The organism is Brevibacillus fluminis (assembly GCF_003710825.1).
GTDB lineage: Bacteria > Bacillota > Bacilli > Brevibacillales > Brevibacillaceae > Brevibacillus_D > Brevibacillus_D fluminis.
Window position 1 is genome coordinate 345,636 of sequence record NZ_RHHQ01000008.1, and the last position, 57,671, is coordinate 403,306.

The 57,671-nt window shown below is 50.4% G+C and carries 47 protein-coding genes (2 of these 47 cut by a window edge); 12 read left to right on the forward strand and 35 right to left on the reverse strand.

All coding sequences use genetic code 11. The features are described from left to right. The 13 genes from EDM56_RS11055 to EDM56_RS11115 form a co-directional block, all read right to left on the reverse strand. On the reverse strand, window positions 1-501 hold the 5' portion of the coding sequence (locus EDM56_RS11055) for an amidohydrolase (RefSeq protein ID WP_122917962.1). It extends 1,146 nt beyond the left edge of the window; 501 of the gene's 1,647 nt are visible here — the first part of the coding sequence; its start codon is at window positions 499-501; its stop codon lies beyond the left edge, outside the window. Further along, window positions 498-1,859, reverse strand: coding sequence for an APC family permease (locus tag EDM56_RS11060; protein WP_122917963.1), 1,362 nt, complete (start codon window positions 1,857-1,859; stop codon window positions 498-500). Before EDM56_RS11060 ends, EDM56_RS11055 begins: the two co-directional genes overlap by 4 nt. Window positions 1,860-1,982: 123 nt before the next feature. After that, window positions 1,983-2,222, reverse strand: a complete 240-nt coding sequence (tatA, locus tag EDM56_RS11065) for a twin-arginine translocase TatA/TatE family subunit (protein ID WP_122917964.1) — start codon at window positions 2,220-2,222, stop codon at window positions 1,983-1,985. Window positions 2,223-2,260: 38 nt separating this feature from the next. Further along, the gene (locus EDM56_RS11070) at window positions 2,261-3,871 is read right to left on the reverse strand and encodes a flavin monoamine oxidase family protein (RefSeq protein WP_122917965.1); all 1,611 of its coding nucleotides are present in this window, start codon (window positions 3,869-3,871) and stop codon (window positions 2,261-2,263) included. Between the two features lie 196 nt (window positions 3,872-4,067). Next, window positions 4,068-5,528, reverse strand: a complete 1,461-nt coding sequence (locus EDM56_RS11075; protein ID WP_425456305.1) for an aldehyde dehydrogenase family protein — start codon at window positions 5,526-5,528, stop codon at window positions 4,068-4,070. A gap of 42 nt (window positions 5,529-5,570) precedes the next feature. Then, window positions 5,571-7,277 (reverse strand): sigma-54 interaction domain-containing protein, encoded by a 1,707-nt coding sequence (locus EDM56_RS11080; RefSeq protein WP_122917966.1) that lies wholly within the window; start codon window positions 7,275-7,277, stop codon window positions 5,571-5,573. Window positions 7,278-7,423: 146 nt separating this feature from the next. Further along, complete coding sequence (locus tag EDM56_RS11085; protein WP_122917967.1) at window positions 7,424-9,424, reverse strand: methyl-accepting chemotaxis protein; 2,001 nt, start codon at window positions 9,422-9,424, stop codon at window positions 7,424-7,426. Between the two features lie 75 nt (window positions 9,425-9,499). Continuing rightward, window positions 9,500-11,107, reverse strand: a complete 1,608-nt coding sequence (locus EDM56_RS11090) for an amidohydrolase (RefSeq protein ID WP_122917968.1) — start codon at window positions 11,105-11,107, stop codon at window positions 9,500-9,502. A 141-nt stretch (window positions 11,108-11,248) separates the two neighbouring features. Next, window positions 11,249-13,201, reverse strand: a complete 1,953-nt coding sequence (locus EDM56_RS11095; RefSeq protein WP_122917969.1) for a sigma-54-dependent Fis family transcriptional regulator — start codon at window positions 13,199-13,201, stop codon at window positions 11,249-11,251. Window positions 13,202-13,395: 194 nt separating this feature from the next. Beyond that, on the reverse strand, window positions 13,396-13,689 hold the full coding sequence (locus tag EDM56_RS11100; protein ID WP_122917970.1) for a cupin domain-containing protein: 294 nt from the start codon (window positions 13,687-13,689) through the stop codon (window positions 13,396-13,398). A 54-nt stretch (window positions 13,690-13,743) separates the two neighbouring features. After that, window positions 13,744-15,147, reverse strand: a complete 1,404-nt coding sequence (locus tag EDM56_RS11105) for an MATE family efflux transporter (protein WP_122917971.1) — start codon at window positions 15,145-15,147, stop codon at window positions 13,744-13,746. A gap of 44 nt (window positions 15,148-15,191) precedes the next feature. Further along, on the reverse strand, window positions 15,192-16,664 hold the full coding sequence (locus EDM56_RS11110; protein ID WP_122917972.1) for an aldehyde dehydrogenase family protein: 1,473 nt from the start codon (window positions 16,662-16,664) through the stop codon (window positions 15,192-15,194). A 13-nt stretch (window positions 16,665-16,677) separates the two neighbouring features. Beyond that, window positions 16,678-17,964, reverse strand: coding sequence for an NAD(P)/FAD-dependent oxidoreductase (locus EDM56_RS11115; protein ID WP_122917973.1), 1,287 nt, complete (start codon window positions 17,962-17,964; stop codon window positions 16,678-16,680). A gap of 173 nt (window positions 17,965-18,137) precedes the next feature. On the opposite strand from EDM56_RS11115, the gene EDM56_RS11120 reads away from it, so the two are divergent. Beyond that, complete coding sequence (locus tag EDM56_RS11120; RefSeq protein ID WP_122917974.1) at window positions 18,138-19,367, forward strand: MerR family transcriptional regulator; 1,230 nt, start codon at window positions 18,138-18,140, stop codon at window positions 19,365-19,367. Between the two features lie 170 nt (window positions 19,368-19,537). Then, complete coding sequence (locus EDM56_RS11125; protein WP_122917975.1) at window positions 19,538-20,284, forward strand: SDR family NAD(P)-dependent oxidoreductase; 747 nt, start codon at window positions 19,538-19,540, stop codon at window positions 20,282-20,284. 97 nt (window positions 20,285-20,381) lie between these two features. On the opposite strand, the gene EDM56_RS11130 is transcribed toward EDM56_RS11125, so the two are convergent. The 4 genes from EDM56_RS11130 to pdxR all read right to left on the reverse strand — a co-directional run bounded on the left by EDM56_RS11130 (window position 20,382) and on the right by pdxR (window position 24,785). Beyond that, window positions 20,382-21,023, reverse strand: coding sequence for a TetR/AcrR family transcriptional regulator (locus tag EDM56_RS11130; RefSeq protein WP_122917976.1), 642 nt, complete (start codon window positions 21,021-21,023; stop codon window positions 20,382-20,384). A gap of 168 nt (window positions 21,024-21,191) precedes the next feature. After that, window positions 21,192-22,304 (reverse strand): o-succinylbenzoate synthase, encoded by a 1,113-nt coding sequence (gene menC, locus EDM56_RS11135; protein WP_122917977.1) that lies wholly within the window; start codon window positions 22,302-22,304, stop codon window positions 21,192-21,194. A gap of 24 nt (window positions 22,305-22,328) precedes the next feature. Continuing rightward, window positions 22,329-23,171 (reverse strand): MurR/RpiR family transcriptional regulator, encoded by an 843-nt coding sequence (locus tag EDM56_RS11140; protein ID WP_246009348.1) that lies wholly within the window; start codon window positions 23,169-23,171, stop codon window positions 22,329-22,331. A gap of 168 nt (window positions 23,172-23,339) precedes the next feature. After that, the gene (gene pdxR, locus EDM56_RS11145) at window positions 23,340-24,785 is read right to left on the reverse strand and encodes a MocR-like pyridoxine biosynthesis transcription factor PdxR (protein WP_122917979.1); all 1,446 of its coding nucleotides are present in this window, start codon (window positions 24,783-24,785) and stop codon (window positions 23,340-23,342) included. A 153-nt stretch (window positions 24,786-24,938) separates the two neighbouring features. Between pdxR and EDM56_RS11150 the strand changes: the two genes are divergently transcribed. Continuing rightward, the gene (locus tag EDM56_RS11150) at window positions 24,939-25,847 is read left to right on the forward strand and encodes a DMT family transporter (protein ID WP_122917980.1); all 909 of its coding nucleotides are present in this window, start codon (window positions 24,939-24,941) and stop codon (window positions 25,845-25,847) included. Window positions 25,848-25,849: 2 nt separating this feature from the next. On the opposite strand, the gene EDM56_RS11155 is transcribed toward EDM56_RS11150, so the two are convergent. The 4 genes from EDM56_RS11155 to EDM56_RS11170 all read right to left on the reverse strand — a co-directional run bounded on the left by EDM56_RS11155 (window position 25,850) and on the right by EDM56_RS11170 (window position 32,377). Next, window positions 25,850-27,220 (reverse strand): aldehyde dehydrogenase, encoded by a 1,371-nt coding sequence (locus EDM56_RS11155; protein WP_122917981.1) that lies wholly within the window; start codon window positions 27,218-27,220, stop codon window positions 25,850-25,852. 19 nt (window positions 27,221-27,239) lie between these two features. Further along, window positions 27,240-27,731 carry a YbaK/EbsC family protein gene (locus EDM56_RS11160; protein WP_122918273.1) on the reverse strand — a complete coding sequence of 164 codons (492 nt, stop codon included), beginning with the start codon at window positions 27,729-27,731 and terminating at the stop codon, window positions 27,240-27,242. 135 nt (window positions 27,732-27,866) lie between these two features. Next, on the reverse strand, window positions 27,867-30,803 hold the full coding sequence (locus EDM56_RS11165; protein ID WP_122917982.1) for a hypothetical protein: 2,937 nt from the start codon (window positions 30,801-30,803) through the stop codon (window positions 27,867-27,869). Between the two features lie 206 nt (window positions 30,804-31,009). Continuing rightward, window positions 31,010-32,377 carry an FAD-binding oxidoreductase gene (locus EDM56_RS11170; RefSeq protein ID WP_122917983.1) on the reverse strand — a complete coding sequence of 456 codons (1,368 nt, stop codon included), beginning with the start codon at window positions 32,375-32,377 and terminating at the stop codon, window positions 31,010-31,012. Between the two features lie 450 nt (window positions 32,378-32,827). Here EDM56_RS11170 and EDM56_RS11175 point away from each other — a divergent pair, with 450 nt between their 5' ends. From EDM56_RS11175 to EDM56_RS11205, 7 genes are all read left to right on the forward strand, one after another. Beyond that, window positions 32,828-35,008, forward strand: a complete 2,181-nt coding sequence (locus EDM56_RS11175) for a PAS domain-containing sensor histidine kinase (RefSeq protein WP_122917984.1) — start codon at window positions 32,828-32,830, stop codon at window positions 35,006-35,008. Window positions 35,009-35,202: 194 nt separating this feature from the next. Next, entirely contained in the window at window positions 35,203-36,723 is a 1,521-nt protein-coding gene (locus tag EDM56_RS11180) for a DUF4077 domain-containing protein (protein WP_122917985.1), read from the forward strand. A 211-nt stretch (window positions 36,724-36,934) separates the two neighbouring features. Then, window positions 36,935-37,372, forward strand: coding sequence for a MarR family winged helix-turn-helix transcriptional regulator (locus tag EDM56_RS11185; RefSeq protein ID WP_122917986.1), 438 nt, complete (start codon window positions 36,935-36,937; stop codon window positions 37,370-37,372). A 75-nt stretch (window positions 37,373-37,447) separates the two neighbouring features. After that, window positions 37,448-38,221: a pirin family protein gene (locus EDM56_RS11190; protein WP_122917987.1), complete on the forward strand. Its 774-nt coding sequence runs from the start codon at window positions 37,448-37,450 to the stop codon at window positions 38,219-38,221. A 101-nt stretch (window positions 38,222-38,322) separates the two neighbouring features. Further along, a complete protein-coding gene (gene wrbA / locus EDM56_RS11195; protein WP_122917988.1) occupies window positions 38,323-38,934 on the forward strand; it encodes an NAD(P)H:quinone oxidoreductase in 612 nt (203 codons plus the stop codon). Window positions 38,935-39,231: 297 nt separating this feature from the next. Then, entirely contained in the window at window positions 39,232-39,804 is a 573-nt protein-coding gene (locus EDM56_RS11200; protein ID WP_122917989.1) for a sigma-70 family RNA polymerase sigma factor, read from the forward strand. Next, complete coding sequence (locus EDM56_RS11205; RefSeq protein ID WP_183192392.1) at window positions 39,794-40,864, forward strand: hypothetical protein; 1,071 nt, start codon at window positions 39,794-39,796, stop codon at window positions 40,862-40,864. Before EDM56_RS11200 ends, EDM56_RS11205 begins: the two co-directional genes overlap by 11 nt. A 132-nt stretch (window positions 40,865-40,996) precedes the next feature. On the opposite strand, the gene EDM56_RS11210 is transcribed toward EDM56_RS11205, so the two are convergent. Further along, a complete protein-coding gene (locus tag EDM56_RS11210) occupies window positions 40,997-41,854 on the reverse strand; it encodes an NAD-dependent epimerase/dehydratase family protein (protein ID WP_122917990.1) in 858 nt (285 codons plus the stop codon). Window positions 41,855-42,055: 201 nt separating this feature from the next. Between EDM56_RS11210 and EDM56_RS11215 the strand changes: the two genes are divergently transcribed. Further along, the gene (locus EDM56_RS11215; RefSeq protein WP_122917991.1) at window positions 42,056-42,466 is read left to right on the forward strand and encodes a VOC family protein; all 411 of its coding nucleotides are present in this window, start codon (window positions 42,056-42,058) and stop codon (window positions 42,464-42,466) included. A gap of 66 nt (window positions 42,467-42,532) precedes the next feature. Here the strand turns inward: EDM56_RS11215 and EDM56_RS11220 are convergent, their stop codons facing one another. The 7 genes from EDM56_RS11220 to EDM56_RS11250 form a co-directional block, all read right to left on the reverse strand. Next, on the reverse strand, window positions 42,533-43,267 hold the full coding sequence (locus EDM56_RS11220; RefSeq protein WP_122917992.1) for a nucleoside phosphorylase: 735 nt from the start codon (window positions 43,265-43,267) through the stop codon (window positions 42,533-42,535). Window positions 43,268-43,270: 3 nt separating this feature from the next. Further along, window positions 43,271-43,948, reverse strand: coding sequence for a sulfite oxidase-like oxidoreductase (locus tag EDM56_RS11225; protein ID WP_425456295.1), 678 nt, complete (start codon window positions 43,946-43,948; stop codon window positions 43,271-43,273). Window positions 43,949-43,963: 15 nt separating this feature from the next. Further along, window positions 43,964-44,887 carry an ABC transporter permease gene (locus tag EDM56_RS11230; protein ID WP_122917993.1) on the reverse strand — a complete coding sequence of 308 codons (924 nt, stop codon included), beginning with the start codon at window positions 44,885-44,887 and terminating at the stop codon, window positions 43,964-43,966. Further along, window positions 44,871-45,938, reverse strand: a complete 1,068-nt coding sequence (locus EDM56_RS11235) for an ABC transporter permease (protein ID WP_122917994.1) — start codon at window positions 45,936-45,938, stop codon at window positions 44,871-44,873. The genes EDM56_RS11230 and EDM56_RS11235 overlap by 17 nt, the downstream gene beginning before the upstream one ends. Next, complete coding sequence (locus tag EDM56_RS11240; RefSeq protein ID WP_122917995.1) at window positions 45,938-47,443, reverse strand: ABC transporter ATP-binding protein; 1,506 nt, start codon at window positions 47,441-47,443, stop codon at window positions 45,938-45,940. Before EDM56_RS11240 ends, EDM56_RS11235 begins: the two co-directional genes overlap by 1 nt. 170 nt (window positions 47,444-47,613) lie before the next feature. Then, the gene (locus EDM56_RS11245; RefSeq protein ID WP_122918276.1) at window positions 47,614-48,645 is read right to left on the reverse strand and encodes a BMP family lipoprotein; all 1,032 of its coding nucleotides are present in this window, start codon (window positions 48,643-48,645) and stop codon (window positions 47,614-47,616) included. Between the two features lie 279 nt (window positions 48,646-48,924). Further along, entirely contained in the window at window positions 48,925-49,740 is an 816-nt protein-coding gene (locus tag EDM56_RS11250) for a serine hydrolase (protein ID WP_122917996.1), read from the reverse strand. A 181-nt stretch (window positions 49,741-49,921) separates the two neighbouring features. Between EDM56_RS11250 and EDM56_RS11255 the strand changes: the two genes are divergently transcribed. Then, window positions 49,922-50,515, forward strand: coding sequence for a DUF421 domain-containing protein (locus tag EDM56_RS11255; RefSeq protein ID WP_122917997.1), 594 nt, complete (start codon window positions 49,922-49,924; stop codon window positions 50,513-50,515). Between the two features lie 75 nt (window positions 50,516-50,590). Here the strand turns inward: EDM56_RS11255 and EDM56_RS11260 are convergent, their stop codons facing one another. From EDM56_RS11260 to EDM56_RS11285, 6 genes are all read right to left on the reverse strand, one after another. Further along, window positions 50,591-51,589, reverse strand: coding sequence for a Gfo/Idh/MocA family protein (locus tag EDM56_RS11260; RefSeq protein ID WP_122917998.1), 999 nt, complete (start codon window positions 51,587-51,589; stop codon window positions 50,591-50,593). 33 nt (window positions 51,590-51,622) lie between these two features. After that, window positions 51,623-52,852, reverse strand: a complete 1,230-nt coding sequence (locus EDM56_RS11265) for an adenosylhomocysteinase (RefSeq protein WP_122918277.1) — start codon at window positions 52,850-52,852, stop codon at window positions 51,623-51,625. A 113-nt stretch (window positions 52,853-52,965) separates the two neighbouring features. After that, window positions 52,966-53,655 carry a Crp/Fnr family transcriptional regulator gene (locus EDM56_RS11270; RefSeq protein WP_122917999.1) on the reverse strand — a complete coding sequence of 230 codons (690 nt, stop codon included), beginning with the start codon at window positions 53,653-53,655 and terminating at the stop codon, window positions 52,966-52,968. A 102-nt stretch (window positions 53,656-53,757) separates the two neighbouring features. Beyond that, the gene (locus EDM56_RS11275) at window positions 53,758-54,609 is read right to left on the reverse strand and encodes a COG4705 family protein (RefSeq protein ID WP_122918000.1); all 852 of its coding nucleotides are present in this window, start codon (window positions 54,607-54,609) and stop codon (window positions 53,758-53,760) included. Window positions 54,610-54,827: 218 nt separating this feature from the next. Then, window positions 54,828-56,441: an amidohydrolase gene (locus EDM56_RS11280; RefSeq protein ID WP_122918001.1), complete on the reverse strand. Its 1,614-nt coding sequence runs from the start codon at window positions 56,439-56,441 to the stop codon at window positions 54,828-54,830. A gap of 27 nt (window positions 56,442-56,468) precedes the next feature. Further along, window positions 56,469-57,671 carry the 3' portion of an APC family permease gene (locus tag EDM56_RS11285; protein WP_122918002.1) on the reverse strand. 135 nt of this gene lie beyond the right edge of the window, so 1,203 of the gene's 1,338 nt are visible here — the last part of the coding sequence; its start codon lies beyond the right edge, outside the window — the gene reads right to left on this strand; its stop codon occupies window positions 56,469-56,471.

Genomic DNA, 57,671 nt, shown 5'->3' on the forward strand with positions numbered 1-57,671 from the left:
TGTCTGGTGATCGATCTTCAACATCTCTAACGCTTTGCTGTTGACCCAGCTAAAATGCCCCTCATAATGCGGGAGATAGACCGGGCGATCCGGAAACACGCGGTCCAAACTGGAGCGGTGAGGGAGGCGGTTGCTTTCCCAATGACTGGAATCCCAACTCGTCCCGATGATCCATTCGTCATTCGGTCGTGATTCGGCGAACTGACGGACTAACTCGACCGCTTCCTCTTCCGAATGGGCATGGAACAGATTGACGCTATCCTTGAATAGACTCCCGATCATGACATGCAGATGAAAATCATGGAAGCCGGGCATGATCAGCTGATCGCCAAAATTGTACACTGCCGTTTCGCTTCCGATCCATGGTTGTATGTCTGACTCGGTACCGACGGCAATGATTTGGCTGCCCGCTATGGCAATCGACGCCGGGATTGGATGATCGTGCAGTCCGGTGAAGACGGCATTGCTGGATAAGACAATCGTTGCTTTCGCATTCGTCATGCTCCCACCTCTTTCTCTGTTTCTGCTTCGCTAAAATCCATCTCTGGTGGCCGTTTCGTAAACATTCTGGTCAAATACAACAGATAGATGAAACCGAGACCGACCCAAATGGCACCCAACGTGAGCGAATGATAGTCCAGATTCGTCCATAACCAAATCGTAAAGCCAGCCCCGATGAGTGGAAGAATGAGATATTTCAGCAAATCCTTTGGCGAACGGCGCTTGTTTCTGACAACATACCAGGCAATAACGGAGAGATTCACGAACGTGAAGGCGACCAGCGCCCCAAAGTTAATAAACGAGGTAGCGGTCACCAAGTCAACAAACAAAGCGGTCAACGAAAGCAAGCCTACTAACAAAATGTTGAACACGGGAGTCTTAAACTTAGGATGAATATAGCCAAACACTTTCGGTGGCAGAACGGAATCGCGTCCCATCGCGAACAGGATGCGGGTCACGCTCGCTTTGGTGATAAGATTCACCGCCAACACGATCGGCACCGTTCCCGCGATGAAGATCGAGTTGAACAAGTTGCCGCCGATAAACGTCATTAGCTCCGTAGAGGCGGAGTCAGCATTTTGAAACAGATGGTAGTCGGGAAAAATCATGTGCCCGATATAGGAGATAAAGATGTACTGTACTCCGCATAGCAGCGTAATAATGAGAATTGCTTTCGGAATGTTTTTTTCTGGCCGAATGGTTTCCTCCGAAACGGTTGTAACCGCATCGAATCCGAGAAAGGAGAGGCAGAGAATGGAGGCGGCCGAGATTACCGACGATAAGGGCACGTCAGGGTTGTAAAACGGTTTGATGGACAGCAGCGTCCCTGTACCCACCCCATTGAGGATTCCATGAATGGACAAACCGACAAAAACAATTAGAAAGAGATATTGATACAGAATGATGAGGCCGTTTATGGTCGTAGCCAGCTTCACGCCAAACACGCTAATAACCGTGGCGATCAGAATGAGCACAACAATCCATACGGGCTGGGGAATGGTCGGAAAATAGGATGACAAGTACATTCCACCCACCAAATAGTTCAGCATGGGCATGAATAAATAGTCCATTAAGATAGCCCAGCCCACTAAAAAACCGACGTGAGGATTAAACGATTTTTGCGTATAGGTGTATGCAGAACCGGAAACCGGCATGACTTTGGCCATTCTTCCGTAGCTGTACGCGGTAAAGACCATCGCCAGCAGGGCGAAGGCATAGGCTGCGGGCAGCATCCCTTGCGATACTTGGGTAGCTACCCCATAGGTTGTGAATACGGTAAGCGGAACCATATACGAGACGCCAAAAATTACGACATGAAAAAGAGAAAGGGAACGTTTCAGAACGGCTGGTTGACTCATGGTGCAACCTCCTTTTTGTCGGAAATAGATGTCGGTTCACGATAATGCACCGATTGGAAGCGTCTTCATTTTTTGCTGTTAAGCTCGCATCCACAGTGGGACACGAGCTAATGTCTGCATCTTCTAGCTCAACGACTTGATCTCATCAGTTTTGGCTGGGGACGCAGCCACCGTTTCCGCCGGTACCACCGGAGCGCGCTTTCCTTCATACTCATCCTTTGTTAGTTCTCTCGTCGCCGACTTGAATTCGGTTAACGTCCTGCCAACCGCCTTCCCGATTTCAGGCAATTTGCTCGGCCCGAATAAGATGAGGACAATGACCAAAATCAAAATCAGACCGGGTATACCAATGCTGGATAACATAGCGGCATCGTTTCCTCTCCTGTATAATTGTCATGCTTTTACACTCTTTGTCGATTCGCGAGCAAAGCGGTTTGTTTCAAGCATGTGAGCACTTCCTGCGCTGCGCGCTCCCCCGTTTCAACGGCACCGTTCATGAACTGCTGGTATTTTAGTGAGGTGTGTTCACCCGCAAAGAAGCAATTCCCTTCTGGTTCTGCCATAATGCCGCCAAATTTGGTGTATTGCCCAACTTTGTACAACGAATAGGAGCCTTTTGTCCACTTATAGGCGGGCCAGCAATCCACGGTCGCCTTCCCATTCCATTTGTCCGTCAGCCCTGGTAGCACCGGTTCGATTTGCTGCAAAAACTCGGTGGCATGAGAGGCAGGTGATCCTGTCCGGAAGCTGAGCCCAGCCGGTCCTCCCGTAAAGTTGATCAAAATTCCTGAATCACCTGATTGGCCTCGAGTGGTATCCCACGAATTTTGGAATACATCGGATACGATCGCACCTGAACTGCCGAGACTTTCCCAGTGACGATCCGTAAACTGGACCGCAAGTTTGGAGTTGGTGGCCACCCCCATCTCATCAATCGCGGTTCGCTTCAGCCTTCTGAATCCCGCTCTGGTCAAGTCAACATCCCGCAGTGTCGCGACAGGTAAGGCCAGTACGACAACATCTGCCTTCACATTTCGCGTGCTCCCCGAAAATCCGAGCGTATAGGAGCCATCCGAGTTGCGGGACACGGATTCAAGCGGGGAGGACATTTGGAGCTGATCTCTCAGCAACCTTGCCAAGCCTTCCGGAACTTGGCCGTTACCGCCGCGTACGTGGTACCTTTCATCCGAAGGCCCGAATGGTTCGAATTCATCCCTGCTCGCTTGACCCATGCCATTTACAAGCGTAATGGCACTCACTTTTCTGCTCTCCAGTCCAACACTGCTCATGTAAGCTACATCGATCATATGTCCGAATTTTGAGTTAATTCCACCCTGAATCGTCTCTTCAATCCAATCGACAACCGACATGTTGTCCAGCTGCCATCCTCTTCTCGTATAATTGTTGTACAACGTCGGATAGCCCGCACCCCGGACATCTCGTTGCAACTTATCGTAGATGTCCAAAAACGAATTGCCAATCTCCTCGAAGGAATACTGTTCGCCATTCATGTAAATTTTGAACTCGGTTCCCGGTTTTTCTGCTTCCCATAAATCATCGACTTGCAAATTCAGCTCCGAAATGATGCGCATCAATGCCTGGTGATCCGAATTGATCAGCTCGCCGCCCCGTTCGATGATTTGTCCATCAGCAAAACCGTCCGTTTTCGAAAAACACCGTCCCCCAACACGCGATGACGCTTCATAAACATCAGCCAAAATGCCCGCTTGTTTCAATCGGTACGCACACGTTAAACCCGCCAGTCCGGCTCCCACCACAACTACACGCGGAGAGGTTTCGGCACGGGTGATTTGCGCACCCAGATTCCAAACGGCTGTAGGCACGGCCATTACCGCAGTCGCGATCATGGCGTTTTGCAAAAATTCTCTGCGCGAGACTTTTCTTTCAAACCGCTCTTCGATTACTTGCTCAATGGGGACTTTTTTCGCTGCTGCTTCGCCCGCAACAGATGCGGCCATTTTGAGTTTTCGCATGATAGGCGACGATGCCATCGTAAAACCTCCCTACATTTAGTCCTTACGTTTTGTCCATAATGCAAGCATGATGCCATCCCCAACATGCCATTCCTAGCGGGTTTAACCCGTTTTATTCGTTACGAAAGGCATCATGCATCGCATTTTTTGATGCGGGCTTGCACAGGTAACGCCGTGCTTTTCACAGGTAACGCTGTGCGTTTCTTCCTTTGGGTCAATCGTTGTTATAAAGCCCCAGTGGCGCTACATGCAGGTTGACATTTATCTGCTTGATCTCGGTATACGCGTCCAGCCCAAACGTACCCAACTCTCGGCCGATGCCGCTTCGCTTATACCCGCCCCAAGGCGCTTCAATATAAGTCGGATGATAGGAATTGATCCAGGTAATGCCGGCGCGCAGTTTTTTGACGACCCGCAGCCCCTTCGCACCGTCTTGCGTAAATACCCCGCCTGCCAGTCCAAAGACCGTATCGTTCGCAAGGCGAATAGCTTCCTCCTCGGTTTTAAAACGCTGAACAACCAGCACCGGGCCAAAAATTTCTTCTTTGACAATCCGCATATCGGGTGTCACATCGATGAAAATCGTTGGGGCAACAAAGCATCCTTGATCGTAATCACCACCAGTCAGTCGATGGCCTCCTGTCGCGAGTCTAGCCCCTTCACGCTTGCCAATCTCGATGTAATCGAGCACCTTCTGCATATGGGCAGGTGAAACCAGCGAGCCCATTTCATTCCGCTCATTCATGCCGTTTCCGACTCTTATTTTTTGGCATCGTTCTACCAGCGCCTCGACAAACCGGTCATGGATACTATCTTCCAGCAATAAACGCGAGCCTGCCGAGCATACTTGACCCTGGTTGGCGAAAATGCCAAACATGGCATACTCCACTGCCGTTTCAAAATCCGCATCGGCAAAGACGATGTTTGGTGATTTCCCGCCCAGTTCCAGTGACACTTTCTTAATCGTTTTCGAAGCCGCTTCCATGATGCTGGAGCCGGTAGCCGTCCCTCCGGTGAATGCTACTTTATCTACCAGCGGACTTACGACGATTTCGCGACCGACAACAGCTCCTGTGCCAAGCACCAAATTGGCTACGCCGGGAGGAAGCCCCACTTCCTGCAAAATTTCAAACAATCGGATCGCGGTTAGCGGCGTGATTTCTGACGGTTTAAAGACTGTTGTGTTGCCCGCAGCGAGGCATGGGGCAAGCTTCCAAGCGGCCATCACCAGCGGGTAATTCCAAGGGACAATCTGTCCGCACACACCGATGGGTTCCCGGACTACCATGGCCACCATTGGGTCCGCCACCGGATAGGTTTGACCGAACGGCTTATTTACCAGGCCCGCATAATACCGGAAACACTGAACCGCTTCCGACACATCGTGATGGCTTTCACGCAGAGGTTTGCCGACATTCATCGTTTCGAGAATCGCTAATTCCTCCGCAGCTAGTTCGATCCTGTCAGCAATCGCATGAAGCAGTCTGGCTCGTTCAAGCGGACTGGTCTCGGGCCAGCCGCTTTCATCAAACGCTTTCCTTGCGGCCGCAGCCGCTTTGTGCACGTCTTCCACTCCGCCTTCCGCAACAAAGGCTATCACTTTGCCAGTAGCGGGATTGTAGATCTCTCGAAGCTTTGATTCAGCTGCTTCCACCCAAACTCCCTCGATAAACATGGATTTTGCTCGTATCATCGTCTGCGCCAATGAGCCTCACTCCTAATCGATCCTATATTTTTGGATTTTTCTTACGATTGTTGATTGATTAACCCCAAGGCAAGCGGCCATCTCTCGCGTCGTCTTGCACTTTGCCATCGCCTTTTTGAGAATCATCTTCTCGACTTCTTCTAAAAATGTGAGCAACCGCGGAATTTCGGCATCGCGATTTCCCATTTCCTTTTCAATGAAGTTGAGTGCAATAATTTTGTCATGCTGGAAAATGCTGTCCAATTGACTCGTAACCGTAAATCGCTCGATGGCATTTTCCAATTCCCTTACGTTTCCAGGCCACGAATACGTAAGAAGCTGCTCCAATTGATTGACCTGAATGTGGACGTTTCTGTCATATTTCCGATTAAAATGATCGAGATAATGGTAGATTAAGGCACTGATGTCTTCTCTTCTTTCGCGGAGAGGCAGAATATGAATCGGGATAATATTGATGCGGTAATAGAGATCTTGGCGGAACGTGCCGTTCTCGACCATTTTTTCCAATTTGCGATTCGTCGCGGTGATGATCCGCACGTCAATTTTTTTGGCTTTTCCCCCGCCGACTCGCATGATGGTCTTTTCTTGCAGGACATGCAGAAGCTTCACCTGAAGATTCAGCGGAAGTTCGCCGATTTCATCCAAAAAGACTGTCCCTTTGTCGGCGAGCTCGAAAATCCCTGGCTTTCCCCCTTTTCGCGCTCCCGAAAATGCCCCTTCCTCGTAACCGAATAATTCCGACTCCAGCAAGTTATCCGGGATCGCCCCGCAATTTACCGTAAAAAACGGCTTGTCGCGCCGATGGCTCTCCATGTGGATCCGGTTCGCCACCACCTGTTTGCCTACGCCTGTCTCTCCTAAAATGAGGATGGAGGTATCGACAGATGCAACCGATTTGACCATTTCCATCAGGTTTTGCATTTCTTTACTCTTGTAAATCATCGGTTTATCCTCAATTTGCCCTGGATGCAGACGTTCGCGCTGGTAGCTTTCCAGGAGCGTTTTCAGCTCGTCCAGCTGGTTCGTCAATTTCATCATTTCCGACGTGTCTTTGGTGATCGACACGATCCGTTCGATTTCCCCTGCTTCATTGGTGATGGGGATGGACTCGATCATGAAAACTTCTCCACTTGGCGTGTATTGCAAGCATTTTTCTCGTTTGCCCGATTGTAAGACTTTTACGGTGACGGAAGGGTAAAACGCGCGCTCCCGCTCAAGATCGAATACGTTTTTTCCGATATATTGAACGTCGTCTTGTCCGGTAGCCTTGATTACGGTCCCCTTCCCGTCCGTAACGAAAATGCTATGATAAAAATTTTGGAAGACTGCTTGCAGCTCATGCAACACCCACTTGTCGTGCAATCCGCATTCTCGCAGCTGTTCATCAGCCTTCCAATCCACAACACCCTTGATCTGCCCCGCTTCATCCAGCAGGACTACCACCTTGTTCATTTTGAGCATGGCATCGAGATCATCGCTATTATGAACAGTTACCGCTTCCATGAGAATCTCTTCGTACGTCAACGATTGCAGATCCGCAAGCCCTCTCTTCTGTAGTTGTTCGAAAAGGACTTTGCGCTGAATGCATCCGAGTATCGTCTCTTCGTCGGTAAGCACAAACCACTTCGCATCTGACTCAATGGCTGTCATCACAACATCCGCCAAAGACGCCGGGCATGGAATACAAGCCGCTGCTGCGACAAGTGTATCCTCCTTCATCAATCTGATCCCTCCCTCACCACTAGGCGCTAGTGCAAGTACGATGCCAAACAGACCTCCGCTGTTTCATAGGGGAATTCAGGCCGGCTTGCCAATTTGATGCCATCAAACATCGAACGTATTGATGCAGTATCGCGTAACGCGCTCTAAATTTTCACATTTTTCAATACATGCTGTAGCTGGTAAGCCGATGATTGCAATCGTTCCGAGGATGTGCTGACTTCTTTAAAAGCCTCAAGCTGTTCCTCAGCCGCCAGAGCAACCGTACGTGCATCATCTACGGAAGCTTTGGCATACAACGATGTGTTGACGATCGCTATGTTCACCTTTTCCGAGGAAGCGGATAGCGCTTCGGAGGTTTCGTGTACGGCGCTCGTCTGTTCATGCACCAGTTGGATGGATTGCACAATCCGTTGGAAAATTTCACCGGCCGCTTGAAAAGATGCTAACCCCCGGTTGATATCCGCATTGACTCCAGCCACAGCACTTGTCGAGGACATGGAGTGTTGCTGCATGACCTCAACGATTTGCTTGATCTGATTCGAGGAAGCGGCTGTTTGTTCGGCGAGCTTCCGGATTTGTTCTGCCACAACAGCGAATCCCCGACCATGTTCACCTGCCCGCGCCGCTTCAATCGCCGCATTCAATGCCAACAGGTTTGTTTGGGAAGCGATTTCTGTGATGAAACGGATGATCGTTTCGATCTCCCGTGAACTTTCGCCCACACTATGGACGAGCCTATCCAGATTTCGGAAAGACTGGTGAACCGTCCGCATTTGTGCAACCGCGGTCTCGACGATCTCTCTGCCTTGGATAGCCTCCTGGGATGTGGTGAAGGTTGACTCGGCAACATGTGTGGATGATTGCGTGATGCGCCCGATCCCTGCATTCATTTCTCCAATCATCGCGTTCGCATGTGTCGCTTCCCCAATCACTTTTTCCGCGCTACCTGCGATTCCCTGGATCGCACGCACAATCTGTTGGTTCGAATGGGAGGATTGTTCGGCTGTTGAAGCGAGCTCCTCTGCGGACGCCACCAATTGCAGCGCATTGTCTGTCGCCGTTTCATTGATCTCCTTCATCAGGCTTCGCATATTCCGCAGCATGATAGCCAATGAAGCGAACAACGTGCCCAACTCATCCTTCCGGTTTGCTTGACGTGGGTCAAGCTGCGCCCTCATTTCTCCATTTGCTACATCATTGATGATTCCAGCAAGCTGGCGAATCGGGGAAAGCATCCGTTTGCGAATGATTGTTAAGAGCAGCAAAAGGGAGAATAGGATGATAGAGCAGGAGATAAGGGCTGCTTTTTTCATTTCTTGCTTGATCTGTGTGATGGCGGCTAACGATTGGGAGACTCCTTTCACACCGATGATGTTCCCTGCTAGATCATGGACCGGGGTATACATCTCTACGCTTTCCAAGCCGTCTCGCTCAGAAAAATTCAACAGTTGGTACTCTTTTGTCGACAGGGCTTGCGATAGAGAGGCGGTTAATTGCTTCGGTGTGACCGTTGCATCCGTTGTTAAAAAAGATTGAGCGGCTGTCAGAAGAGAAATATCTGCTTGCAATGTGCCTTTCATTTCTGCTAGCATCGCTTGGTCCACGTTTCGCCCATAGATCAGCCATCCGGTGGATTGCGCTGTTCCCGCTTCATCTGAAATCGGGGACGCCGCGAGTATAGCAGTTCCGTTTTGCACAGGAATGATGCCAGAAAACTTGGCGTTCTCTCTTATCCGGTCGCCAACGATTGCCGGTACTTTTTCAGAAAATCCCGCAATCTCATCAGTTTTCGACAAAATGTTCCCTTCCCGGTCACAAGTAAAAACAAAGTCAATATTCGAGCTGCTGTCTTTGGCGATGTTGATGTTTTCTTCGATCCAGAAGGCATTTTTTTGTGCTACCGCATTGCGAAAGTCATTCCAACGGGCGTTCATCTCTACCGATGTCAACAGCTCCTTTCCCTCGTTCTCCATCAATCGGGCAACTGAGCTGCTCATGTTGATAATCTGCTCACCCCCGACCTCAGCCATGTCTTGTTTCACCGTTTGAAACAGGTAAAAACCAATGCCTGCTATGGGCAGGATCAGCAAAAACAAAAACATAGTGGCAATCTGAACATTCAGCGATCGCTTTTTTCCAAACATTTTGAACCTCCCAAACGGTAAGCGGTATCTGAAAACGTCCTCTACTTTTATGCATTCCAGTAGAGGACGGTCTTATTACGGTTTCAACTGATGAACGATATCGCCATTGATCATGGTCAATTCCACGTGAAGTTGATCGATTTTCTCAGAGGATATTTGCAGGATGCTATCGGAAAGCACGACCAAGTCTGCCAATTTTCCTACCTCGATACTTCCTTTTTTCGTTTCTTCAAAGCTTGCATAGGCTCCGTTCCAGGTGTATGCCCGGATGGCTTCCAGCACGGTAACTCTTTGGTTCCCACCGATTACAGTGCCTTGTTTGCTTTGGCGATTCATCGCCATATGGATACCAAAGAGCGGATCGTAATGGGTGACTGGGCAATCGGAACCGGCTGCCGCGATGATTCCGCTATCAAAGAAGTCCCGCAGCGGATACATGTGGTTCACACGCTCCCCGTAGTTCTTGACATACCCCTCGCCATATTCATAGAAAAACGACGGATTGGGAATGGGGATGACGCCAAGCTGTTTCATCCTCTCCAGCAAATCCGGTTCTGTGATCCCAGCGTGCTCGATCCGTGGACGCGCATCTTCGCGTGGATACTGTTTCTGTGCCTCCTCAATACAATTCAGCATCATTTCGATCGCACGGTCTCCTTGGGCGTGTACGGTGATCTGGAACCCTTTTTTATGCGCTTCTGTCAAAAGCCGATTCAGCTCCTCTTGTGAATAGTAGAGAATCCCGAAGTCTTCCGGATTGCTGGTATACGGCTTGCGCGTGGCAATGGTAGGGCCGCTGCTGCTTCCATCCGTGAACAGCTTGGCCGGCCCGATTTTGAACCGCTCGTCCCCTACCCCGGTTGTGATCCCCGCGGCGATCATCGTATTGACAAACGCCTCCGGGCTGTCCATCGTGCACACCATTGCGTAGATTCGGTTCTTAATGATGCCGGTGCGCACAGCCTGCTGCATCAGACGGAACTCATTCGCATCCGAGGAGCCTGCGTCATGAACGCTGGTGATGCCAGCCGCCACAAAATCAGCGGAAGCGCGGGATAATGCTCGCAGGATCTCTTCATCGGAAAAAGCAACTTCCTTGCTTTTTTGAAAATGGGCGCTTTCCAACAAACGTCCCGTCAGTTCTCCCTGTCCATCCCTCTCAATGATGCCGCCTTTTGGATTGGGGGTATTCCGATCGATAGAAAACTGCTCCAACGCCTTGGAGTTCACGACGGAAATATGGTTACAAGCTCGGACGATAATGATGGGGTGTTCCGTGGATACCTGATCGAGCTCCTCACGTGTGGGATAACGATGCTCCACGATTTTCGTCTCATCGAATCCCCATGCCCTGACCCACTTACCATTTGCCAGAACGGCTGCTTGCGCGCGCAGATCGTTCAAAATATCTTGTATCGACTGAATATGTGGAGCCTTGCAACTTACCCCCAGCTTGTCGATTCCGTATGCAACGATATGCAAGTGGGAGTCGATGAATCCGGGGAGCAGGCTTTTCCCATCAAGATCGACCACTTTGGTATGTGGCCCGACCATTTGCTTGATTTCCGCGGAGGTTCCGACGGCCGCGATTTTGCCATCCTTTACAGCAACCGCTTCTGCAATCCGATTCTGTTGATCTACCGTTACTACCTCGCCATGCAAAAACACAACATCCGGGTTCATCTGCCAAAACCTCCTGTATGTATCATTCTTTTCCAAAGAAAAATGCAATCTCCATGCCAGAGGAAGGATGCTACCAACACAAAAAAGCAGACCCATTACGGCCTGCTCGATCTAACCCGATTTGTCCAATCAACCAAACTCTCATATACCGATCTTATACTGTTTCATTTTTCGATAAATGGTTACCCGCGATACATCTAAAATCGCGGCGGCTTTGGCTACATTCCCATTCGTCTGCGCAAGCACCTCGAGCAGAACCTCCTTGTGGCACTTCCGATTCGTCACATAGGTCCACTGCTCAGGCTCACTCACGGTCTTTTGACGAATTTCTTCCGGTAAATCCTCGGGTTGTATCACCCCATCCGAGCATTGAAAAACGGCCTGTTCCATCACATTTTTCAACTGACGGACGTTTCCTGGCCATGACCAAGATCGTAAAACGTCCCATCCCTCGGTTGAAATGGCAGGAATGGAACCACTCACGGCATTTGCTCGCAAAAAGTGCTGGACCAGCAACGGTAGGTCATTTTTTCTCATACGCAAGGAAGGAATGGACAAGTTGATGATTTGCAGCCGGTAGTAGAGGTCCTCCCGAAAGTTTCCCTTGCTGACCTCTTTCCGTAAGTCTTTGTGTGTTGCGGCAATGACACGGACATTGACCGGCACAGGCTGGGCTGCGCCGATGGGCAACACCATCTTCTCTTCTAAAACGCGAAGCAGGTATACCTGCGCGTCCAAGGGCATTTCTCCGATTTCATCCAAAAAGATCGTCCCTTTGTCAGCAAGCAGAAACTTTCCCTTTTTTCCCTGTGGCTTGGCCCCTGTAAACGCTCCGCCTTCATAGCCAAACAATTCACTGGCCAGCAGCTCTTTGGGAATCGCTCCGCAGTTGATCGCGACGAATGGCTCGTTTTTGCGATTCCCATGAGCATGGATCGATTGGGCAAACATTTCTTTTCCCGTTCCCGTTTCTCCCGTGATCATGACCGATTTCTCCGAGAACGCGGCTTTTTTTGCCAGCGCGATGGTTTTTTCCATACCAGGGTCGGCCGTGATGATATGGTCGAATTGATAGCGCGTCTTCGGCACGATTTGCTTTTTGGAGTTTCCCTTTGCCGCGACCTTCCGGAATGCAGCGATTCCTCCAGATGCCCGTCCCACGGTACTATACGGAAGAAAACTAACCTTCCATTCGTTACCATCCAGTGCGCGAAACGCAGCCTCGTTTGGGGCATGCCGGTTGGTCATCGCTTGCTGTGCAAGAACAGTGAGCTCTGTTCCCAGCAACGCCGAAATGGATTGGCCTTTGGCGATTCCAAAACACGCTTGGGCATATTCGGTGGCAACTGTCACGATCCCGTTCCGGTCATAAATGATAAACGGCTCGCCAGTAGCGTTGAAAACCGCTTGCATCGCTTGCATATTTGCCTCTATCATGCGACGGCCGATTGCTCTTTCCATTTTCATGACCTGCTCAATCAATGCGAACATTTCGGTTATCCCGATCTTGTTCTTGTCCATCGGAAAGCTAAGGACGCCGATGACATGAGCAGTCAGCGGGTCAAGAATCGGAACGGCCGAACACAACAGGTTGTGCAGCGCCTGGCAGTAATGCTCCTCGGCGAGGATTTGGACAGGCTTCTTTTCGATCAAAGCGGTGCCGACCGAATTGGTACCGATTGTTTCTTCATTCCAGGAGACGCCCACCAGAAACCCTTTTTTCTCCAACTGCGAATGATGGTATCCTTGCGAAAGGTTATGGATGATGGTACCGTCGCAATCAGCCAGCCCCAGTACGGTCGGGTCTCGAAAAAAACGGGTAAATTCATCGACATAGCCTTTCACGATGTCTGTCCACCCTTCTTCCATCAGACAACGTTCCTGCAATTCTATCTCTGATACGGGCTGTGGCACGGATGCTTTCAGTGGATTCAGGTTGTGAAGCTTACATCGCTCCCATGAGCTCGAAATGACCGAACGCTGTGCTTGGGGCATTGCTCCGCTTGCGTGGAAGTTTTGCCAGTCAGACAAGACCTTTTTTTGTAAACTGCGATAGTCGTTCTCTGATTGAAAAACGATGAGATTGTCAAACATGCAATTCCCCCATCACACGTAGAATATTCAGTCTTTTCTTTATTGTACGACAGGCAGATCACTTGTAACATTCGTTTCTTTTGTAACATCTGTAACGTATGCAACTTTTGTAACGTGTAACATTTGTAACAATCTTGATAGAAAGAAACTTCCCGCCCACAAAGAGACGAGAAGTTTGATCGTTTGCTGCACAGTTACATGTTATTTAGTTTTGCAATAATCTCATGGTTCATTTTGAAATTCTTTTTCAAAAATTGAGGAAGATCCCACTCGCAGACGAGGTCTTTCGCCAAGGATACGACCCAGTCCTTCGTAATATGGTGCGTTACGCCATCAACTGTAATGAACACTTCACCGTCTGTCACATAGAAGACTTCCTGCTCTTCTACGTGCCACGTTCCTTTGTTCGGTTCGCCTACCCACGGTTCCCACGTGTCCACTTCCAAACGTTGTGCTTCTTCCGCCGACAATTTTTTTGCAAAAAACATATCTGATCCACTCACTTTCGAATTTGATTGTTTTGAAATAGAAGAAAAATGCTCTTATGCGAATTTTCTTTCTCGTAAACGCTTAAATTCTTTTCGAATAAAATAAATGGCAATGAGAACGCCTGGGACCTCCGCTGCCGGACCCGAATACCAGATTCCTTCCACTCCCCAAATCTGAGGGAAAATGAACATGAACGGGAATGAGAACAACACCATTTTGCTGACGTTAATAAACGTAGCCGTCCAGTTTTTCTCCTGGGACTCAAAATAACCGGAGATCAGCAAGCTGACTGCATTCAGCGTAAACAAACAGTTGAATACGATTGTGGTCCAAATGCCCAGCTGCTGCAATTCAGGATTGCCGCTGGAGAAAAACGACACAATTGGATCTGCGAAGATGATCAGGATGGCAGTCGCAATTACAAAGAACGAGATGGTGAAGATGAGTCCCATCTTAATGGCCTGTTTGACCCGATCGTAATTGCCCGCACCGTAATTGTAGCTAATGATCGGTTGAAGCCCTGTCATTCCACCAAGCGCTGTCAGTGCGAGCAGGTTCGTAATGTATCCGTTTTGGATCGTGAACGCTGCAACGTGCAGCCCGCCACCATAGCTTTGCAGCAGGTTGTTGAAAAAAATGATCGCAAAAAACATCATGAACTGGCTCGAGAAGGACGCAAACCCTGTCCACGCCACTTCTCCGATCGTTTTCATCCGAATCTTAATATCTCTCAATTTGGGCTTCAGCCTTGTTTTGCCGAACCAGAAATAAAAGATCAGCAATGCAGGGATTGATTGCGAAATCGTATTTGCCCATGAAGACCCCATCATCCCCATGTCGTATTTCGTTACCATGACCCATTCGATGACTCCGGCAACGGCTGCCGCGACTAACCAGCTGTTCATAGACAATACCGGTTTTTCATCGATATTGGTCAAAATGCTTAAAACGACGGCCAAGATCGTGATTGGCAGCGAAATCCACAAAAGGCGGCTGTACTCCACCGCGTAGGGAAGAGCTTCTTCACTTGCTCCGAATAAGATCATCAAATCTTTTTCGTAGAGCAATCCAAGGACAGCGAGTAAAACCGAGAAGATCAGCGTGAACCATAAGGTTTGTCCCATAATACTTCGCGCTTCTTCAATTTTTCCTTTTCCAAGCCGGAGAGAAATGACCGCTCCGGCTCCCACGCCAAACAAAACGCCCAGCATACGAGTGATAACCATGATCGTAAAGCCGATTCCGATCCCTTCTACTTCCAGCTCTTGAAAGCCGCTGACAAAATAACCATCGACAACCGCCACAACTCCGAGAATTGCGTTCGCCATAATTCCTGCCAAAGCAAACCGCAAATACAAGAGCGGGATGCTTTTTGTTCCCAGATCCGAATCATACGCTTGCTTCTTCGCTTCCACTTGTTCTGTTCTCGAAGGCGGATGGTTATTTGCTATCCCCATGAGCAACTCCCCTTATCAGTTGTTATGCAGCAAGGCAAATCCCTTTAGTTCGCATACCAGCCGACCCGATTGGCATGCTGATGAATATTGATCTGCTTGGTTTCCATGAAATGCTCTAGCCCGGCAGCCCCCAGCGCTCTGCCAATCCCGCTTTGCTTATACCCTCCCCAAGGACCTTCAAGATAGGCAAGGTGATAGCTATTGATCCACGTAATTCCCGCGCGCAGTTTGCTGATGACGCGTTTTGCCCGCTCCATATCCTCGGTAAAGACGGCACCGGCTAATCCGTAAACCGAATCATTGGCTTTTCGGATCGCATCTTCCTCATCTGTAAATTTCTGCACGACGAGGACTGGGCCAAAAATCTCTTCTTTCACGACGCGCATGCTTGCTTCAACATCCGCAAAAATCGTCGGCGCAATAAAATACCCGCGCTCAAGTCCGTTTTCCAGTAAGCGCTTACCACCGCAAACCAACCGAGCGCCTTCCTCGATCCCGCTCTGGATGTACTGCAAAACATCATTCATATGAGCCTCGGTCGTGAGCGCGCCCATCTCGATGTGCTCGCTTTCCCCGTTTCCAACAACAATTTTGCTGGCGCGCTCTGCCAGTCTCTCGACGAACTGATCGTAAATCGACTCTTGTACCAACAGGCGTGAAGCAGCAGAACAAACCTGTCCTGCATTATGGAATATACCGAACATGGCATTCTCGACGGCGATTTCAAAATCAACATCGTCAAACACGATCAGCGGCGATTTCCCGCCAAGCTCAAGCGTAATTTTTTTCATGTTGCCGGCTGCTGCCCGCATGATGCTTTGGCCTGTTTTCGTACCGCCGATGAAGGAAATCTTGTCGACATCATGGCTTTCGGCAAGCTCATTCCCTACTTTGGATCCTGGGCCCAATATCAGGTTGGCTACACCGGCAGGAAGCCCGATTTCCTCAAAGATTTCAAACAGCTTGAATACGCTTACAGGAGTGACCTCTGCAGGCTTGATCACAATCGTATTCCCTGCGGCAAGCGCGGGCGCAATTTGCCACACCGCAAGCATGAGCGGGAAGTTCCAAGGTACGATCAGCCCGCACACCCCGATCGGCTCATGGATGATCCATGTTTCCGAAGAATCAGCCCGCGTGTACGTTTCCTTTTTCATGTCTTTGATCATGTCCGCATAGTAGCGGAAGCATTGAATCGAAACCGGAATATCGATATTAGTCGTTGCGCGTATGACTTTCCCGTTATTCGCCGATTCCAAACTTGCAATTTCTGCTGCCTTTTCCTCGAGTCTATCAGCGATCCGATAGAGATAGGCCGCTCTTTCATCCGGCGAGAGATTCGACCAGATGCCGCTGTCAAACGCCTTGCGGGCCGCCTTAATCGCCAGTTTGGCATCGTCTGCCGAGCCGTCAGCAGACGATGCGATCACCTCTCTCGTTGCTGGATTGATCACGTCTCTGCGATTACCGTTCGACGCCTCTACCCATTTCCCGTCAATGAACATGTTGATATTCATGAAAACCTCTCCTTTACGCGATAATATCGAGCAGCTTGAATCCCATATGCGCAAGATTAACCAGCATCGTTTTTTGGTTATAGAACGGGAATGATTTGAGGTGTGCTTTTTCAAAGCGGTATCCACCAGCATTTCCCGTCACGATCCATTGCGCCAATAACTGGCCGAACAATGTGGAAAGCGAAGCCCCGTGCCCCGTATAACCTGTTGCAAAATAGGCACCTTCTTTGGATCTACCGATTACCGGGAATGTGTCCACGGTAACCCCGATAAAACCGCCCCAGCTGTATTCAACTTTGCTTCCTGCCAATTTCGGCATCGCATTGACCATCGCATTGTAAACCTCTTGATACACGCCATCTCCCAAGTTCGGACGAATGTCGCCACCGCCGAATACCATTCGATTGTCCGGCGTTCGACGGAAATAGTAGAGGAAATTGCTTGTATCAAAAACCATGCGATCTTTCGGAATCACCTTATCGAGCAATGACTCGGGCAGCTGTTCGGTCGCAATGATACGCGCAGAGATCGGCAATACCCCTTTGTTCAGCTCTTTCATAATTTTTCCGGAGTAGCCATCCGTCGCTACAATGATGTCCTTTGCCGTTACGCTGCCTTTGTCTGTACGAACTTTTACACTATTTGTTCCATACTCAATCGATTGCGCTTTTGAATGTTCATAGATTCGTGCGCCGAGCTTCTTCGCCGCTTCTGCCAATCCGATGGCGTAATTCAGCGGCTGGAACGAGTAGCTCGAGTCGTCGACCAGGCAGCCATGATAAATCGGAGAATCGATTTCTTGATGCAGCTGGCTCCGATCAAGCACGCTTGACTCGTACCCGAAATTTTTGTTCATGTATTCACTTTCGATCTTCAAGCCTTCAAAATGCTTTGCTTTGTAAGCCGCCACGATGTGTCCCGTTTTTCGAAAATCACAGTTGATTTGGTGTTCATCGATCAATTTTTTGACCAGCTCAATGCTATACAAGGAGATGTCGTTTAGCTGCTTGGCCTCTTCTGTACCGTATTTTTTCGCAAGCTCCTGCATCGATGGCTTATAGCCTGGCAATACCATCCCACCATTCCGACCGCTGGCGCCGTATCCAATCGTTTCCTGCTCCAGGACAATAACGTTCTTCCCAAGCTGCTGCAAATGGTAGGCAGAGGAAAGACCTGTGAAACCTGCTCCAATAATGACAACATCCGCCTCTTCTGTTCCTGTAAGAGACTTCCCTTTCTCATACTTGTTTGCAGTCGCTGTCCACAGAGAGAGAGTATCCATTCGATCCATCTTATCCATAGGCTGTTCTTCTCCTTTTGTGACAGGTATGTTACACTACCGTCAAGAATTATTCACACGCTTAATGAATCCATGATATGAAATGGAGCGTTCTCCTAGTCAATAACCATTTGAGTGCGTTTTCATAAACAAAAGTGGAGTTACTCCACTTTTTATTTTCATTGGGGGCAACTATGAAAATCGGTGCTTTTGCCAAGCTGTTTCATGTTACGACTGATACCGTCCGCTATTACATTGAGATTGGTTTATTAATTCCTGACAAAAAAAATGTCCACTATGCAATGAATCAGTCGTGCCTGGATGATATGGCTTTTATCACAGAACTCAAAAAATTCCATTTTTCGTTACAAGAGATTCATCAAATTTTATCGTATCGCCGTGTCACCAACTTTTCCGACCACGAGGATATCGACTACTATAACAACTTGCTCGTTGTCAAAAAGAATCAACTGATCAAAGAAAAAGAAGACATCTCGAAAGCGATCGTCTCCATTGAAAAAGCGATTCAGACGACCTCGCCTTCATCCAAGGAAGAGAAATTTACAGGGATTCCCCTCTCCTTCGTTCATCTGCTCTATTGTCCGAAGTGCCGCGTCCCGCTTGAAATGAACGACGTACAGATTAAAGAGGTCTACATTCAAACGGGAAGCTTGGTTTGCACCTGCGGATACGAGGCGACGATTGAGGAAGGCATCATCATCACCGCTAACTTGTATGAGACGTCCCCTTATCCCTCTTATTTTTACGACAAAGAAACAATTAAAGAGATTACCCCAGGCATGATCAACCTATTTGAAAAAGGGAATCTATGGTTTCAAAAAACGTTGAAGCATGCCGACTTGACGAGAAAAATCATTGTGGAAACAAACGTTGACGCTTTTGTTTCGCTTCCCAAATATATCGATGACCTTGATAGCAGCGCCTATTATGTTTTCAGTGGGTATTCGCTTGCCATGCTCAAGAAGCTGAAGAAAAGAATCGAGCGGATGAATCCCAAGCTGAACGTCCTCTATCTATTAAACTCGGATCTCAATCTGCCATTGAAGCCACATTGCATCGATATTTTTGTTGATAGCTATAGTACGAATGATTTTTCGCTGCTCAATCCACACTTTCCGTTTCAAATTCTCAAAAGCTACTTTCATCAAGATTCAACCATTATTGGTGGGTACTCGTATTACGACAGCTCAGCAAAATCATTGAAAAATGTCCCCGCCCTGTATCCAAATGCACACAAGCACATCATGAATCCAAACTATCTTGAAGAAAATCTAGCAGCCAGTGGCTTTCAAATCACACAAAGAGAAACAATCGGGCACTGTACCGATCCCGGAATATTTTTCGATTACCATGTGCATAACGAAAAGTTCCACAACCTGATGTATACCGCCAGCATGAAATGATACGGACGACAAAAGAGGCAACGCAGATGCTGCGCTGCCTCTTTTTTTATTACTTAATTTACACAATGTAAAATACTTCACAAATATGCCGCTTTTATATTATACTGAAAACAAGGTACCCGAGTTCATATCATTTGCATGCAAAAATCGTGAAAAAAGGAATGGTAGATATGGGTCGTTTGCACGGAAAAGTTGCGATTATTACTGGAGCCGCTCTCGGCATGGGCGCTGCGGAAGCAAAGCTGTTTGCGCAAGAAGGCGCCAAGGTTGTTGGAACCGACATCAAGGATGATGTGCTGCAGGAGGTCATCGACGAGATCAACCGCAGCGGTGGAGAAGCGATCGGCCTGCGCCATAACGTCGCCTCCGAGGAAGAATGGCGGCATGTGGTAAACGAGGCAGTCAGCCGCTTTGGCAAGGTGGACATTCTCGTCAACAACGCGGGAATTGCCTCGCCGAAAACGTTCGCAAACATGGAGATGGACGAATGGAATAAAGTGATGGACATCAACTTGTCCGGCTGCGTGCTCGGGATGAAATACGTCATCCCGGAAATGCAAAAAACTGGCGCAGGCTCTGTGATCAACATCTCGTCGATCGGCGGCATTGTCGGCATGGCTGGCTCAAGCCCTTATACAGCGGCAAAAGGGGCACTGCGTGCGCTGTCCAAATCGGCCGCTGTGGAATATGCGAAGCAAAACATCCGCGTCAATTCAGTCCATCCCGGCATCATCGTCACCCCGATGACGGAGCCTTCCATGAAAGACGCGCTTCCGTATTTTCAAACATTCACGCAGCTGCCGTATTTCGGCAAGCCAGAGGACGTCGCATATGGCGTGCTGTACCTCGCCTCCGATGAGTCGCGATTCGTCACCGGCTCCGAGCTGGTCATCGACGGCGGGTGGACTGCGCTGTAATCGCCAAAAAAAGCCTTGTGCATCCACGATGGTACGTGGGGACACAAGGCTTTTGTGCTATACGGGCTGCCGCTTTGCCGAAAAGCATGGAGTAGTTTCAATCGCATTTTTGCCCGCTTCCTTTTTTGCCGCTATTCTCCGGCACCTGTTTGTACGGCCCCCGAATGGACAGGTTCATCAGCTGCGCAGCGATCTCTTCCTCCGCATACGGCATCTGGTTTTCGATCCACCAGATGATCACTTCCAAAAAAGCGGACTCAACATACTTCACCGCCACCTCCCGCGAGGCGGTCAGATTCCGGTCATCCGGCTCCGTAAGATCAATTCCTTTCGAGACAAATTCATGGATGACCTCCAGCAAGCCGGACGTGAAATACGGTAACCGGTTACGCACCAGCAACGCGTAGTACACGTTGAAATGCTCTCCGATGTGATGGAACAGCCGCACAAAGCTGGGATGCGGAGCCCCGCTCACAAAATCGAAGTTATCGTCCTCCACCTCATCATGCAAGGAGATGTTTTCCTTCAGCTGCTCCAATAGTTCACGGATGTACTTGTGGATAAAGTCCTGTTTGTCATCAAAATGCAAATAAAACGTGGCTCGCTTGATCGTCGCCCGCTCGGTAATGTCCTGGACGGTGATTTGCTCGAAATCCCGCTCTTCCATCAGCTCGATCAGTGCTTTGCGGAGCAGCTGATGCGTTCGGTAGACGCGGGGGTCCATTTTTCGATTGTTCATAGGTACGGTCCTTTTCGCAAAAAAATGATGAGAGGGAAGTAACCGACAGGTACTTCCCTGCCTGTCTTTTATTTTACATGGTGGAGCGGGGGTTCGCTATGGAGCGTGCTGAAAAGAAAAAAAGCGAACCGCCGCCAATCCGGCAGGTCCGCTTTTTGTTATCCGCACTTATCTTTTAAATTCCTTAATCTCCACCGTGTATTTATCCAGCAATTCCGGCATCGGCTGGTAGCCAATGCCCGCTCCTGCAGGCACATCGATGGTGCCGTCCGGAGACACGATAACTTCCGGATTGATAATGTCCTCTTGCCAGTAGCGGGAAGAGCCCGATGTATCTCCCGGGATTTTGAAATTGTCCAGCGAGGTGATCGCGATATTGTGCGCGCGGCCGATACCGGACTCCAGCATACCGCCGCACCATACCGGGATACCGTGCGATTGGCAAAGGTCGTGGATACGCTTGGACTCGGAAATTCCGCCGACGCGACCGATCTTGATGTTGATCGTGCGCGTGCTGCCCATCTCGATTGCTTTGCGTGCATCTTCCAGCGAGTGGATGCTCTCATCGAGGCAGATCGGCGTTTTCAGCTGCTTTTGCAGCTTCGCATGGTCAAAAATGTCATCGTGGGCAAGCGGCTGCTCGATCATCAGCAGGTTCAGTTTGTCCAGCTCTTTGAAAATCTCGATGTCGTCCAAGGTATAAGCGGAGTTGGCGTCCGCCATCATCGGGATGTCACCGAATTTTTCACGCAGGGCTGTCATCACCTCGACGTCCTGTCCAGGCTTGATCTTGATTTTCATACGGCGATAGCCTTGGTTCAGGAACGTGTCGACCAGGCGGTACATATCGTCGATCGTTTTTTGAATCCCGATGCTCACACCCACCTCGATTTTGTCTTTCGTCCCTCCGATGGCTTTCGCGAGCGGAATGCCTTGCTCTTTAGCGTACAGATCCCAGTATGCGCCTTCAAGAGCGGATTTGGCCATGTTGTTGCGACGGATCGGTGCGAACAGCTTGCCGATTTCATCTGGATGCGAGAGTTCGCCATGCTCGAACAGCCACGGAATAAGGAAATCTTCCGAAATATGCATGCACGTCTTCACCGTTTCTTCGCTGTACAGCGGGTCGATGTCAGCAACACATTCCCCGTAGCCAATGTGATCCTTCGTATGAACCTCGGTCACGTAAAAATCTTTAACTGTCATCGTGCCAAAGCTGGTTTGAAACGGTGCTTTCAGGTTGAGCTGCATTTTACGCAATACGATTTTGTCTGCTTTCATGAGAAAACCCTCCCGTTTGATCGTTTATTCAACAAAAATGCCTTGCGTGGTGTACAGTCGCTCCAGCGTTTGCGAACGTGCCTGCACGTGTTCCTTGTTCTTCGTGGTCATCCCCACCATGATCAGGTTGAGCAGGCTTTGCAGCCCGGTGTTGGAGCTGAACATGGAGGTCAGGTTTTCCTCCGTCGTGAACGTCAGATCCGCAAGCTGCCCCAAAGGCGACAGCGGCCGGTCCGTGGCGGCGATGATGCGCACCCCCTGGTTTTTCGCGCATTCCGCTGTTTGGACGGCATCCCGGCTGTATCGGGGATACGACAGGATGAACACGACGGAACGATCGGTCAGCGTGCTGATTTTCTCCGGCATGTCGCCGGCGCCCTGCAGCAGCTGGACATGGCCTCTGCACTGGCTGAGGACAAAGGAGAACCAGTGGGCGGCGCCATAGGAAGCGCGGAAGCCAGCAACCAACACTTGATCGGCTTCATTCAACCAATCGACCGCCTGCCAAATGTCCGCTTCGTTGATCGACGTTGCGAGTTGGCGTACGATGGCGACATCACGGTCCAGCACGCTGGCGAAAAGCGACTTTTCCTTTTCAAGCGAATCTGCCTCCGTCTCCTGCTCCAATACGGAGAGCCCCTCTTTTTTCAGCACCTGCTGCTGGATGCGTGCCTGCATGTCGGGAAACCCGTTGAAGCCGAGCGCATAGGAGAGTCGAATGACCGTCGCCTCGCTGACGTCCGCTTCCCTTCCCAGCTGGGCAGCTGTCAGAAAGGCCGATTGCTCTGGCTTCATCAGCAAAAATTCGGCGACTTTTTTCTGGCCGGGCGATAGCTGTGACAGCTTTTCTCGGATCAACGCTTCCATCCGCACTGTCCTCCTCACCTGAATGTAGTAAATTCTTCACTCTTTTTAAATATTGTAGCTTTTCCTTCATAACCTTCTAATTGATTTTTACCACATATTCGCACGAATGGGAAGAGGGTATTTCAGAAAAAATTCCTCTGGTAAAGAACCAGAGGAACGAATCGGGAACTATTTGGCCATGTTTTTCAGAATGTCCGCCAGCAGGCGAATGCCTTCTCTTAGCTCGGGCAGCGACGCATAGGCGTACGACAGCCGCAAGAAGCGGTCGCGGTCCTGCCCATAGATGCTGCCGGGATTGAGCAGAACGCCTTGGCGCTGTGCCTTGCTGAATAGTTCATGGATCGGAAGCTTTTCCTTCAGCTTCAACCAAATGAAAAATCCACCTGCTGGACTCTCCCATTCCGCGAGATCGCTCATATGAAGCCCCAACGCTTCGAGCATCGCCGCCTTGCGATTGCGCAGCTCCTCCCGGATGTATGCGACATGCTTCTGATACTCGCCGCTTGTCAGCCATTCGGCAGCGACACGCTGGGAGAGCGAGCTTGTGCCATAGTCGGTCTGCATTTTGATATCCGCCAGACGCTCGATCACCGGCTCCGGCCCGATGATCCACCCGATGCGCAGGCCTGGACTTAGTGTTTTCGACAGGCTGCCGAGATACAGGACATGCCCGTGCCTGTCCATCGCTTTGAGCGGTGCGGGCGGCGGCTCATCGAACCACAGCTCCCGGTACAGATCATCCTCGATCACGGGCAGACGCTCCGCTTCGCAAGCCTGCATCAGCTCCTGCCGTCTTTTCTTTGACATCAATATGCCGGTCGGATTGTGAAAGCACGGATTCGTATACAAAATATCCGCCTTCCCCTGCTTTCGGAGCGCAGAGATTCCCCCTGGCAACAGACCTTGCGCATCCATCTCCAGACTGGTCAGCTTCATCCCCGCCGATTGAAACACGTGCAGCGAATACAGGTAAGATGGCTTTTCCAAAAGGACGGTCGAGCCCCGATGCAAAAGCCCCACCGATATCAATTGGAGTGCTTGCAGCGCCCCAGACACGATCAAAATCGATGACGGTGACGCTTCGATGCCGAACGAACGCACATAATCGCTGACCGCTTGCCGCAGCGGCCCGTATCCTTTCGGTTCCTCGTAGCCGAACGCATGCAGATTGTCCGTTACTTTGTGCATCAACCGCTGCATCGTCTGAAGCGGGAAAATCTCGGACGACAGCTCGCCCTTGCTCAATTGGATCAAACTGGCGTCAAATTCGTCCTGATTGATTTTTTGCACAGTATCCTGGCTTGGCTTGTGCACACCGGAAGTGACATACGCGTTCCAGTCCGGCGGCGGGTTGGTCGCCAAAAGCGTCCACGTGTTGTTGACAACGACCGTCCCCTTACCCATTTGCCCCTCGATCAGGCCATCTGCGGTCAGCTCCTCGATCGCGGTAATGATCGTGCTCCTATTCACCTTGAACTGGCTGGCCAACGTGCGCTGACTCGGGATTTTGCTGCCGATCGGCCACTCGCCCTTGGCGATTTTCTCTTTGATATAAGCGATGATCTGCTGGTATTTGGGAAGCTGTCCCTCCGCGGTTTGCCCGTCTCGGCCCATTTTTGCTCCGTCCCCTTTTCTCCCAAAAGTGGTTGGGTTGTGACTTCATCAACTGGTTGAAGTCATTTTACCAATTCTTGATTACCATGAACATACACGATGATCGTCCGTTATACTGGTTGGTTTTTTCAATCGAAAGGGTGGAAAGTTACCATGTCCAAGCATGCAAAATTCGCGATAGCCGCTTCACACAGTCTGATCATTGTTTTGTGGGCATCTGCTTTTGTCGGAATTCGTGTGGGGCTTACTGCCTATACTCCGGGGCAGCTGTCTCTCTTGCGCTTTCTCACTGGCTCTGCGCTACTGCTCATTTTGGCGGCGGTGTTCCGCATTCGTTTGCCCGAGCGAAAAGACGTTCCAATGATTTTGCTGCTTGGCTTTCTCGGCTTTTTTGTGTACCATGCTGCGCTCAATTATGGCGAACAGACCGTGAGCGCTGGGGCCGCGAGCCTGTTTGTCGCGACGACGCCCATTTTCGCGTCGCTATTCGCACTGGTTTTCTTCCGGGAGCGGTTTGGGATTCGCGGGTGGGTTGGAGCGGTGGTTGGGTTTGGCGGTGTGGCCATAAGTGCCTGGGGAACAGGGGAGCCAATCGTGGCTAATGGCGGGGTGTTACTAATTTTAATCGCCTCTCTGGCGGAGAGCGTGTACTTTACGTTTCAGAAGCCATTTATCGAAAAATACGGATTTCTCGCTTTTACGGCCTACACGATCTGGGCCGGGACGCTGTTTATGCTTTTCTTTCTGCCTGGTTTGGGGCAAGCCGTGGAGCGTGCGCCGTTTGAGGTGACGGCGAGCGTGCTGTATCTGGGGATTTTTCCGACGGTGCTGCCTTATCTTGCACTTGCCTTCATCACCGCACGCGTCGGCACGTCAGAGGCGACCAGCTCGCTCTACTTGACCCCAGCGTTCGCCTATGTGATCGGCTGGGTTTGGCTCGGCGAGGTGCCCTCGTTCCTCTCGCTCATCGGAGGCGCGATCGCACTCGGCGGTGTCCTGCTCGCGACCGTGCACAGCGATGCCCGGCCGGATACAGCAAACCGCATGGACACTGCTACCTGACCTTAGCGCAAAAACAGCCGGATACGCTTCAGGGCGTCTTTGGTCGTGGCATAGCGAAACGGCAGGTCAAACAGTGTGGTTTGCTTTAACACGCTTTTCTGATGCGAAAACAGCGCAAAGCCAGCCTCGCCATGATACCCGCCCATTCCGCTCTCCCCGACTCCGCCAAACGGCAAATAAGGAGTAGCCATATGCATCATCGTATCATTGAGGCAACCGCCGCCGAATGACGTCTCCGCCAACACTTTGTCGGCTATGGCGTCCGACTGCGAGAACAGGTAGAGCGCAAGCGGCTTCGGCCGGCTATTGATGCATGAAATGGCCTCATCGAGCCGGTCGTACGCCAAGATAGGCAAAATCGGGCCAAAAATCTCATCCTGCATCACTGGCGACTCCCAGTCGACATCGCCTACTAGCGTAGGTTCGATCGTAAGCGCCGCTTCATTCGTTTTCCCGCCATACAGCACCTCGCCGTCTTGCAAATACGCTGCGACCCGTTCGAAATGCCTACGATTGATGATTTTGGGAAATGTCGATGATTCGGCTGCGCCGGAACCGTACACCATGTCGAGCCGCGCTTTCAGCTGCGCGATCAATTCGGGCATCGCCCGTCTCTCGACCAACACATAATCGGGGGCTACGCATGTTTGTCCGGCATTCAGGCATTTCCCCCAAACGATCCGCTTGGCAGCAAGCTTGAGATCGGCATCCCCGTGCACGATGCAGGGGCTTTTTCCGCCCAGCTCCAGCGTCACGGGCGTGAGGAAATCGGCCGCAGCTTTCATGACGATTTTGCCGACCTGGACGCCACCTGTGAAAAAAATATAATCAAAGCGGTTGGCGAGCAGCGCCGTGCTGGCCTCGACGCCCCCCTCCACGACTGCGACATATTCTTCTGGAAACACAGCGCGGATCAGGCCAGCCAGCATGCCAGCCGTGTGCGGTGCCAGCTCGGAAGGCTTGAGGATCGCGCAGTTCCCGGCAGCGAGCGCCGCAATCAGCGGAGCGAGCGCCAGATTGAACGGATAATTCCACGGCGCAATAATCAACGCCACGCCATAAGGCTCGGCATAGATATATCCTTTGGAGCCAAAGTGGGTAATCGGCGTTTTTACGCGCTTGTGTCTAGCCCACTGATCCAGATGCTTCACCGTATGGGTGATTTCCGCTAGCACCATGCCGATCTCTGTGGCATAGCCCTCGAATGGGGATTTGTTCAGGTCCGCGTGGAGCGCAGCCATGATTGCTTCTTCCTGTTGCACGATTTCCCGCTTGAGCCGCTTCAGGCTCTCTTTGCGAAATGCGAGATCTCTGGTCTGTCCGCTTGCAAAAAACGACCGCTGCTTGCCCAGCAATTCCTGATAATCCGCCATTCCCTCTGCCTCCTTACGCTTATGCCTCTGCTCGTTCCCCAGCCGTTGCCTGCACGACCATGCCTTTCGTCACCGCGACAAGCTCGTCAAACGTAATCGGCAGCATCGACTCGACCACGCCCGCCGCTGTGTAGACGACCGGAAAACGGCGCAGCGACTCATCGATAAAAATCGGGATGTCCGTCCGCAGTGCAAACGGGCATACCGCTCCCACCTGGAATCCCGTGATCTCCACGACATCCTCCGGCGAGGCGATGCGCGGCTTTTTGCCACCCAAGAGCTGCTTCACTTTTTTCTGGTCCACTCGCACGTCGCCTGCCGCTACGAACAAGCCGAACTTGTCCTCCGCGCGAAAAAGAATCGACTTGGCAATCTGGCCGACCTCGACGCCGAGTACACGCGCTGCCGCTTCCGATGTCGGGACTTTTTCAGGCAGGAGGATTGGTTCCAGCTTCTCATCATGCTGCTTCACAAACAGGCGAACATCTTCAAATCGATTGGCCGTTATCATGTTCTCACTTCTCCCTTCAAGCTTTCCGTTCAGTATACCAAAAAACGGATGCATGAAAAAATCTGGTAAAGGCAGATGCTGTCCCATAGCTCAGCAAAAAGGAGGGCCTGCAATCGGTCCTCCTAGTGAACATGTTTATAAACCGTTTTTCAGATACGCTTGCAGCAGCTGTGCCGAAGCTTTGTTATACTCTGCGAGCAGCTTTTTCAGCTGCGGGTCCAAATAGGCCCGCGTCAGCGGCAGCCGCGACTTGTCGGACGGGATGCCGTTCACTTGGATAAGCGGAAGCAGCATGCCGCGCTGCTTTTCTGTCAACGTCTCAAAAGACAGCGTCTTGGGCTTGAGCTTGACGTTCGCTTTCTTTGCCAACAGCAGTTTGTTCATGAAAAGAGAATCATAATCGACGTAAATGCTGGTGAAATCGTGCCCGCCCCGCTGAATGTACAGGCCGCGATCATTTGCCCATTGGAAACGCTGATCAGCAGTGAGCTTCTGGCTCGTTTCGCCGTTTACCATGTAGTAAGCCAACGCGAAAAAGTCGTCATAGCTGAAATCGGCTCCCGTGCGAGTAGTAGGCAGGATGTCTTTCGACACAAGTGCTGCGATGATCGCTTGCTTGCTGCTGTCCTGCGGCAAATCGAAATAAAGTGCGACATGGGAATAAAACCGGTTCTCGTCATCGCCTTTGATTTGACTATACGGCTTGCCGTAATCGACCAATTCACTGCTCTCGAATCTCATCACCATCTCGAAATCATAGAAAGCACCAGCTTTCACTGCGCGATTCGTTACTTTTGGCGCCTTGGTGTACAACGGAGTCATGAACATCTCCTTGCCGTTTTCGTTCAGGTAGCCAAACTGATTGCCTTTGACGACTACAAACCAATGCTGGATGCCGGTATCATAGCCGAGTTGCTCGGAAAACGTGTCATCAATGAGGCTCAGATACTCATATTTGGGAGCTGCCAAGACCGTGCCTTTGGTGCTTACCAAGCCATACAGCCCTGTCTTGGCATCCTGAACGATCAAGTGCTGCGACTTCTCCGGTGAAACACTGGCACTCCGGAGTGATTTGTAATTGCCCGTGGTCAGCGGGTTTAGCTTTTTGTCAAAAACATTCCAGGTTCCTTGTTTTTGAATGAAATAGAACTGGTCGCCGATCCCATAGGCCTCAACCTGCTCAAGTTTCGGTCGCATGCTGTCAGTTGTGAGCATAGTAAAGTCGTCCCCGCCATTTTGCCGAGAGAGGTCTACGAGTACCCCTTCTGCTGCGAAATCGCCCCACTTGGTAATTCTCCAGTACGTGAAATCCGTCAGCACCGTCATCTGGTTGCCATGCAGCCGTACAAGCGCTTTGCCCCGTGTATTTTCTTTTGCCGCAAGTGCGTAATAAGAGTCACCGGCTTTGATTAAAACGGTCGGCTCCACCTCCGGGTCGTTCCTTACCGCTATACGAAGCCCCTTGTTGATCAGCTCGCCCGTCGCTGTATATACATCAAAGCTGGTGGATGCTGCATCTATATTTGCCAGAATCAATTGACCTTCTTTGCGGACAAACTGGTAGATTTGGCTCGAAACCGGCTCACCGCTTGCCGTGCGCAGAATCGTATAGCCTTTATCGCGGACAAAGGATGTGCTCAATTGTTCGTTGAGCTGCTCGATCTTTGGTGCGTTGATGTCCGGTTTCTGGTTGGGATCCAAAGGCGGTTCGTACGTCCGGTACTCCCGCGTCTTGTTATCCGGTGTCGTCACCAGCACAGCGTTATGCTTGCTGTCATAACGAATTTGCAACCCTTCCTGAAAGGGGACCAGCAGCCCTTTTTCTTGGGAATACAGCGCGAGCTTTTTGCCATCCGTAAGCGCCAGCATGTCATATCCGCCCATCGTGACGAAGCTGTCGAACCAAACCTCCGGTGAAACTACACTCAAGCTGCGCTGGGCCAAAATGCCTTTCTTACCGTCTTTTCGCACCAGCACCCATGCAGCCGGCACCCCTTGCAAGCCCGGGTATTCAAACGGGACGATCGTCTCGCCTTTCAGGCTTTTGACACCATACAGGCTGCTGTCCACATCTTTTCCAAGGACGTACGTATCGTTTTTGCCATACAAATACTCGGCGCCTTTTCGCAACGAAAAAGAGCTGCTGCCATCGTTTACGTAATAGGTCACGATATCTCCTTTTCGCCCGAAATAGCCTGCCGTCGGATACGGCAGTTCTCCCACTTCCTCATAGCTCGGGTCCAGCACGATTTTTCCATCGCTGACCAAACCAACACCCTTCGGCCCGCGAAACGATGCAAATGTGCCTTCCAGCAGCTGAACGCCGCTGTAGTTCGGCTCCAGCGCAAAGCTCCCGTCCCGTTTGACCAGACCTGTTTTACCGTTTCGCACAACCTGCAAACACGAGACCGTCGGAATTTCATTATCGGGTCCCGCCAGTGTGACGGCTGGAACCGAGAACATCGGCTTCAGCGAAACCGGGTCAAACATCGTCAGCTCTTTGGCTGAGACGGCAATGGCATAGCGGGTCGTATCGCGGTTGGCATCAGCGGATTTCGGCTCTTTCCAATCGACAAAGCGGATATTTCCTTGAAACTGTGGAATCAAGACCTTGCCGTCGGTGTCCATGAGCATCGAGCTGCTTCCCGTTAACGCGATCACGCTTGTATGCTTGTCGGATAAATAGAATGTGGCATACTCTTTGAATACCGCTTTGGACAACGTTTTGGTGCTGAAGGTGAAGGTTTGCAGCACAGCGCCTTTGCGCAAGATCGCAATATTTTTCTGTTCTGGGATATCGATTTGATCCCAGACCGGCGCAATGAGTGTAGCCCCTGTTTTCGCATCGATGACGCCCTGTTTTCCGTTTTTTTTGACGATCAGCACATTGGCTGCTTTTTTGAAATCATCATAGACCGGTTGGGTAATCCGTTTGCTGCCATCCGTGAACCCGAATTTGTTATCGGTCACGTATGGCTTCAGATACGGTACGGCAGCAGCCTGCGCGGAAGTGATCAGCGCAGTAGCACCCATCAGGATCGCTGTCCCCATTGAAATAGTGCGTTTTAACATGCACGTGTCTCCTGCCTCTCTTCGAAACATTACGTATTAAGTAGACGCGTGAGCATCCATAATGTTTCGAAAGACATTTCCAGTTTCAGGGGGAGTAATCCGTATACATGCGAGTCCATTAGGCTACTGGCGTTCAGGCCGTGATCAGAAAAAAGGACCAACGGCAAATTCACCGTTCGTCCTTTTTGCGTAACCGCACTACATCATTATTCAATCGGAAAAATCGTACCCGGATTCATGATGCCACGCGGGTCCAAAAGCTGCTTGATTTGGTGCATCAAGTCGTAGCTTGCTCCGTGCTCCTTGCGCTGGTATTTAACCTTGCCTTTTCCGACGCCGTGCTCGCCTGTGCACGTACCGCCGCGCTCCAGTGCATGCTCGACGGCCAAGGCGTTGAATGCTTCCGCCCGCGCTACCTCGTCCGCATTATCGGTATCGATCATGATGATCGTATGGAAGTTCCCGTCACCGATATGTCCGAGCACGCCACCGAATAGCTCCAGCCGGTCCATCTGGCTGCGGGCATGTAGAACCGCATCGGTCAATTCGGACAGCGGGACGCAGACGTCGGTCAGGATCATATGCTTTCCCGGCGACGCGTGCTTGAAGGCATAAGCGAGCTGATGGCGTGCTTCCCACAGCTGCGCACGCGCCTTGGAGTCGGTTTCGAACTGGAAGCTTTTGCAGTCGTGCCCTTCCGCCAGCTCTTGGACAAATGCGATATCGGTATTCAACCCGGCCTCGTTTCCGTGGAACTCCAGGAACAGGGTCGGCGCCTCTTCATAAGAAGTTTGGCTATGGCGATTCATCCGTTCGATCGAGGCCGCATCCACCAGCTCCACGCGGGCAATCGGCACGTTGGCGGCCAAAATTTCGTACGCCGTATCGACGGCATCCTTCACGTTGCCAAAGGTGACCCGCGCCGCCATCACATGCTCGGGAATGCCGTACACGCGCAAAGTAAGCTCCGTTATCGCGCCAAGCGTACCCTCCGAGCCGACGAACATGCCGGTCAAATGGTATCCTGACGACGATTTGGCTGCGAGTCCTCCTGTCTTCATGATGCGTCCATCCGGGAGCACCACGGTCAAATCGCGCACCTGATCGCGCATGACGCCATAGCGGACGGCTGTCGTTCCGCTCGCATTGGTCGCAGCCATTCCGCCCAATGTCGCGTCCGCACCCGGATCAACCGTGAAAAACAGGCCGTGCTGCTTCAGCTCCTTGTTCAGCTGTGAGCGAGTCACGCCCGGCTCAACCCGCACCAAAAAATCGGCGGGGCGAAATTCCAGAATCCGGTTCATCCGTTGGAAATCGAGCGAGATGCCGCCTTTTTCCGGAATCACATGCCCCTCCAGACTTGTCCCTAAGCCAAACGGAACGACAGCGATGTCGTGTTCATTTGCAAAAGTAAGAACTTTCTGGACATCTTCGGTAGACTCCGGGAACACGACCGCGTCCGGCAGCTTCATTGCATGATAGGATTCGTCTCGGCCGTGCTGTTCGCGCATGGTTTGGTTGGCTGTCACCTGCCCGGGGGTCAGGAGTTTGGCCAGCTCTTCTATTAGGTTCATTGGTATGCCTCCTCTATCAAACTGGGTTCGTTGCTTCGAAAAAATTCATACGTTGTTGAGTTCTACAGTTGGTGCGTTTGCTCCTTTTTTGGTTGGCTGGCTGTAGTGGTCGGGCGGGATTTTTGAAAGAAAGTTCCACGGAAGCTCTGACAATGCCTGCTGGGGGTCGGGGAGAACGGTGGGCATCGCCAAGGCTTCCGTTCCACTTTCTTTCAAAAATCCTTCGGCTGCTAGTGTACAGAAACCAGGGCACTTTTCGTCATAGCGTGAAATGCAAAATTATCGTTAAATCGGGTCAATAGAAGGTATTTTTTATCTCAATTTTGAAATAGTTACTTTATTATATTTTTAATTAGGTTGTACGAACCTGCATTCGATTTTACTCCTTCCCATTTCTAAGTTTAGGCAAATGGAATTCGACTGAATAACAAACGTAAAGCGAGGAGACATATGAATCTTCCTGTCTGCAACGGTTATGAGATTTTAGACAGAATTACGGATGGATTCTTTGCTGTAGATGAAAGATGGTGCTTTACGTACGTTAATTCTGAGGCGACTCGTTTACTTTTTCGCAGTCGGGAGGATCTGTTAGGTAAAAATGTTTGGGGGGAATTTCCTGAGGCTATAGACTTAACATTTTATGACCATTATCAACGAGCGATTCGCGAACAAACACCCGTGGCGTTTGATGCCTTTTTCCCCCCGTTAAACAAATGGTTTGATGTGAGGGCCTATCCTTCCTCTACCGGCCTTAGCGTGTATTTTCAAGATATTACAAACGAAAAAGTGGCACATTCGCAAAAGGAGCAACACTACAAGTCACTTTTTGAACAGAACCCAGATGCTGTTTTTTCCTTTGATTTAAGCGGGAATTATTTGACTGTAAATCCTGCAATGGAGCGATTGCTCGGATATCGTGTAGAAGAGTTTTTACAGCAATCGTTCGTGCCCTTGGTTTCAGAAGATGACTTGGAAAAGACAATGATTCATTATCAAAAAGCACTAACTGGCACCACGCAAAGATATCAAACGAAAGCCGTTCATAAAAACGGCTCTATCGTCTATGTAGATGTTACCAATATGCCCATCATCATCAATCAAGAAGTCGTCGGTGTTTATGGAGTCGCAAAAGACATAACCGAACGATATTTGGAACAGGATGAACTGCGGAAGACGAAAGAACGACTGGAATCGTTTGTTCACAACAATGCAGATGCCATTTGGGTTATTGATATGGACGATAAAGTGTTAGAAATAAATCCTACATTCGAGTCGATGTTCGGTTGGTCTGCCGATAGCGTCATCGGCAAAAAGTTACCGATCATCCCCGACTTCCTAAAAGACAGCATCCAGACCATCCATGAAAGCGTAAAAAGTGGTTCCTCTTTTGTTGGATTTGAGACAATTCGCGAACGTAGGGATGGCAGTCATCTTCATGTTAGCGCTACGCTTTCCCCGATCACTGACCTCACAGGTGAAGTGATTGGCTTAACAGGAATTTGTCGTGATGTCTCAGCTAGAAAAAAAGCTGAAGAAACCTTGCATGCCAAAACAAAACAGCTTGAATCTTTTATAGAAAACAATGTCGATAGCATTTTGATTATGAATCTGGATCGGCGAGTCGTACACGCGAATAAAGCGTTTGAAAACACGTTTGGTTGGGCAAAAGAGGAGATTCTTGGCGTCCATTTATATGATCTACCATTTATTCCACATGAAGAAATGGTAGTGATCAAGCAACACGAAATAAGTGTCAATCAAGAAACACCCATACTAGGGGAAGAGACGGTTCGTTCCAGAAGAGATGGCGTGATGTTGAATGTGGCTTTTTCCAAATTCCCCATTTATGATGCAGACGGGAATATGGACGGTTGGTCTGTTATTTTGCGAGATATCACAGAGTGGAAGAAGTCCCAACTGATCTTACAAAACTCCGAGAAATTAACCGTTGCAGGTCAGTTAGCAGCAGGAATTGCGCATGAAATCAGAAATCCCATCACCGTCATAAAAGGGTTCGTCCATTTGATGTCGTCGGGTTTTGGCGACAAAGAAGAGTATTTTCGGATCATGTCTTCTGAATGTGAACGAATCGAACAAATTCTTAGCGAGCTACTCGTTCTTGCTAAACCGCAGACCATCAAATTGGAACCAAAAGATATTCGACTGATCATGCTGCAGACCATCACGCTTTTGCACTCTCAGGCAATCTTGAATAATGTTGAAATCGTTACTGAGTTTGACCCGGGAGTTGTCATGCTACAGTGTGATGAGAATCAAATGAAACAGGTGTTTATCAATTTCATCAAGAACGCCATAGAAGCCATGCCCTCCGGTGGTACAATAAAAATTCAAATCAAACAAAGAGAAAATGACATCATTGTTCGTATTATAGACGACGGAACGGGGATACCACCCGAAATACTGAGTAAAATGGGTCAACCATTCTATACCACGAAAGAAAAAGGTACGGGCTTAGGGTTTATGGTTAGTAAACGAATCATTGAAAATCATTCCGGGACAATCCATATCGAAAGTGAATGGAACAAAGGAACAACGCTTGAAATCAATCTGCCCTTTACACGAATCGATGCATTTTCAGCAGAAATACAAATGCAGCCAGAGATCTCATAAGGAAAAGAAGGCAGCCTCCTAGCATAACCGGCTGCCTTCTTTTCTGTTTTCAACCACTGTTTCGTAAGACAATTGGCCCCCTGACCTATTCACGAAAACTTTATAGAACTAATAATTGAATTGTTAAAAAAAATAAAGTAACATGTCGAAATAAGGTATTTTTTGTCGATTGACTTTTTTGGGGGGTAGGACGAATGCTACAGTACATCACAAGACATTTTTTCTCCAATTTTGAGTTAGAAAGCCAAAAGAACAAACTGCTTTTATTAATCATCTACATTGTTTCATTGACGGGAACACTGAACACGATGGTTACCATCGGCTTTTTCCATCCGATTACCTACATAGTAGACACCGCTGTCGTCGTTATTCTTTTGGTCGGTTCTATTCTACTCAATATCAAGAAGGTAGAATTCGCTTATAAGTACATTTTGTTGTTGGGCTGGATCCTTTTTACCATTCTCCTGAATTACCTCTTTGGCACTATGCTTCCTTCCATTTATGAGAACTTTTATTTTGTTCTCGCAACCACGTTGCTTTACTTTAACGGCCGATTGATCTGGACGGTCGGGACCCTCATCTTACTTTTCAATGTATTGAGTCATCAATTAGGAACAGGACTTTTCTTTCCCACTACTGACAGTATGCACATGAATGTTTCCATCAGCGTAGTATTCCAAGTGACTGTTATATTATGGGCCATATCTAGAATTGGGAAGTACTTAATGGACAAGTCTGAACGAGAAAAAGAAAAGTTCTCGTTAACAAATAAACAGTTACAAGGGACGTACGATGCCATCAAAAGTTCCATCCAACAGCTACAAGTTACTTCCGAACAGCTATCCAGAAATTTGCAAGCCATTACCAACAATGCGAACCATGTAACAAAAACCACGGAAGAGGTCGCAATCGGATCAGAAAGTCAATTGCGTGGAACAGAGGAAAGCGCAAGAGCCATGAACGAAATGGCCATCGGCATTCAGCGAATTGCTGAATCAACGTCTAGTATCGCAGAGGTTACAACGACAACATCCCAGGAAGCCCGCACAGGGAACCAATCTATTCGAACCGCAATCGATCAGATGGAATCGATCAAGAACTCCGTTGTGAAAACGAGTACGGTTGTGAAAACGTTAGGAGAACGATCCTCTGAAATTTCACAGATTCTCGACGTGATTACAGGCATTGCTTCTCAAACGAATTTGCTTGCACTCAATGCGGCAATCGAAGCAGCAAGAGCCGGAGAGCATGGTAGAGGCTTTGCGGTTGTTGCCGATGAAGTGCGTAAGCTGGCCGAACAATCCAATGCATCTGCAAACCAGATCGCCCACCTCATCTCGGAAATACAGGGGGAAGCGCATAACGCGGTCGGCTCGATGGAAGATGTCAATCAAGATGTCAATACGGGCCTGCATGTCGTTCAGGTTGCTGGATTTGCCTTCCAACGAATCTCTGACGCAATAACCAGCATATCGGAGCAGTTACAAGAAAACTCCGCCATCGCAGAGCAAATGTCTGCGAGCTCACAGGAGGTTGCAGCCTCGATCTCCGAAGCTTCTTTCATTGCAAAACAATCGTCGGACTATTCCCGAAGCGCCGCGGCATCGTCTATCGAACAGCTGCAAGCGCTAAACGAACTGGCAAATTCTTCGGAAGCCTTAAACGGTATGGCATCGAGCCTGTCTGATATCATCAATCAATCCCAGAAAGCGTAACAAAACGTAGGAAACAAAAATAGCGGTGGACGGAGACTTTCTTTTTAGGTCTTCGTCCGCCGCTGTTTCTTTTATGTGGATCAAGTCTTTGGAATTGGCAGATTGAGCAAACTGTTTACGCAATTTTATGCTCCCCCTTGACTTCTCGTTAAAGCCGTGTTTATAATTATCTCGAATTCAAGATATTTTTTTCACAGCGAGAGGTGCTCAAATGGAAAAGGATTTGTCACTTGATTTATTCATTGTTTTGTCTCGTGCGTATCGTGCGGTTTCGGCTCATTCCGAACAAGACATCCGACGCAGTGGGTTAAACACAACCGAATTCGGCGTGCTTGAGCTGCTTTATCATAAAGGCCCGCATCCCCTGCAACAAATCGGCGGGAAAATTTTGCTCGCCAGCGGGAGCATCACCTATGTCGTCGACAAGCTAGAGCAAAAAGGACTTTTGGAGCGTAAAACGTGCGAAGAGGATCGCCGCATCACGTTTGCCTCGATTACCGAAAGTGGCACGCAACTGATGGATGAGATTTTCCCTGAGCATATCCGCGCCATTCAGACTGCAGTCGAAGTGCTTTCCGCAGAGGAGAAAGAGACTGCGATCCACCTGCTGAAAAAGCTGGGTAAACATGCCCAAACCCGATTACCCTAGGATAAAATTTTTTTAATAAAATATCTCGAATTCAAACTATCTGAATTCAAACTAATTCTCTTGGAGGAGATCACCATGACTATTCATATTTTCCCACCGACACACCAAGGCAGCGGCGAGTTCGACGGCGGCGCGATCATTGAGCAAAAACCGATCGGCTTTTCCGGCGAAGGGTCTGCTGTTACGCGGATCGGCCCGCTCTTTTACTGGGCGTGGGGCACAGCCCCGCAGGAAGGCTTCATTCCTTCCCATCCCCATCAAGCATTTGAAATCATGACCTATGTGCTCCAGGGCAAAGCGCTGCACGGCGATTCGCTGGGCACCGACAGCACAGTCGGCGCGGGCGGCGCACAGGTAATCCAGGCTGGCTCCGGCGTCTATCATAACGAGCGGATCGTTGGACCAGATGCAGAAATATTCCAAATCTGGTTCGAGCCAAACGTCCGTGAGGCGCTGCAGCGCAAACCGACCTACAATCAATATGAACACGAACAGTTTCCGCTTACGCAGAAGGATGGCACCACGGTCAAAGCCGTCATTGGTGAGGAAGCTCCGATCAAGCTGGTCGCCGACGCTCGCATGTGGGATGTAACCATCGCGGACGGCTCGCAATTCACCGTGCCTGTGGGGGCGAATCGCTCGATCGCAGTCCTCGCCTATCGTGGTGACGGATCGCTGCGCACGGCTAGCGGTGAGGCTGCTTCCTTTTCGCACAAAGATTTTGTGGTAATGATGGGCATGCAAGATGATGTGATCACGCTGTCGCCGGAAAACGGGCAAACGCTCTCCCTCGCCATCATCGACGTGCCGACCGATCCAGGCTACTCGCTGTATCCGAAACGACCATAACCACGAAGGACACGACTTGGTTGCACTTATACTGGATCAGGGTCTGAAACGCTCCTGATCCGTGTATATAATAAAAGCTACCCACAAAGGAGAGATCAATGATGTCGAATGTGAAATTAGCGGTTATTTATTACAGCTCCACCGGTTCCAACTACAAGCTGGCCAACTGGGCAAAAGAAGGCGCAGAAGCGGTCGGGGCAGAAGTGAAAGTATTGAAAGTACCTGAGCTTGCACCGGAAGCGGCGATTGCCTCCAACCCGGCGTGGAAAGCACACGTGGAAGCGACCCAAGATGTTCCCACCGTCACATTGAGCGATCTGGAGTGGGCAGATGCAATTATTTTCAGCGTGCCTACCCGTTTCGGCAACATGCCAGCACAGATGAAGCAGTTCCTCGATACGACAGGCGGCTTGTGGTTCCAGGGCAAGCTCGCGAACAAAGTGGTGAGCGCGATGTCCTCGGCCTCCAACCTACACGGCGGACATGAGGCGACACTGCTGTCCCTCTACACCACCATGTATCATTGGGGCGCGATCGTGGCAGCGCCAGGCTACACCGATCCCGTCACCTTTGGCGCAGGCGGCAATCCGTACGGCACTTCCGTTACGGTCGATCAAAACGGAAACTTTACGGAGAATGCGGAAGCTGCAGTGAAGCATCAAGCGAAGCGCACGGTTACCGTCGCGGAGTGGGTGAAAAAAGGACAGCAATAACCAAAGTGACAAGCAGTTGTTTGACAACGATCGCGATGGCTTTGCACAAAAAGGGACTCGATTTCTCGAGCCCCTTTTTCGTGTTGCTCATCTGCTGTGCTCCCAGCTTGTAACAAATGGGGTACTGCCTTCGTATTGCTAACGACCATCTCCACTTCCGTTGTTTGGATACGTCTTCTTTTCTGATCGCTGGCCACAGACACCTGGTCTTTTGAAAAAAAAAAGAAAAAGACCGAACCTTTATTCGACAGAGAGACAATATAGTGTGTAAGCTGCTTACTCAGGAGGGCCCTCTGAATGCAAAGTGAAACAATGTACCAATTGCTTGCAAAAATAATAGAAGGCAATCAACAGGCGTTTCAAGCGCTGTATGAAGCCACCTATCGGGATGTCTACCGAACCGTTTCCTTTCTGGTCGATCATCAGCAGGACCGAGAAGATATCATGAACGAGATCTATATGCAAATGTGGACCTCGCTTCCCAACTACGATACAAGCCGTCCTTTTCACTTTTGGCTGCATGGCTTGGTAATCCGCCAGGTGCAGCGATTTCGGGTCAAGAGCTGGAGGAGATTCCGAATTTTTGAGCGCATCCGTGTCTTTTTTCGGGAAGAGCATCATTGGGATCACCCCACTGTGCCGGAGGGAAGCAACCAAGAAATTTCGCAAGCCATCCAAAAACTGACCGACAAACAGCGAACCGTGATTATCCTCCGTTTTTATCACGACTATACGCTTGAGGAAATTGCGACTTTGCTCGCGATACCGCTGGGTACAGTCAAATCCCGATACCATGCTGGACTTCAGGCGCTTCGAAAAAACGTATGGAATCTCCCCCTGGAAAGGATGGAAAAGACCAATGCCTATTGAACGCAAAATCCGTGAACATCTGCACAATCAAGCTGAAACGTTGGAGTGTCCACCGACCGTTTCCAAACGTATCGAACAATCTTATTCTCACTATTTGCAACGAAAAAGGAGCGAACCAACCATGAAAAAACGAGTAATTGGCGGAGTCATTGCTGCTGCGATTTTGATTCCAACCGGAGTATTTGCGGCCACTCCACTGATTGAAATGCTGACGAGAACACCAATGACCGCTGAACAAGTCAAGGTTGATGAGGTGGGCAAAGCTGCGCTTGAGAAGCTATATCGCGCTTTTCCCGAAACAAAATCGTTTGAAATTACCGAAGCAAGCCAAGTTGGAGGAGATTCTACGAATTCAACCAAAGCAAAAGCGGTCCAGACGAGCATCGTTTTGCAGGAAAAAGGAGGTACTGGCAAAAAAGTTCGACTTGATATGAACGGGATTACGGGTGAGATTGAACAAGTAAATCAAGAGAATTGGGAGCCTGCCGACAAGCCTGTCATTTCATTGCCCGACCAAGAAATCAAGGTGAAGGTCGATCATCTCATTGCTAGCATGTACGGTAGCATCGACCAGTACGAGTCTCATATGGAGCAAATGGAGAATCCAAATCAAAAAACGCTTCTGTTGAATTACACCGAAAAAGGAGCAAAAACACCGTTCTATCAAGTCTTTGTTCAAGGCAATACGATCAGTGTTTCTCTCATCGGAGGCGGACCGTCACCTTCCGTAGAAGGCTTCTTCTCTACAAAAGGCAAGCCTGATTATACGGCTGATTCCTTTTTAAACGATGAAAAGCTGTTCTCTTTGCTGCAAATGAGCCCGGCAGAATTAAAGCAAGAATTAGCAAAAGGGAAATCCGTTGTCGAGATTGCAGCCGCTAAAAATGTCTCAAAACAACAAGTGATTGATGTGATTGCAACCACCCAGGCTAAGGGTCAACTTCAAGCTGAACAAAGCGGAGACAATCCTCAAAACGACAGTTCTTTGGAACAAATGAAGCAAGCGGTTGAACCAAAAGTCGTACAAGTGATTGACCACAAAACGGAAACACCATGGTAGAAGGCGGCAAGACGAGCTGGATGAAGCAGGCAAAAGGCGACACATGAGAAGCCCCACTTTCAAGATGTAACAAACAAAAAGCCGGGTTCCTTTTAAAAAAGGAAAACCCGGCTTTTTCACGATTGAACAGGATTACCGACTCAAACTTTGAGCAAAACCGGTCCGCCATGTCGGATAAAGCGGCTCCCATCCATACTCGTTGAGAGCTTTGGCATTGGTAGCTCCCCGCTCGCCCCGGTTCGCACCTGGCTGATGAATCGGCTCAGGTGCGCCCAGCGCTTGGGCATACACCGCTAGCCATTCTGTTCCGGCTGCCGGCTCGTCATCCACGATGTTAACGGCGCCGGTCGGCCAGTCCAACGCGAGTACGGCCGCACGTGCCGCGTCCGCTACGTGCAGGAAAGACGTGATGCCATCGGTGGCCGGTAGTTTTTGCTCGCGAATGTTTTCTGCCATCACGCCTCCACGCTCATACCAAGTTCCTGGTCCATAAAACATGCCGTAGCGCAAAATCACATGTTGTGGGATTTCCGCAACAGCGTGCTCAAGTGCCGCAACTGCATCCACTGTTGATTTGCGCGGCATCGGCGCATGCACGTCGAGCGGAACAGTCTCGGCAGCTGGCCCATCCCCTGGTTCGTACGTCCATGCGATGCTTTGCGCGATCATCCGCTGAACGCCCACCGCCTTCGCCGCATCGACCAGATTACGCGTTCCTTCCACGCGGATTCTCGCGTTTTCCGCAAAATTCATTTCCCCCAGAGAAGTAAGCTGATGGATGACCACATCCGGCTGCACCTGCCGAAGTGCGGCTAACACCTCCTCCCGATCAAAAACATCGACGGTGAGCGCTTCTGCTCCCATTGCCTGAATCACGTCACGGTTTCGCTCGTTGCGAGTGGTACCGATTACCTCATGCCCTGCCTTTACCAATTGTGGCACAAGTAAACGCCCAATGACGCCCGCTGCTCCTGCTACGAATATTTTCATGGATATTCCCTCCTGTAACATTTCTCTTATACGAAAATGGCAAAGCAATTCATGCCACTCCCTCATCGAATAAGACAAAATAAGGGATATTTTTGTGACAACATGATGGTTGCTATTCGAAACAGGAAAATGAAGCTCGCAACAGAATTTCATAGTAAGTCGATTCTCTATAATCAACGAATACGCGAAGGAGCGATGGCGATGCCAAAAGAAATCTGGATCAATTTGCCAGTAAAGGATGTTCCGCGTTCCAAACGGTTTTTCTCCGAGATTGGCTTTGCACTGAACCCGCGTTTTGCCGACAGTGACGATAAGGCCAGCCTGCTCATCGGGGACAAGCATGTGGTCGTCATGCTGTTTCCCGAAGACACCTTCAAAGCGTTTACGGGAAATGACATTCCCGATACCGCCAACACCACGCAAGTCTTGCTTTCCATCGATGCACAAAGCAAAGAAGAAGTGGACGATCTGATCGACAAGGTTGTGAGTGCTGGCGGAACGGTGTATGCCAAGCCCCATGACCAAGGCTGGATGTACGGCGCGGGCTTCTGCGATCTTGACGGACACCGGTGGAATGTGCTGTACATGGATATGAGCCAGATGCCTGGGTGATAAGCAGGCGACAAACAGGGCAGGCACCTGATCGATGATCGGTACCTGCCCTGCTTCATTTCGCCCTTATTCACGTTCTTCTTTCGCTAACCGCACAATTGCCTGGATCGCAACTTCGATCTCTTTTTCCACCGCTCGGCTCACCGTCTCGGTATGCGGATCGTACTCATTCGCAAGATCTGCATCGGCATAGCCGTCGATAGCGAGAATCGCGCCTGCCCGCGCCCCGCGCAGCGATGCGACGACATACAGAGCGGCGATCTCCATCTCGACAGCCAGCATGCCTGCCCGCTTATACGCCTGATGCGGGAACTCCAGCACTCCGGCAAAAAACGCGTCATAGGTGACCGTCATGCCTTTTTTGACGATACCTTCTGTCGCAGATGCGATCTCGTACAACGCATCGACGATCTTGCTATCAGCTACTGCCGGAAAACCGGCAGGCACAAGCTGGCGAGTCAATCCTTCTTCCCGAGCAGCCGCCACGCTGACGATCAAGCTGCCGGACGGTGCTTCCGTCGTGTAGGAACCGGCTGTACCGACGCGGATCAACGTTTTCACACCGCCTTTGATCAACTCCTCAAAGCAGACGGCCGCTCCCGGCGATCCGACACCATGGCTTGCGACTACCATTTGCACGCCATCCCGCTCCCCGACAAACACGCGGTATTCACGGCTAAACGCGAGCTCACGCGCATTGTCCAGCTTTTCGGCAATCAGCTTGGCACGGCGCGGGTCCCCGCAAACGATTCCTTGTGCAGGCAAATCCTCAGCATTCACTTGCAAAATCGGCAGAAACATCGCTTAATCAAACTCCTTTTTCTCCCACTCGTCCTCAGGAATCGGCAGGGCTTCACCGGAGAAGCGCTGCTCTGCGAACGGATCGGCGTAATTGTGAAAGCCATTGCGCTCCCAAAAGCCAGGTCGGTCTTCCGTCATGAATTCAATGCCCCGAATCCACTTTGCGCTTTTCCAGAAGTAGAGATGCGGCACCACTAGACGCAGCGGCCAGCCATGCTTGGCATTGAGCGGTTCGCCGCCAAAGGAGTGCGCCAGCAAGATGTCGTCGCCCAGCAAATCGTTGAGCGGCACATTCGTATCGTAATCGTAGTCTGCATGGATCATCACATGCTTGGCATCAGGGCTGACGTTGACCAGCTTCAGCAGCTCTCTGAAACGGACGCCCTCCCATTCGTTGTCAAAGCGGGACCAGCGCGTCACGCAATGAATGTCGCACACCATTTTCGACTGTGCCAAGGCCATGACGTCGTCATACGATAGTGTCACTTCCTGTTCCACTGTGCCGAACAACCGAAGCGTCCACGTGCTCATGTCATACGTAGGCACGTCCCCTTCATGCAAAATCGGGAAACGCTCGGTCAAAACTTGCCCGGGCGGCAGGCGGTGCGCCAGCGCCGGATCGACGGGCGGCAGCTTCATCTTCTGGATGCGCGCTGCCTTATCGTGTTGTTTGCCGTTCATCGGTTTACCCTCCCGTTAGCGCGTGCTGCCGCTTGCGCCCGTTTTTCCTTTGAGCAAATTTTTGTCCTTGAAGAAGAACATCGCGATAACCGTCATCACGTACGGCATCATGAGCGTGAAGTGAGTCGGCATCGAGAGCCCTTGCAGGCGAATTGAGAAAGCGTCCATAAAGCCGAACAAGAGGCTCGCTCCCATGATGCCGAGCGGGTTGGATTGCCCCAGCATCATCGCAACCAGCGCGATGAATCCGCGTCCCGCCGTCATCCCTTCCGAGAACATCGTAACTTGTCCGAGCGACAGCTGTGCTCCGGCCAAACCGCAGAAAATGCCGCAGACGAGGACTGCCCCGTACTGCATCCGTCGGGTTTTGATCCCCATGCTCTGCGCCGCGACGAGACTTTCTCCAGTCGCCAGCAGACGGAAGCCAGTGACGGTGCGGAAATAGAAAAACTGGAGCACGACAACCAGGATAAACGCCAAAAAGACGAGCGGCGAATGTCCCGAAATCATATCGCCGAGAACCGGAATGTTTTTCAAAACAGGAATGCTCCATTGCGGCAATCCTTGCATGTCTTTGTCATAAAAGGCACCTTTGACATCAAAGACGATTCGAAGCAAATAGGTCGTCAAGCCGGTCGCAAGGAAATTGCTGGCGATACCGACGACGATCTCGTTGGCGCGCAAATTGATGGTCAAATACGCAAACAAGAGCGAGAACAGCAGCACGCACACGATGGCAAACAAGACGCCGAGCGTGACGCTTCCAGTCATATGGTTACCCAAGACAGCAGCGAATGCCCCAACCAGGATCTGCCCTTCCAGTCCCACGTTGAACAGGCCCACCCGCGCGCACAGCGATCCGCCCAAGGCCGCCAGCAAAATCGGCGTCACCATCCGGATCGTGGAATTGAGTAGCGAGAGATCAAACAGATGCTCCATCGGTTTTCCGCTCCTTTCTCCGCTTCAAGAACGCATACGAGAACTTTGCGGACACGAATAAAATCAGCACGGCTTGAATAACGCCGGATACTTCCAGAGGCACTTCCGTATTGCGCTCCATCCCCATTGCACCGGTTTGCAAGGCGGCGAGCAATATCGACGCCAATGCCGTACCCACCGGGTTGGAGTTGGCTAACAGCGTGGCCATCAGGCCTGTCCAGGCGTAGCTTGGCACAGTCAAAGCGCCGTCGATGTAGCGGTATTGCGCTCCCAGCACCTCAACCGTGCCCGCCAAGCCAGTCAAAGCACCGCTCGCAAACATGGACAACAGCATCACTTTCCCGCGATTTACGCCGCCATATGCCGCGAAGAACGGGTTTTGACCCAGCATGTTGACTTCATAGCCGAAAATCGTCCGACGGAACAAAAAGGCAAGTACGATAACCAAAATGATGGCGATCAAAAAACCGGCGTGCAGTGTCATGCCGTGGAACAGCTTCGGCAGCCACGCGCTTTTGTCGATCATCATGCTTTGTGCCATCGCCGCCGAACCGGTATTGTCCTTGAACGGCTCGGTCACCAAATATCCGGCGAATAGCGTGGCGATGTAGTTCATCAAAAGCGTGCTGATTAAGAGATCAATTTTGAATTTGACTTCCATCCAGGCAGCCAAGACGGACCAGATTCCGCCTGCGGCAATCCCGGCGAGTAACGCCCCCAGCAGCTTCACGATCCCCGGCCCCGGCAAATAAAGTGCCGTCAGGGCAGCTGCGATTGCACCGAGCACCATCTGCCCTTCCGCCCCCATGTTGAAAAAGCCGGCGCGGAACGCGAGGCAAATCCCCAGCCCGATCAAAATGATCGGCGTCGCCCGTGCCAATGTGCTGGTGAAGAAGTAAAAGCTGCCGAACGCGCCCTTCCACATCTCCCCGTACGTTTCCAGCACAGGCGCACCGCTCGCGGCAATCGCGATCGCTCCCGCGAGGAACCCGACCACTATTGCAACAATCGGATGAAGCAGGGAAGCAAAAAATGACCCTGTTCGATTCATCAATGCCCTCCTCCTGCCATTAACAAGCTGATTTCTTCTTCTGTCGCTGTCTGTGTATCGAGCTCGCCGACGATCTTCCCCTCATACATAACCAAAATCCGGTCAGACAAGGTCATAATTTCCGTCAGCTCGGACGATATAAGCAAAACCGCTTCGCCTTTATCGCGCTTTTGCATGATTTGCTGATGAATGAACTCCATCGCCCCGATATCAACGCCACGCGTAGGCTCAGCCGCAATCAAAAACGGTGTTTCCTGGCCAATTTCCCGGGCAACAATCACCTTCTGCAAATTTCCCCCGGAAAGGTTTTGCGCACGTTCGTGAATCGATTCTGTCTTCACCGCAAAGCTTTTTACCCATTCGCTCACCTGCTGGTTTAGCCGCTTGTGATCGAGGAATCCTGCTTTTTGAAACGCCGGCTTTCGGTAATGGCCCATCATAGCATTTTCCTTAACCGACGAATTCTTCGCCGCGCCCCACAAATATCGATCTTCCGGGATATGCGCTAACCCAGCCTCACGGATCGATCGCGGCGTGTTGTTGGTCATGTTTTTTCCTTCGAGCGTTACGGTGCCCCGATCCACTGGTAGAAGGCCGGTCAGCGCCTGGATCAGCTCGGATTGGCCGTTGCCAGACACCCCAGCAATGCCGACGATTTCACCGCTGTTGACGTGAAACGAAACATTGTCCAACAGCGGCTTCCCTGCTTCTCCGCGAACGAACAGCCCTTCCGCCTGCAAAATCGGCTTGCCCGGCTGTCGCTCCCGGCGCTTGATGCCGACGAGGTCGCGGCCTACCATCAGGCGGGAAATCTCTTCGACATTCGTGTCCGCCTTGTTCATCGTCCCAGTGATCTTACCGCTTCGCAGTACGGTAATGCGGTCCGCCACTTCCATCACTTCATGGAGTTTGTGCGTGATCAGGATGATGCTTTTGCCTTGGGCAGCCAAGCTCTTCAGCGTAACCAAGAGCTCACCCACCTCGAGCGGCGTCAAGACCGCTGTTGGTTCGTCGAGGATGATGATGTCCGCGCCGTTGTACAGCACTTTGAGGATTTCCACGCGCTGCTGGGTGCCGACTGGGCAATCGCCCACTTTTTTGTTCGCATCTACGGACATGCGGTACTTTTCTGACAATTCATTCACCGCTTTCGCCGCAGCGCGACGATCAAACCAGATCCCCTTTTTCGGTTCCTTGCCGATCACGATGTTTTCGGCGACCGTCCGGGACGGGAAAAGCATGAAATGCTGATGGACCATGCCGATACCGCTTTGAATCGCTGCCGCCGGGTTTTGAAACTGGCATTCCTTCCCGCGAATCCGAATGGTTCCGGAGGTCGCTTGTTCCATCCCGTACAGGATTCTCATCAGAGTGGTTTTGCCAGCGCCGTTTTCGCCAACGATCGCATGGATTTCCCCTTCATGCAGAGAAAAACTGACCTGATCGTTCGCGGTAAAGGTGCCATATTGCTTAGTGATGCGGTCCATCTCCAACAAAACGGTCATCCGTTCCTCATCCTTTCTTTGTTTAGACAAGAACGATTCATTGTTCTTGTCCTCCTTACGTGATTCATCGTTCTTGTCCTGTCTACGTGCAACCAGAAGGCGTTACTCTGTAAAACGTAAAGGAACCGACTGCCTGAGCGCAGCCGGTTTTCCTTCTATTTCCTATGGCGTTATTGCTTCAGCGGGTTAGTCACTGTGCGTTTGCCGGAGACGATTTCATCTTTGATCGCTTTTACTTTGTTGATGATGTCTTCACCGATGAACGCGTTCAATGGTGTTTTGGTTTCACGCGTGACATACGTTACGCCTACGCCATCTTCTTTGAGACCGTAATCGTACGTACCTTGCTTGTAGGTGCCTTCAACGAATTGTTTCACTGTATCGTAAGCGACTGCATCCGTACCTTTCAGCTGGGACAGGACGATATGTTCAGGGTCGATCGCGGTGCGGTCCACGTCTTGGCCGGATGTGTAGAAGCCTTTTTCTTTTGCTGCTTCAAATACGCCGAGGTCGCCTACAGCAGAAGCGCCGTTGATGAAGTCAGCCCCTTGGGAATGCTGCAGGATCGCCAATTCTTTCGCTTTCGCCGGGTCTGTGAAGCTGCCGACGTAGTTTACCAATACTTTTGCATTCGGATTGGTTGCTTTTACGCCTTCTTCATAGCCAACCGACCATTTTTTCAGGTTCGGGATGTCCATTGCCACAACGATACCGACTGTGTTTGTTTTGGTAGCGAGACCCGCTGCCGCACCAACCAGGTAAGCCGCTTCCTGCTCACGGAACACAACGTTGCGCACGTTAGGCAGATCAACCGTCGTATCGATGATGGTGAAAGGCTTGTCCGGATTTTCGGTAGCAACTTTTTTCAGCGCGTCCTCGGACTCAAAAGAAGAAGTGATGATCAGGTCGTAGTTTTCTGCAACAACTGCGCGCAGGTTTTGCTCGATAGCTGCTTGGTCAGTGGATTCGATCGTTTTTACGTCAACGCCGAAATCTTTACCCGCTTTTTTTACACCTTCATCCATTTGCTGGAAGAATGGGTTTACCCCGATTTTTTCAGGCAACACGAGCGCAATTTTCTTTTTCGCTTTTTGCTCCCCTGCCGGTTGTGCTGACGAGTTGTCTGCCGCCGGCGCCTTCTCTGTGGAGCAGCCTGCCGCCAATACCGCAAAAACGGACAGCGACATGAACAGTGCTTTCATCTTTTTCATTACGATCTCTCTCCCCTATTTATATCTTTTCTTATCGTGCGGACCGTTTTTTGCGCCATCAAACGCAAAACGGACCTGCACGGAATAGACGTTCATGCGAATCTTGATTTTTCTGATCGGAATAAACGGGTTTAAAGACGATCTAACCCTAATAAGGGTTAGCCTACTCGCCAATAAACACCATTATAGTTGATACTACTATTTTTTCAAGAGTGAAAAGAGCAATTTGTCGAAAAAAAACGAATGTTGGCAGTAAGTAAATTCATCCAGCTATGCTTTTTCCCCCGCCGTCATGTACGCATAGACACTTCGTCCGATCTTGGCCAATGTATCGAGAGCGGAGAATGGCTCGATATCTTTGGAGAGAACCGTGATGCTGACGCTTCTTTTCCCTGCGAACAAGATCCCTGCGTCATGCTGTCTGCCTGTATCCCAGCCTGGTTTGTGCGCCATTTCCCAGGGTGTCAGGCTACCGATCACCGGCGAGTCGGATTCAGGTAAATACGCAGGAAGACCGTTTCGCACCTGCTGCTTTTTCATGATCTCGATCATCTGCTGGCAGGCGTGATAGGAGATGTAGCTGCCGGTTGCGAGCGTTTTGAGCAAAGCGTTGACGTCTGCAGCCGTGATCTCATTCAGCCCTTCACGCTTGACCGGATAGACGCAGCATTTATTGAAGAAATGACTTTCTTTCATGCCCGTCTCCCGCATTGTCTGATTGATCGCGTCCGCCCCTACCAAATCGACCAGCATATTGGTCGCCATATTGTCGCTCTGTACGATCATCAGCGTGATCAGATCATAGATTGGCAGCACGATCCCCGGCGTCATATGCTGCAAAAATCCCGATCCCCCCACCATGTCCTCGCGCCGCAGCGTCATTGTGTCGCTCAGATTGAAGCGCTTCTCCTCGGCAGCTGCAAAGACCGCGGCCATAATCGGCACTTTAATGACGCTTTCCGCTAGAAACAGCTCACCCTCGTTGTGTGCCAAGCTTTTGCCTGTATCCAAATCTTCCACGAAAACGCCCCAGGTGCCCCCCGCTTTTGCCGTCAGGTCGATGATCGTTTCCTTCAGTTGGTCCATTTTGCGATCCTTCCTCTCTTTTTGTACTGGTTTTTGCCTCAGGAAGAAGTTTACTATTTAAATGCCGGACTATTCAATCAAAAAGGAGCGGGTGCTGAGGCTGGTCATGTACAGGCTGTGATAAATCCCCACATTTTGGGACAACATACTGACAAGATTATGTAAGCATGGAGGTCATTCTATGAGCTGGACTCTCATTTGGCAAACGGTTGGCGTTATTGTTTTCGGCACTCTCTTGCTGCGCATCGCTGGCAGGAAATCAATTTCGCAAATGACCATGGCCCAGGTGGTCGTTATGATCGGCCTTGGCACTTTGATCATCCAGCCGATCACTGGGAACGGATACTGGCCTACCTTTCTTTTTGCCGCGGTTTTAGTGTTGGTCATGATGCTGATAGAGTATCTCGAAATGAAATCGAATGCCTTTGAAACATTCATTACAGGTAAAGCGGTTATCGTTATCGAAGATGGGGAGCTGGTTGAGCAAAACTTGTCCAAGCTCAGACTTTCCGTCGATAAATTGGAAATGCGGCTTCGACAAGCAGGAATCGCAAACAGATCTGATGTTCAATGGGCCACAATGGAGGTAAGCGGTAATTTGGGATATCAATTAAAAACGGAAAAACAACCCGCCACAAAAGAAGACATCCAGCGCTTGATGGAGCTCCTTGAGCTAAAAGTTCCGGCAACGTTGGATCGGTCACTCGCTTCCGAGAATATATTTGCTGAGATCGTTAACGGCCATCAAAACTCTCATCCGCAAAAATTGCAGTAACAAGCTATACAATTTAGAAAGGAAGCCTCCCATCTGCAGGTGGCTTCCTTTAACGTATCGTCGCATCTCTTCCGCTTATCCTCTCAAAACGGCCATAATCCGCTCACACAGCTCCATCGTGCCGACATTGTCGCGGCCACTGGACAACGGGGCAACGCCCGCTTGACAGCATTGCATGAAATGCGCCATCTCGTCGACGAAGCCGCGCAAATGCAGGTCTTTAACCCCGCCCGACATAGTTGAGGCCGAATGTGTCAGAACCACCGTTTGCTCCGCAAGCGACTTCCACGAAGCGGCGGCAGACGGCTGCGCTTGATGAATCGTGACGGTTTCGATGTCCTCCGCGGATGCGTATCCATGGTCAAACGTGATCAGCAAGCTTTCCTTCTCCCGCGACCATGCGCTCATTCCCGCGAGGTACACGCTTCCGACTACGCCGCTTTCAAACTGTAGCGAAAGTGTATGGGAAACCGATGCGCCCTCGCTGTTGTGAAACCCGGCTACATGCGCCACTTCCCCGAACAAATAGCGAATAAGGTCGATCAGATGAATCGCCGCCAGTTTGAGAAACTGCTCGTCGTCGCGGCAAAACGGTGTGCTGTCCACCAGGAATTTGGCTTGGAACGACCGTGCTTGCCCCAATGTTTTGTCCGTCAGCAATTCCTTCAGTTTACGGTAGCAAGGCGCATACCGTTTCATGAAGCCGACCATTAGCGAGACGCCCGCTTGTTCGGCAGCTTCAGCGATTTGCGCTGCTTCCTCGGCATTCCAACCGAGCGGCTTTTCTACGTACACATGCTTGCCTGCCTTGATGCAGTCCATCGCTATTGCGAATTGATCGTCCGGCTGCGCCACGATTACAACGCCGGCGCACGCTTCTTGCTCAAGCATCAACCGATAATCGTCATAAGGTGTCCCGTTGCTTCCGAATCGCTGGAGGGCAGCCTTCGACCGATCGATGCTGCGGGTGGCTATTGCCTGGATCACTACTCCCGCTTCAATTGCGGCAGGCAAAATGTTGGTTGTTGCATGAAATCCGGCTCCTATGAAGCAAAGTGTAGGTTTTTGGTTCATGTGCTTCGCTCCTGTCATCTTGGCTGAAAATCGTTACTGCGGACTGAGCAGCCTCAGCATCGTGCTAGCGACCTCCACGTTCACTTCATGCGGCACGGGCTGCGGGCCTGTCGACATGTGGGCATGATGATTCACCAGATACAAAACGGACAGCGCCTGCAGCGAAAAGCCCAAATCCATCGTTTCCAACGGATTGCCTCCGCCTCCGGCCTGTGCCAAATTCAGCATTTCGCCTTTCGTCAGCAGCATGATCCGACGTCCGTCCGGCATGATGAACTGCTCGATATCGGCCGAGATTCGCTCCATGCAGATCGCCTCCGCCCGCAATGCAGCCAAATCGATTTCCCATGAGAAATGCCCTGCGTTGGCCAAAATGGCGCCATCCTGCATGTTGTCCAGATGCGCCTTGACGATCGCATTCGGACGCCCAGTAACCGTGATGAACACTTGGCCGAATTCCAGCGTGTCCTCCAAAGCTGCCACACGGAATCCGTCGAGCGCCGCTTCCAGGCCGACGATGGGATCGCGCTCTACCACGACCACCTGCCCGCCGAGATTGCGCAAGTACCGAGCGATCCCCCGCCCGCATGTGCCATAGCCGATGACAACGAATCGTCTAGTCGGTACAATCAGATTCGTCGTACGCATGAAGCCCTCGATGACGGTTTGTCCGACGCCATGCTCATTCTCAATCACTTTTTTCAGCGGACTGTCATTGATCACAATAACCGGGACCGGAAACGCGCCACGCAAATCCTCCCGCAGCAGGTTGGCCCCTGTCGTCGTTTCCTCCGTGCAGCCAATCAGCCCTTCAGTGCCGTAATGCTGGATCAACGTCCTGGTCAAATCAGCGCCGTTGTCCATCAAAATATTCGGCCTATGGCTAAGAACATGATGGATATTTTGCATATGCTCCTCGCGACCGTCTGCCTTTTGACCATAGACCATGATGCCTTCGTCCATCAGAGCCGCTGCCACTTCATCCCTCGTCGTACCCGGACTTCCCGTGACGACCATGCGTGCCCCGCCCGCTTGCAGCGCCTTGCACAAAATGGCTGTTTTCGGTTCCACATGCAGGCACATGCCGATCGTCAGACCGGAAAACGGCTTCGTTTGCTGAAAGGCCTCTGTTAGCTGCTGCAGCGATCTCATGTTCATCTGTGCCCAACGGATTGCCTTTTTCCCAATGTCGATGAATTCCTTACCCTGTACCTCGCTGGTCAATGCACGTCCCTCATTTCTCCATAAGATCACATCGTACATCGATGATAGCCCCGGAAAAAAGCAAAAAAAAGGACACGTGTCCTTTTTTGCATAAAGTGTATTTAAAATGAGGGACAACCAGCCGAGCTCTGGATCAGCCGCCTGCAATCGGTTTATTTGAACTGATCCACCACTTCCGCGAGCCGTACCAGCTGGTCCTGCACAATCATGATCTTGCCCTTCACTATGGACAGGTAGCCTTCTTCCTTCAGCTTCCTGATCGCCCGATTGACCGACCTGACGCTTGCACCCAGCCGTTCGGCTAGATGCTGGCGGTTGAGTGGAAGGAGAAATGCCCGCTTGTCCGCCAGCTCCGGCTGCGCCAACTGGATCAGAAGCGAAGCCAGGTTGAACAAAATCGAATAATACATGTTTTCACCGATCGATAAAGACCGGCTGTGCACTTTGGACGCAATTGTTTTGGCAACTTCCTTCGCAAACACATGGCTGTGCTCGAAGCAGGCGAGGAAATCCTCCCGGCTCATTTGCACGGCCAAGCAATCCGTCACGGATTCCACAGTGCATGCAAAAACGCCTTCGTCCGCAAGGATTTCCGTGTCTCCGATCAAGATGTATGGATTAACGTCGGTGAACGCGTATAGATGACCGCTATCGAATTCGTTCACGACCCGCATGGTGCCGGAGCAGAGAATATACACGCTTATGATCGGCTCGCCCTTTTTGCAGATGACGGTGCGGCTGGAGAATTTTCTCGCGAGAAAGTGGCTTTGGATGTCCACAGGTATGTCTGTCAGCATATATGCGAGCCACGTGTGTGTTTTAGTCCAATGGGCGAGCTGCATCTTCGTTCCTCCCTCGCTCGGCGCTTGATTTACTCAGGATCGTGCCAAACGACTTCTGGCACGTTCATTATACTACGAGAGGGAGGATGACGAACTCAGGTATTAATGTTCACCAGATGGCGACAAGTGCGAAACCACTTTTTTCCGAGATACGTACTCGACAAGAATACAGATTACAAGAATACCCAATAAAATGGCAGAAGCAATCTCTGTCCCATTCTCTAATCCAAGTCCACCTTTGTCATGCGGCTTAATCAAGTAATCCCCAAATGTCGCTCCAAAAGGACGTGTCAATACGAATGCTAACCAGAATAGAAGAACTCGACTAATCTTTGTTAGAAAATACGCGAGTACGATTACTACAATTAGCCCTCCTGTTATCATTGCGCCTTGAGCGATGGTGAGCCCTAATCCTTGTTCAAGGAAGTTTCCTCCGCCAGCTAGCTTGCCAACTCCTTCAGCACTGTGCGATAAAAAATCTCCTGCTGCTGTACCTAAAGTGTTAGAAATTAATATGGCAATCCAATAAAGCACTTCAACTCGTTTGGTTGCAATACTCTTCACATTTAATGTTGGTTCGGTGAAATACCAAAAAAGAAAGATTAGAATCAGCAAACTGATTAATAGGAGAGAACCCTTCATATAGCCTAAACCTAATGAGCGATCCATATAATCAGAAAATGCTGTACCCGCAAGGCTTGTAGACGTTATTACAGTCCAATAAACGGGAGCGATATATTTCTTGGCGAACAGTTGAATGGTTAAAAAAACCACAAAAACACCAATGAAAAAGAGAAACGGTATCAAATAATTATCTTCTGCTCCCGGAACCGTAACTAAATCACTACCGGTTTCTCCCAACGTTGTCGCAGCAATCTTCATAATCCAGAACAAAAGTGTAAGTTGGGGTATTTTATTAATGGATGAACGTACTACATCTTTAGCAGTTGCCATTTCGATTTTTTCTCCTCTCTGCATTGTGAGCGTGACCATTTTTTTCACTATCTATGAAATCACCTCTCTTTGAACAGTCATGCAGACATGCTACTATCTTAAAATTAAAAACAAATGAAATTCCCTAATCCCCTGATTCTGCATTCCCGGAGACAAAGAAAAACAGAGCCGTCACCAAAACGCTCATTCCGGTGACAGCCCTGTTTTTTTCCACAATATTAATCCAATTCCGCCTGATACACGATCTGCCCATCCATCACAGTCAGCACCACTTTTGCATCCTTGATGCCGTCTGCTGGTATGCTAAACAAATCGCGGTCAAGCACGGCGATATCGGCATATTTGCCTTTTTCCAGCGTGCCCAGCTCGTGCTCGCGATGGACGCCATATGCCCCGCCTAGCGTATAATAGCGGATCGCATCAGCGAGCGAGACCGCTTCCGCTTCATTCCACGGTACCTGTCCATAGTAATCCATCCGTGTGACGGCACGATGCAGCCCCAGCATCGGGTTGATCGGTGCAACGGGGAAATCACTGCTGAAGGCAAGCGTCGCGCCGGCATCCTGCAACATTTTACTCGTATAGCAATAAGGCGATTGCTCCACGCCGATCGCATTCAGATAACCATCGGCTGGCATCAGCGCCAGATGGATCGGCTGGATGGAGGCGATTGCGCCCAGCTCATGAAAACGGGAAAGATCAGCGGGATTGATGACCTCCACATGCTCCACCGCATGCCTGAGATCGCCGGTCTGATTGGCTTTTTTCGCTTCTTCAAAGGAATCGAGCGCAAGCCGGATCGCCCGGTCTCCAATCGCATGCAGGCGGACCTTGAAGCCTTCCTTGTCTGCCTCTGCTACCCACTTTTTGATATCCTCCTCGGGAAATGCAGGCTCTCCGTGCGAGTCCGGTTTGTCCCGATACGGCTCCAGCATATATGCCGTGTGGCCAGTCACAACCCCGTCGACGAATTGCTTCAGCCCGCTCATTTGCAGCTTTTCCGAGCGGAATTCATCGCGCAGACGCTTAGCACGCTCGATATCCCCATTCATCGGCGGATAAAAATGCAGGCGCGTCGTCAGTTTTCCGGATTCGTCGAATGCCTTGAACAAGCTATAATCATCCAGTGCCTCATTCGCCCGGCTCCCGTACAAATCGTCCACAGAGGTGATTCCGTGTTTGGCCGTGTGCGATAAGAAGCCTGCGAGCAACGCTTCCTGTTTTGGGCGGGGGAAGGCATACGCAATGGATGTGATGAGGGCCATCGCCGATTCGTGCAAAATACCGGTTACTTCCCCTTTTTCATCCTTTTCAATGATGCCAAAATCCGGTGCAGGCGTGGTTTCGTCGATGCAGGCCCGTTCGAGCGCACAGCTGTTGACCCATCCGTAGTGCGCCTCTACATTGAGAAGAAAAACGGGGCGATCGGGCAAAAGGCGATCCAATGAGCTTTTATGCGGGTCACGTTTGCTCTCCCATGCATTCCGGTCCCAGCCAAAACCGATAATCCATTCGTCTTCCGGGTGCAGATCGGCGTATTCCTTCACCATCGCAGCCGCTTCTTCCTCCGATTTGGCGTCGCCGAGCATCACGCAAAAGTTCTCGATCATACTGCCCAGCATGATATGGAGATGGGCGTCATGGAATCCGGGCACGATTAATTGATCGGTATAGACCAGCTCCCTTGTCCCTTCCCCTTGGTAGACACGGCTTTCCTCAATCGAACAAACATCCACGATTTTGTTTCCGCAAATCACAACAGCCGCTTCCTCTGGCTGATTTTGCAAGCCCGTAAATACTTTTTTGCCTTTTACAATCAAATCTGCTTTCATGTATATCGTTCCTTCCATGAGTATGAATTAGGCTGCATCGATTTCCATTTGTGGAGGTTTTCGTTTAAACCCTTTTGTCAGGACAAGCAGATAAACAAAACCGATGCAAAACCAGATGATCCCCAGAATAAGAGAATAGGAATCCAGATTAACGAGCAAATAAAGGTCCATCATCGTCCCGATGATCGGAAAGAGCAGGTTGCGGAACAGCGCCCAGCCTGTACGTTCTTTTTTACGGACGAAAAAATGAGTAATCACAGAAATATTCACACAACTAAAAGCGAGAAAAGCGCCGAAGTTGATGAGCGATGCTGCCGTTCCCAGCGTCATAAACAGCGCTGACAAGCTGATCGCGCTCACGAGCAAAAGATTGAAAATCGGCGTTTTCCAGTTTGGATGAAGGTAGGCGAACAGCTTCTTGGGCAGCACGCCATCGCGCCCCATCGAATAAAGCAGGCGTCCGACGCTGGCATGGGAAACCATCGCAGAGCCAAACGTGCCAGTCGCGATCATCACGATGAAAAAGGATGCCAAAAGGTCTCCGCCGACATATTGAATGATGACGAACGCAGCAGAATCGGGATCGGCAAATGACGTGTAATCGGGATAGACGAGTTGGGCCAGATACGATACGACAATGAAGACGAGCCCACCGACCAACGTCACGATCATCACCGCGCGCGGAAGCAACTTCTCCGGATTCTTCACTTCTTCCGCAAACGTCGTAACCGAATCAAATCCCAAAAAGGAAAAGCAAAGAAGAGAAGCGCCTGCCATGATTGCCGTAAAACCTGTTGTTCCTTGCTGGAAGAACGGCGTAATTGAGAACAGATGGAAGATGCTCTGATTTGTCGCGATGTGCCTGATCGACAAAACACAAAATGTCACGATAAATAGAAGCGCACAAGCATTGATCAGCGTATTAACATTCGCCGCCAGCTTAATTCCTCTGATGTTGATGAAGGTAACGAGCACGATCATCAGCAAAATCCAGACATATTCAGGCACCGATGGCAATGCCGCGTGTAAAAAGCTAGCAAAAATCAAGTAATTGACCATCGGGATAAATAAATAGTCAACCAAAATGCTCCAGCCAACCATGAAGCCGACCGATGGGGAGATCGCTTTTTGGGCGTACGTGTAGGCCGAGCCTGCAATCGGGAAAGCTCCCGCCATCTTTCCATAGCTAAGCGCTGTAAAAAGCATCGCGACTAATGCTAAAATGTAAGC

Coding starts and splice junctions, on each gene's coding strand:
- EDM56_RS11070 (WP_122917965.1), bottom strand. CDS start 3,871: ATGGCATCGTCGCCTATCATGCGAAAACTCAAAATGGCCGCATCTGTT.
- EDM56_RS11155 (WP_122917981.1), bottom strand. CDS start 27,220: ATGGCGGATTATCAGGAATTGCTGGGCAAGCAGCGGTCGTTTTTTGCA.
- EDM56_RS11205 (WP_183192392.1), top strand. CDS start 39,794: ATGCCTATTGAACGCAAAATCCGTGAACATCTGCACAATCAAGCTGAA.
- EDM56_RS11255 (WP_122917997.1), top strand. CDS start 49,922: ATGAGCTGGACTCTCATTTGGCAAACGGTTGGCGTTATTGTTTTCGGC.
- tatA (WP_122917964.1), bottom strand. CDS start 2,222: ATGTTATCCAGCATTGGTATACCCGGTCTGATTTTGATTTTGGTCATT.
- EDM56_RS11140 (WP_246009348.1), bottom strand. CDS start 23,171: ATGGAAGCGTTGATCCGAGAAAAGCTGTCACAGCTATCGCCCGGCCAG.
- EDM56_RS11210 (WP_122917990.1), bottom strand. CDS start 41,854: ATGAAAATATTCGTAGCAGGAGCAGCGGGCGTCATTGGGCGTTTACTT.
- EDM56_RS11150 (WP_122917980.1), top strand. CDS start 24,939: ATGTCCAAGCATGCAAAATTCGCGATAGCCGCTTCACACAGTCTGATC.
- EDM56_RS11105 (WP_122917971.1), bottom strand. CDS start 15,147: ATGGGGATAGCAAATAACCATCCGCCTTCGAGAACAGAACAAGTGGAA.
- EDM56_RS11190 (WP_122917987.1), top strand. CDS start 37,448: ATGACTATTCATATTTTCCCACCGACACACCAAGGCAGCGGCGAGTTC.
- EDM56_RS11175 (WP_122917984.1), top strand. CDS start 32,828: ATGAATCTTCCTGTCTGCAACGGTTATGAGATTTTAGACAGAATTACG.
- EDM56_RS11170 (WP_122917983.1), bottom strand. CDS start 32,377: ATGAACCTAATAGAAGAGCTGGCCAAACTCCTGACCCCCGGGCAGGTG.
- wrbA (WP_122917988.1), top strand. CDS start 38,323: ATGTCGAATGTGAAATTAGCGGTTATTTATTACAGCTCCACCGGTTCC.
- EDM56_RS11225 (WP_425456295.1), bottom strand. CDS start 43,948: ATGAACGGCAAACAACACGATAAGGCAGCGCGCATCCAGAAGATGAAG.
- EDM56_RS11130 (WP_122917976.1), bottom strand. CDS start 21,023: ATGAACAATCGAAAAATGGACCCCCGCGTCTACCGAACGCATCAGCTG.
- EDM56_RS11250 (WP_122917996.1), bottom strand. CDS start 49,740: ATGGACCAACTGAAGGAAACGATCATCGACCTGACGGCAAAAGCGGGG.
- EDM56_RS11100 (WP_122917970.1), bottom strand. CDS start 13,689: ATGTTTTTTGCAAAAAAATTGTCGGCGGAAGAAGCACAACGTTTGGAA.
- EDM56_RS11260 (WP_122917998.1), bottom strand. CDS start 51,589: ATGAACCAAAAACCTACACTTTGCTTCATAGGAGCCGGATTTCATGCA.
- EDM56_RS11165 (WP_122917982.1), bottom strand. CDS start 30,803: ATGTTAAAACGCACTATTTCAATGGGGACAGCGATCCTGATGGGTGCT.
- EDM56_RS11090 (WP_122917968.1), bottom strand. CDS start 11,107: ATGAACCCGGATGTTGTGTTTTTGCATGGCGAGGTAGTAACGGTAGAT.
- EDM56_RS11220 (WP_122917992.1), bottom strand. CDS start 43,267: ATGTTTCTGCCGATTTTGCAAGTGAATGCTGAGGATTTGCCTGCACAA.
- EDM56_RS11085 (WP_122917967.1), bottom strand. CDS start 9,424: ATGTTTGGAAAAAAGCGATCGCTGAATGTTCAGATTGCCACTATGTTT.
- EDM56_RS11275 (WP_122918000.1), bottom strand. CDS start 54,609: ATGGCAACTGCTAAAGATGTAGTACGTTCATCCATTAATAAAATACCC.
- EDM56_RS11120 (WP_122917974.1), top strand. CDS start 18,138: ATGAAAATCGGTGCTTTTGCCAAGCTGTTTCATGTTACGACTGATACC.
- EDM56_RS11185 (WP_122917986.1), top strand. CDS start 36,935: ATGGAAAAGGATTTGTCACTTGATTTATTCATTGTTTTGTCTCGTGCG.
- EDM56_RS11075 (WP_425456305.1), bottom strand. CDS start 5,528: ATGTTTATCGAGGGAGTTTGGGTGGAAGCAGCTGAATCAAAGCTTCGA.
- EDM56_RS11270 (WP_122917999.1), bottom strand. CDS start 53,655: ATGCAGCTCGCCCATTGGACTAAAACACACACGTGGCTCGCATATATG.
- EDM56_RS11265 (WP_122918277.1), bottom strand. CDS start 52,852: ATGTACGATGTGATCTTATGGAGAAATGAGGGACGTGCATTGACCAGC.
- EDM56_RS11235 (WP_122917994.1), bottom strand. CDS start 45,938: ATGAATCGAACAGGGTCATTTTTTGCTTCCCTGCTTCATCCGATTGTT.
- menC (WP_122917977.1), bottom strand. CDS start 22,304: ATGAAAGCAGACAAAATCGTATTGCGTAAAATGCAGCTCAACCTGAAA.
- EDM56_RS11125 (WP_122917975.1), top strand. CDS start 19,538: ATGGGTCGTTTGCACGGAAAAGTTGCGATTATTACTGGAGCCGCTCTC.
- EDM56_RS11095 (WP_122917969.1), bottom strand. CDS start 13,201: ATGTTTGACAATCTCATCGTTTTTCAATCAGAGAACGACTATCGCAGT.
- EDM56_RS11245 (WP_122918276.1), bottom strand. CDS start 48,645: ATGAAAGCACTGTTCATGTCGCTGTCCGTTTTTGCGGTATTGGCGGCA.
- EDM56_RS11115 (WP_122917973.1), bottom strand. CDS start 17,964: ATGGATAAGATGGATCGAATGGATACTCTCTCTCTGTGGACAGCGACT.
- EDM56_RS11180 (WP_122917985.1), top strand. CDS start 35,203: ATGCTACAGTACATCACAAGACATTTTTTCTCCAATTTTGAGTTAGAA.
- EDM56_RS11160 (WP_122918273.1), bottom strand. CDS start 27,731: ATGATAACGGCCAATCGATTTGAAGATGTTCGCCTGTTTGTGAAGCAG.
- EDM56_RS11215 (WP_122917991.1), top strand. CDS start 42,056: ATGCCAAAAGAAATCTGGATCAATTTGCCAGTAAAGGATGTTCCGCGT.
- EDM56_RS11110 (WP_122917972.1), bottom strand. CDS start 16,664: ATGAATATCAACATGTTCATTGACGGGAAATGGGTAGAGGCGTCGAAC.
- EDM56_RS11230 (WP_122917993.1), bottom strand. CDS start 44,887: ATGGAGCATCTGTTTGATCTCTCGCTACTCAATTCCACGATCCGGATG.
- EDM56_RS11240 (WP_122917995.1), bottom strand. CDS start 47,443: ATGACCGTTTTGTTGGAGATGGACCGCATCACTAAGCAATATGGCACC.
- EDM56_RS11080 (WP_122917966.1), bottom strand. CDS start 7,277: ATGAAGGAGGATACACTTGTCGCAGCAGCGGCTTGTATTCCATGCCCG.
- pdxR (WP_122917979.1), bottom strand. CDS start 24,785: ATGGGCCGAGACGGGCAAACCGCGGAGGGACAGCTTCCCAAATACCAG.
- EDM56_RS11060 (WP_122917963.1), bottom strand. CDS start 1,859: ATGAGTCAACCAGCCGTTCTGAAACGTTCCCTTTCTCTTTTTCATGTC.
- EDM56_RS11200 (WP_122917989.1), top strand. CDS start 39,232: ATGCAAAGTGAAACAATGTACCAATTGCTTGCAAAAATAATAGAAGGC.
- EDM56_RS11280 (WP_122918001.1), bottom strand. CDS start 56,441: ATGAAAGCAGATTTGATTGTAAAAGGCAAAAAAGTATTTACGGGCTTG.